Here is a 56,096-nt window from a genome sequence, read left to right on the forward strand (position 1 = left end):
TGAGTTCGTCGACGTGATCGTGCCACGGGGTGGCAAGAGCCTGATCGAACGCGTGAGCCGTGATGCCAAGGTGCCAGTTATCAAGCACCTGGACGGCGTCTGCCACGTGTTCATCGACATCGCCGCCGACCTCGACAAGGCGATCCGCATTGCCGACAACGCCAAGACTCACCGCTACGCCCCGTGCAACACCATGGAAACCCTGCTGGTGCACGTCGGCATTGCCGATCGCGTGCTGCCGCCGCTGGCTGCCATCTACCGCGACAAGGGCGTTGAACTGCGTGGTTGCGAGCGTACCCGGGCGATCCTCGGCAGCGACGTGATCGAGGCCACCGAGCAGGACTGGTACACCGAATACACGGCGCCGATCCTGTCGATCCGCATCGTCGACGACCTGGACCAGGCCATCGAACACATCAATCAATACGGCTCCAAGCACACCGACGCCATTGTCACCGAGCATTTCAGCGATGCCCGGCGTTTCCTCAACGAAGTGGATTCCGCTTCGGTGATGGTCAACGCCTCGACGCGCTTTGCCGACGGCTTCGAGTACGGCCTGGGGGCGGAGATCGGTATCTCCACCGACAAGCTCCACGCACGCGGCCCGGTTGGCCTGGAAGGGCTGACCAGCGAGAAGTACGTGGTGTTCGGTGACGGTCATGTGCGCACTTGATGGGTAAACGCATCGGGCTGCTCGGCGGCACCTTCGACCCCGTGCACATCGGCCATTTGCGCAGTGCACTGGAAGTCGCGGACGCCCTCGGGCTGGATGAACTGCGCCTGGCACCGAATGCCCGGCCGCCCCATCGCGATACGCCGCAGGTGTCTGCGCAGCAGCGCCTGGAGATGGTCCGCCTTGCTGTGGCCGGCATTGCACCGCTGGTGGTGGACGACCGCGAACTCAAGCGCGACAAACCGTCCTACACTGTCGACACCCTGGAACTGATGCGGGCCGAGTTGGCCGCGGATGACCAGTTATTTCTACTTTTGGGCTGGGACGCGTTTTGCGGCCTGCCCACTTGGCATCGCTGGGAAGAGTTGCTCCAGCATTGCCACATCCTGGTGCTGCAACGCCCGGATGCCGACGCAGAATCGCCGGATGCCTTGCGCAACCTGCTGGCGGCGCGGTCGGTAAGTGACCCTTTGGCCCTGACCGGGCCGAGCGGGAATATTGCATTCGTCTGGCAAACCCCGCTTGCGGTGTCTGCCACCCAGATCCGTCAACTGCTGGCCAGCGGGAAGTCGGTACGTTTCCTGGTGCCTGACGCGGTCCTGGCCTACATCGATGCGCACGGGCTTTACCGTGCGTCGAACTGAAAAGGCGCGCTTGAACGCACGAACAGTCGTGCAGCGAGCGCCCGAACATACGAGCAAAACGAGTTTTATATGACGAACAAAGACGTAAGCAAAGTTAAGCGCAAAGGCACGTTCAAGAGCGCTCCTCTGCCAGTAGAAGCCCACACCGGCCCTGAGCTGGCCGGCGAAGAGCTGGTGAAGGTTGCCGTGGCTGCCCTGGAAGACGTGAAGGCCCAGGACATCCAGGTCCTGGACGTGCGCGACAAGCAGAGCATCACCGACTTCATGATCATCGCCACCGGTACCTCCAACCGCCAGATCGGCGCGATGCTGGACAAGGTTCGCGAAGCGGTCAAAGCCCAGGGCGTCAAGCCATTGGGTGAAGAAGGCAAGGGCGACAGCGACTGGGTACTGCTGGACATGGACGACGTGATCGTTCACATGATGACCAGCAACGCCCGTCAGTTCTACGACCTGGAGCGTCTGTGGAAAGGCGCCGAGCAGAGCCGTGCCGCCGATGGCAAGCACCACAGCCCTGAAGTCGGCCACGCGCACTTCGACAAGCTCAACAAAGACCAGGAATAAGGAACGGCTGTGCGCCTGCGTCTGATCGCTGTCGGTTCACGCATGCCCAAGTGGGTGGAAGAAGGCTGGCATGAATATGCCAAGCGCCTGCCATCCGAATTGGCGCTGGAACTGGTGGAAATACCGCTCAATACCCGGGGCAAGAACGCCGACGTGGCCCGCTTTATCCGTCAGGAAGGCGAAGCCATGCTGGCCAAGGTCGGGCCCAACGAGCGGATCGTGACCCTCGAAGTGCACGGCAAGCCTTGGAGCACCGAGCAGTTGGCGGTGGAACTGGATCGCTGGCGCCTGGATTCGCGCACGGTCAACTTCATGGTCGGCGGCCCCGAGGGGCTGGCGCCGGAAGTGTGCGCGCGGGCGGACCAGCGCTGGTCGCTGTCGCCCCTGACACTGCCGCACCCGCTGGTAAGAATTCTGATCGGTGAACAGCTGTATCGCGCCTGGACAGTTCTGTCCGGGCACCCTTACCACAAATAATCTGCGCCCTGCCTGATGACCCAGCCGATCCGCATCAAGGACCACGAGAAAGACGCACGTCTTGTACGCGCGCGGGTGGTCTTTGGCGCGATTTTGGTGGTGGCATTGCTGGGGGTGCTGATTGCGCGCCTGTATTTCCTGCAGGTGATCCAGTACGACTATCACTCCACATTGTCGGAAAACAACCGGGTGCACGTGCAGCCGATTCCGCCGACCCGTGGGCTGATTTTCGACCGCAATGGCGTGGTGGTAGCGGATAACCGGCCCAGCTTCAGCCTGAGCATGACCCGCGAACGCTCCGGGGACTGGCAGCAGATCCTCGATGTGATCGTCGAGGTGCTGCAACTGACGCCGGAAGACCGGGTGATTTTCGAAAAGCGCATGAAACAGGGGCGCCGGCCGTTTGAGCCGGTGCCGATCCTGTTCGAGCTGACCGAAGAGCAGATCGCCCGGATCGCGGTGAACCAGTTCCGTCTGCCGGGTGTGGAAGTGGTGGCGCAGTTGGTGCGCCACTACCCGCAAGGGGCGCACTTTGCGCATTCGGTCGGCTACATGGGCCGGATCAACGAGAAAGAGCTGAAGACCCTCGACCCGGTCAACTACAGCGGCACCCACCATATCGGCAAGACCGGCATCGAGCGTTTCTACGAGCCGGAACTGCACGGCCAGGTGGGGTACGAGGAAGTCGAGACCAACGCCCGTGGCCGCGTGCTGCGGGTGCTCAAGCGTACCGACCCGGTGCCCGGCAAGGACATCGTGCTGAGCCTGGACATCAAGTTGCAGGAAGCGGCGGAGATGGCTCTGGGCGGGCGTCGGGGTGCCGTGGTGGCACTGGATCCGAGCACTGGCGAAGTGCTGGCGATGGTCAGCCAGCCAAGTTTTGACCCCAACCTGTTTGTCACCGGGATCAGCTTCAAGGCCTACGCCGAGCTGCGTGATTCCATCGACCGGCCGCTGTTCAACCGCGTGCTGCGTGGCCTGTATCCACCGGGTTCGACCATCAAGCCGGCGGTGGCGATTGCCGGCCTGGACTCGGGCGTGGTCACGGCATCGAGCCGGGTGTTCGACCCCGGCTACTACATGCTGCCCAACTACGATCACAAATACCGTAACTGGAACCGCACCGGCGACGGTTATGTGGACCTGGATACGGCGATCATGCGTTCCAACGACACCTACTTCTATGACCTGGCCCACAAGCTGGGGATTGATCGGCTGTCGGCCTACATGGGCAAGTTCGGCCTTGGTCAGAAAGTCTCCCTGGACATGTTCGAAGAATCCCCGGGACTGATGCCGTCCCGCGAGTGGAAGCGTGCGACGCGGCGCCAGGCTTGGTTCCCGGGCGAAACCCTGATCCTGGGGATCGGCCAGGGCTACATGCAGGCCACGCCGCTGCAACTGGCCCAGGCCACCGCGCTGGTGGCCAACAAGGGGGTGTGGAACCGCCCGCACCTGGCCAAGACCATCGAGGGCGAACGCCCGGTGGACGAAAACCCGATTCCCGACATTGTGCTGCGCGACCCGTCCGACTGGACCAAGGTCAACCACGGCATGCAGCAAGTGATGCACGGCGCCCGGGGTACTGCTCGTAAAGCGGCAGCCGGCGCGCAATACCGGATTGCCGGCAAGAGCGGTACGGCCCAGGTGGTCGCGATCAAGCAGGGCGAGAAATACGACCGCTCCAAGGTTCAGGAGCGCCACCGTGACCACGCCTTGTTCGTCGGCTTTGCTCCGGCTGACAACCCGAAGATCGTCGTGGCGGTGATGGTCGAGAACGGTGAATCCGGTTCCGGCGTAGCAGCGCCCGTGGTGCGTCAGATCATGGATGCCTGGCTGTTGACCGAAGACGGCAAGCTCAAGCCCGAATATGGCGGCACCCCATCCAGTGTGGAGGCTACGGCCCTTGAAGAGTAATTTTGACCGCATCCTCTCCAGCGAAGATGTGATGCGCCGCCGCGCCACTTTGCTGCAGCGCATGCACATTGATGGCCCGTTGCTGATCCTGCTGCTGACCCTGGCCGCCGGCAGCCTGTTCGTGTTGTATTCGGCCAGTGGCAAGAACTGGGACTTGCTGATCAAACAGGCGTCGTCGTTTGGCCTGGGCCTGTTGTCGATGGTGGTGATCGCCCAGCTGGAGCCGCGTTTCATGGCGCGCTGGGTGCCGCTGGGGTATGTCGCCGGCGTGTTGCTGCTGGTGGTGGTGGATGTCATGGGTCACAACGCCATGGGCGCGACGCGCTGGATCAACATCCCGGGGGTGATTCGCTTCCAGCCGTCGGAATTCATGAAGATTTTGATGCCTGCGACCATCGCCTGGTACCTGTCAAAACGCACACTGCCGCCCCAGCTCAAGCACGTGGGCATCAGCCTGATATTGATCGGCGTGCCGTTCATCCTGATCGTGCGCCAGCCCGACCTCGGCACCTCGCTGCTGATCCTGGCGGGCGGCGCGTTCGTGCTGTTCATGGGGGGGCTGCGCTGGCGCTGGATCCTCAGCGTGCTGGCCGCGGCCGTGCCGGTGGCCGTGGCCATGTGGTTCTTCTTCATGCACGACTACCAGAAGCAGCGAATCCTCACGTTCCTCGACCCGGAGAGCGATCCGCTGGGCACCGGCTGGAACATCATCCAGTCCAAGGCGGCCATCGGTTCCGGCGGCGTATTCGGCAAGGGCTGGCTGCTGGGCACCCAGTCGCACCTGGACTTTTTGCCGGAAAGCCACACCGACTTCATTATCGCGGTGATGGGCGAGGAGTTCGGCCTGGTGGGCATCTGCGCACTGTTGCTGATTTACTTGCTGCTGATCGGGCGCGGCCTGGTGATTACTGCCCAGGCGCAAACCCTGTTTGGCAAATTGCTCGCCGGCAGCCTCACCATGACGTTTTTTGTTTACGTTTTCGTCAACATCGGTATGGTCAGTGGCCTGTTGCCGGTGGTTGGGGTGCCGTTGCCGTTCATTAGCTACGGCGGAACTTCGCTGGTGACATTGCTGTCAGCGTTTGGGGTTTTGATGTCGATCCATACCCATCGTAAGTGGATCGCACAGGTTTGAATAAGGTGAAGATGTCAATGCAAGTAATGCGCGGCTGGGCTGCCCGGCACGTGTCCTGGATGGGCCTGTTGGGCCTGCTGGGAGCCGCTGTGCAGGAAGCGCAGGCCGGCGACTACGACGGTTCGCCCCAGGTCGCCGAGTTTGTCGGTGAGATGACCCGTGACTATGGTTTCGCCGGTGAACAGCTGATGGGCGTGTTCCGCGAGGCCCAGCGCAAGCAGGCGATCCTCGACGCCATCTCTCGGCCCGCCGAGCGCGTGAAGCAGTGGAAGGAATATCGCCCGATGTTCCTGACCGACGCCCGCGTGGCGCGGGGCGTGGACTTCTGGCGCCAGCACGAAGCGGTGCTGGCCCGCGCCGAGCAGGAATACGGCGTACCGGCCCAGGTGATCGTGGCAATCATCGGCATCGAAACCTTCTACGGCCGCAACACCGGCAGCTACCGGGTGATCGACGCCTTGTCGACCCTGGGCTTTGACTACCCGCCACGCGCCGAATTCTTCCGCAAAGAGCTGCGCGAGTTCCTGTTGTTGGCCCGTGAAGAGCAGGTCGACCCGTTGACCCTCAAGGGCTCCTACGCCGGGGCCATGGGCTTGCCGCAGTTCATGCCGAGCAGCTTTCGCGCCTACGCCGTGGATTTTGACGGCGACGGCCATATCAATATCTGGAGCAACCCCGATGACGCTATCGGCAGCGTCGCCAGCTACTTCAAGCGCCACGGCTGGGTAGCCGGCGAGCCGGTGGTGATTCGCGCCGATGTGACCGGTGAGCGCGCCGATGAAGGCCTGACCCAGGGTATCGAGCCGGTCAAGACGGTCGGGGAGTTGCGGGCGCTGGGCTGGTCGAGTCAGAATGCGCCACGCGATGATATGCCGGTGACGGCGTTCCGCCTCGAAGGCGAAAATGGCCCCGAATACTGGATGGGCCTGAAGAATTTCTACGCAATCACGCGTTATAACCGCAGCGTGATGTACGCCATGGCCGTGCATCAACTGTCAGACATGCTGGTCCAAGCACGGGGCGTCAAGTAATGCCGGTATCACCGATGTACAAACCCCTGAAGCTGTTGGCGTACGCCGCATTGTCGTTATTGGTGGTCAGTTGCTCCACCAGTCGTGCACCGGTGCAAAAAACGGCTGGCACGGCGATCCGCTCCCAGCCGGGGCTGGATATCAACCGCGCCCACAAAGACGGCGCGCCGTGGTGGGATGTGGATGTTTCGAAGATCCCGGATGCCACGCCGACCCTGCACACCGGCCCTTACAAGGCCAACCCCTATACCGTGCTGGGCAAAAACTACTTCCCGCTGCAAGACTCCAAGACCTACGTGCAATCAGGTACGGCGTCCTGGTACGGGACCAAGTTCCACGGCCAGAACACCGCCAACGGCGAAGTCTATGACTTGTACGGCATGAGCGCGGCGCACAAGACCCTGCCGCTGCCCAGCTATGTACGCGTGACCAACCTGGACAACAACCGCTCGGTAATCCTGCGGGTCAATGACCGTGGGCCGTTCTATTCGGACCGGATCATCGACTTGTCCTACGCCGCCGCCAAGAAACTCGGGTATGCCGAAATCGGCACCGCCCGGGTGAAGGTCGAAGGTATCGACCCGGCCCAGTACTGGGCCCAGCGCGGCAAGCCGGCGCCGTTGATGCTCAACGAACCGCAAACCCCGCAACCGCAAGTCACGGCCTCGGCCGGCAAGATCGAACAGTGGACCCCGCCGCCGGCGCAGCACGCCCCGGACACGGTGGTCATTCCGCATGCAGCACCGGGAGCCTCTACCGTGGGCGGCCAGTACCTGCAAGTCGGCGCTTTCGCCAACCCGGACGCGGCAGAGCTGCTAAGGTCCAAGCTCAGCGGGATGGTCAGCGCGCCAGTCTTTATCAGCTCTATTGTGCGTAACCAGCAGACCCTGCACCGTGTGCGCATGGGGCCGATCGGCTCGCCGAGTGAAGTTGCGCAAGTGCAGAACAGCGTGCGCCTGGCCAACCTGGGGCAACCCAGCGTGGTCACCGCCGAGTAAGCAGTACAAAGGATTGATGGCTCAGGCTCGCATGCGGGTTTGAGCCCTGGTTGTTGGCTCGTTGAACAATAAAAACCCAGGGGCAAGGGGTGGGCATGCAACCGAACACGCGACAGTCTGGCGACGGGCTGTCTGAATAGTTTTGCCCGCGAGGGCAAGTTTCCATAAGCAATTTCGAGAGACGGATGAACATCACCACCTTAGCCAAACGCACGTGCCTGCTTCTTTCGCTGATCATCACCCCGGCCGCCTGGGCGGTTGAAATGGTGCCAGCTTCCCCGCAACTGGCTGCCAAGGCCTGGGTCCTGATGGACGCCGCCAGCGGCAACGTGCTGGTGGAGAACAACGGTGACCAGCGCCTGCCCCCAGCCAGCCTGACCAAGCTGATGACCGCCTACATCGCGACCCTGGAAATCCGTCGCGGCCAGATCGGCGAAAACGATCCGGTGACCGTCAGCGAAAACGCCTGGCGCACCGGCGGTTCGCGGATGTTCATCAAGGTCGGCTCGCAAGTGACCGTCAGCGACCTGTTGCACGGCATCATCATCCAGTCGGGTAACGACGCCAGCGTAGCCCTGTCCGAGCACATCGCCGGCAGCGAAGATGCGTTCGCCGACATGATGAACAAAACCGTGGCCGACCTGGGCATGACCAACAGCCACTTCATGAACCCGACCGGCCTGCCGAACCCTGAGCACTACTCGTCGGCTCACGACATGGCGATCCTGGCTCGCGCGATCATTCGTGTCGACCCGGTGCACTACGCGATCTACTCCCAGAAAGAGTTCTTCTGGAACAACATCAAGCAGCCTAACCGCAACCTGTTGCTGTGGCGTGACAAGACCGTCGATGGCCTGAAAACCGGCCACACCGAAGAAGCCGGCTACTGCATGGTGTCGTCCGCTGTCCGTGACGGCCAGCGCCTGATTGCCGTGGTATTCGGTACCAACAGCGAGCAGGCCCGTGCGGCCGAGACGCAAAAGCTGCTGACCTATGGCTTCCGTTTCTTCGAAACCCAGACCTTCTACCAGAAAGGCACCGAGCTGGCTCAAGCCCCTGTGTGGAAAGGCGCGACCCATCAAGTCAAGGCTGGCCTGGCTGAAGACCTGACCCTGACCATGCCTAAAGGCCAGCTCAAGAAGCTGGTGGCCAGCATGACCATGAACCCGCAACTGGTCGCACCGATCGCCAAGGGCGATGTGATTGGTAAAGTCGAAGTGAAGCTGGACGACAAGGTGGTGCACAGCGCCGATCTGATCGCTCTGGACGCCGTCGACGAAGGTGGTATCTTCCGACGCGTGTGGGATAGCATCCGTCTATTCTTCTACAGCTTGTTCAACTGATAGTGTGCACCTGCATGACCCCGCGCTGATCCGGCGCGGGGTTATGCCCGTCGCCACGGCTTACGCTTACGAGGCCGTTACGCCATGACCGATACCGAAGTAAAGGCGCCAAAGATCGAATTCCCAAACGTGGACTATCCCGTCAAGGTGATCAGCGATACGGGCGTGGGCAACAAGGACAAGATCATCGAGATCGTCAAGAAGCACGCAACGATCAACCATGACCGTGTGGATGAGCGTCAAAGCACCAACGGCAAGTACACCACTATTCAGTTGCACATCGTGGCGACTGACCAGGACCAGCTCTACAACATCAACAGCGAACTGCGGGCTACCGGCTTCGTGCACATGGTGTTGTGATGTCACAGACCCTGGGCTTTCGCGAGCTCGGCCAAATGGCTTACGAACCGGTGTGGCACGCCATGCAGCGGTTCACCAACGAGCGCGGCACTGAAGCCCCGGATGAAATCTGGCTGGTGGAGCACCCGCCGGTTTTCACCCAGGGCCAGGCCGGCAAGGCCGAGCATTTGCTGCTGCCGGGAGAAATCCCGGTGGTGCAGGTCGACCGCGGCGGGCAGGTGACTTACCATGGCCCAGGTCAATTGGTGGCTTATCTGTTGCTGGACGTGCGCAGGCTGGGTTTTGGCGTACGTGAGCTGGTCAGTCGCATGGAGTCATGCCTGATCGAGCTGCTGGCCAGCTACGGTGTGACCGCCGCGGCCAAGCCGGATGCACCGGGGGTTTATGTTGATGGCGCGAAAATCGCCTCCCTGGGCTTGCGGATTCGCCACGGTTGTTCCTTTCATGGCCTGGCCTTGAATGTGGACATGGACCTGGCGCCGTTTCGACGGATCAATCCCTGCGGCTACGCCGGTTTGGCGATGACCCAGTTGAGCGATCACGCAACACCACTAGAATTTGCCGAGGTAAGTGCCCGGCTGCGCGCGCAGCTCGTCAAACACCTCGACTATGCTGAGCAGACGACCCTAACGGGCGGAATCGACTGATTATGACTACTGATGCAGTGCAAACCATGATCCCGACGCTGGATGTTACCGAGCGTCCGGCCCCGCGTGCCAAGGTAGAAGCCGGCGTCAAGCTGCGCGGCGCCGAGAAGGTTGCACGCATCCCGGTGAAGATCATTCCGACCACCGAACTGCCGAAAAAGCCTGACTGGATTCGCGTGCGTATCCCGGTTTCGCCGGAAGTCGACCGCATCAAGGCCCTGCTGCGCAAACACAAGCTGCACAGCGTGTGCGAAGAGGCGTCCTGCCCGAACCTGGGCGAGTGCTTCTCCGGTGGCACCGCGACCTTCATGATCATGGGTGACATCTGCACCCGTCGTTGCCCGTTCTGCGACGTTGGCCACGGCCGGCCGAAGCCACTGGACGTCAACGAGCCGGAAAGCCTGGCCATCGCCATCGCCGACCTGAAACTCAAGTATGTCGTGATTACTTCGGTAGACCGCGACGACCTGCGTGACGGCGGTGCCCAGCACTTTGCCGACTGCATCCGCGAGATCCGCAAGCTGTCGCCGAACGTGATGCTCGAGACCCTGGTGCCGGACTACCGTGGCCGTATGGACGTGGCGCTGGAAATCACTGCCGCCGAGCCGCCGGATGTGTTCAACCACAACTTGGAAACCGTACCGCGCCTGTACAAGGCTGCGCGTCCGGGTTCGGACTACCAGTGGTCGCTGACCCTGCTGCAGAAGTTCAAGCAGATGATGCCGCACATTCCGACCAAATCCGGCCTGATGCTGGGCCTGGGCGAAACCGACGAAGAAGTCATCGAAGTCATGAAGCGCATGCGCGAACACGACATCGACATGCTGACCCTCGGCCAGTACCTGCAGCCGTCCCGCAGCCACTTGCCGGTGCAGCGTTTCGTGCACCCGGATGTGTTCGCCTGGTTTGCCGAAGAAGGCTACAAGATGGGCTTCAAGAACGTCGCTTCCGGCCCGCTGGTACGTTCCTCGTACCACGCCGACGAGCAGGCGAAACTGGTCAAGGCCAGCCTGGTGTCCTGATACGCGGAACGCCGGACACTGCAGGACCCATGTGGGAGCCGGCTTGAGTGGGAGCGGGCTTGTTCGCGAATGCGTTGGATCAGTTGACCTGTCCGGTGACTGACTGACCGTCTTCGCGAGCAAGCCCGCTCCCACCCAGGCCCGCTTCCACATTTGCTACTGACTCTTCCTCTTCTGTTTGCAACCATTGCTGTTTAGAGTGCCTTGGGCAATCCACACGAGGAGAACCATGGATGACGACTCAATTGACCACTTGTGCGGTACCTGCGCTGCGCGCCGAAGGCGTGATCGGGCTGATTGCCCCTGCCGGGCCGGCCGAGCTGGATATCGACACGGCCACGCAATGGATGCGCGCCCGGGGCTACACACTGCGGATCTTTCCGGGCGTGAGCCAGCGTGATGGCTATCTGGCCGGCAGTGATGAGGTACGCCTTGATGACCTGCACGCGGCGTTCGCCGATTCGACCATCGACGCGATTTTCTGCCTGCGCGGCGGCTATGGCACGCCACGCCTGCTGGACCGCCTGGACTTTGACCTGCTCCGGGCCAACCCCAAGCCATTCGTAGGCTACAGCGATATCACCGCCCTGCACCTGGCGATCAACCGGTATGCCGGTTTCGTCACCTTCCATGGGCCGATGTTCAACGCTGACCTGTTAGGTGAAAAGCAACAGCCTACCGAGTCGTCGCTGTTCAGCATGCTGCGTGGGCAAGTGAAAGCCGGTAGCCAGCTGGCTCACCCTGTGGCCTACCCGCTGACCACCGTCGAGCCAGGCATCGCCTGTGGGCGGCTGCTGGGCGGCAATCTATCGATGATCGCAGCAGTGATGGGCACGGCTTACGAGATTGATGCCGAGGGCATCATTCTGTTTATCGAAGATGTGAACGAGCCGTTGTACCGCATTGACCGGTTGCTCACCCATTTGCGCCTGGCGGGCAAGCTGGCCCAGGTGGCGGGCGTGGTGGTGGGGGATGTGGCTGGGGTTGATAGCCTTGCGCTTGAGCGCTTGCTGAAGCAGACCTTCGAGCCGTTGTGCATTCCTGTGCTGTCCGGCTGGCGCAGCGGGCACTGCAACCCGAACCTGACCTTGCCGTTGGGCGCCAGGGTGCGGCTGGATGCGGGGGAGAAGCGGTTGGTGTTGGAACAGGATGTGGTGTTTAAGGCCTGACCCTTCTGTTGTTTCTGAAGGCCTCATCGCAGGCAAGCCAGCTCCCACATTTCGATCGCGTTCCTTCAGGAAGTGCACGGTCAAAATGTGGGAGCGGGCTTGCTCGCGAATGCGGTAGCAGCCATACGCCGATCTATCGGCTTTGCAGCGACTCCAGCAACTTCACCGTCGGATACCCATCCGCCGGCCAGCCCAGGGACTGCTGCGCGGCACGAATCGCCTTGCGGGTATTCGCACCGATGATCCCGTCCGGGTTGCCTGCGTCGTAACCATTGGCACTGAGTACCGTCTGCAAGTCAATTCGCTGCGAGCGAGTCAACGGCAGTTCATCTTTCGGCCAGCTCCCACGAATCAAGCCACCGCCCCCGAAGCGTTCCGACAACAAGCCAACTGCCAACGCGTAGGACGACGAGTTGTTGTACTTGAGGATCGCGCGGAAGTTATCCAGCACCAGGAACGCCGGGCCACGATAGCCGGCCGGCAGCAACAGGGCGGCGGAAAGCTGGTCGACGTTGGCCGGGACACTGGCGCCCGGCGGCACCTGGATTCCCAGTTTCAGCCACTCGCCAACGGTCTTGCGTACGCTGCCATCGGCCAGGGCGTAATCAAAATTCAACGGCAGTTGCTGCACCTCGAAGCCCCAGGGCTGGCCTTTCTGCCAGCCGGAGCTTTGCAGGTAGTGCGCGGTGGAGGCGAGGGCGTCGGCCGGGCTGTTCCAGATATCGCGGCGGCCGTCACCGTCGAAGTCTACGGCGTGGGTGTTATAGGTGGTCGGGATGAACTGGGTCTGGCCCATGGCCCCGGCCCAGGAGCCTTTCATCTGGTCGGCGGCGATATCGCCATGCTGGATGATTTGCAGCGCCGCCAGCAGCTGCGCCTGGGCGAAGGCCGGGCGACGGCCTTCATAGGCCAGGGTCGCCAGTGAGCGGATCACCGAGTTGTTGCCCTGGAACTGGCCGAAGTTACTCTCCATGCCCCACACCGAGACCAGCGCCTGGCGGTCGACGCCGTAACGGTCCTCAATGCGTTGCAGAATGTCGGCGTACTTCACCAGCAGCGACTGGCCATTGCGCACCCGCAGCGGCGACAGCGCGCCGTCGAGGTATTCCCATACCGGGCGGGAGAACTCCGGCTGGCTGCGGTCGGCGCGGATCACCGCCATGTCGGGTACGACATTGGCAAAGGCCGTGTCGAAAACCTGCGGCGTGATACCGGCCTTCAAGGCTTCCACGCGAAACCCCGCCTGCCATTCGGCAAAGGTCTGGGTCGGCTGGATATCAAGATTGTCTGCCACCAGTGGCGCAACGACGGCAGGCGCAGCTACCGGTGCAGTCTGGAGCGGGGGCAGGGGTTGGGCATCGGCAGCGGTGGGTTTTTCCGCGCAGGCGACTAACAGAATGAGGCTGGAGGCAGCGATCAGTTGGCGAAGGTGCCAACGACGGGAAAGACTAGAGGGCATGCACAGGTCCAGGGAATACGAATCAGGTACAGACCTTATCATGCCGGAGGGGCGCTTGCCTTCAGGCAGCCAGAAAGTAAGAAGCCTCCCAGCTATTAGACTGGAAGGCTTCGCGGCGGTAGCTGCCTTTGCCTTTGCCGGCTCGTTCCTGGCGACTGCGGAACAACGGCTGGGCGATGATGGATTTGGCCTTGTTGGGGCCATGCTTTGATGGCTTTTTGCTCATGATGGGTACTCTCTGGCGGGTTGATGAGGCGGTGCGAATCATCTGCCGAAGTTTGGATTCTGTCCAGCCCAGCGATACGTAGGACTATTCAGCAGGCAACGCCAAGCGCTGTCCTGACATCAAAAGTGACAAACGACTCAGGCTCATCCACGGCGATCCAGCCGCCTGCCCCTTGATCTGCGCGTCAATGCGCTGGGCCTCCAGCAGCAATTGCGCCCAGCGTTGCGCCGAGTGCCGTTGCAGGGCCTTGCTGATCAGTGGTTTGCGCTTGTCCCATACCGGTGGCCGCGCCTGGCTGAAGGCCTTGTCCAGTGGGATGCCCTGGCTGTACTGCAGGGCAATATTGGCCAGCAGCCGTAATTCTCGCGCCAGGGCCCAGAGAATCACCGGCGGCTCGACGCCTTCGCCGCGCAGCCCTTCGAGCATGCGCAGGGCGTGGGCGGGTTCGCCGTTGAGGATCGCATCCACCAGGCCAAATACGTCAAAGCGCGCGCTGTCCGCCACGGCGCCTTGTACGGTTTCGACGGTGATCTGGCCGCCCTCGGCCATCAGCTTGAGCTTTTCGATTTCCTGGGCGGCGGCCAACAGGTTGCCTTCCACCCGCGCCGCGATCAGCTCCACCGCATCCTGGCTGGCACTCAGCCCGGATTGCGACAGGCGCTGACGAATCCACTGCGGCAGTTGGCTGCTGTCCACCGGCCAGATCTGTATGAACTGAGTCTGGCCACCTTCCACCAGCGCCTTGCCCCACTTGGTTTTCTGCGCACTGCCATCGAGCTTGGGCAGGCTGATCAGCAGCAGCGTGTCTTCGGCAGGGCGTGCGCAGTATTCCATCAAAGCCGCCGCGCCTTTGTCGCCGGGCTTGCCCGAAGGCAGGCGCAGTTCCAGCAGGCGTTTTTCGGCGAACAGCGACATGCTCGCCCCGGCTTGCAGCAGCGTACCCCAGTCGAAACTGGCGTCGGCGCTGAATACCTGGCGTTCATCGAAGCCCTGTTGGCGGGCGGCGGTGCGAATTGCGTCCGCAGCCTCCTGGCACAGCAGCGGGTCATCACCGCTGACGATGTAGACGGGCGCAAGGCTGCCTTGCAGGTGCTTGGCGAGTTGGGCGGGGGCGAGTTTCATAGGCAGGGCGAACGGGGCGCCTGGGGCGCCCCGTCTGGCTTACTCGACAGGAACTTCGACAGGCGACTGTTTAGGTTGGCTGTCTTCATACTCTTGCGCCGCTTTCAGCGCATCGGCATCTGCCTTGGCCTTGGCATCCGCGGTTTGCTGCAGCTTATCCAGTTGCTCCGGCGTGATCAGTTGCAGGCGCAGGACCATGCGCTGCACCAGTTCGCGACGCATTTCCTTGCGCACCTGGATGGTTTCGGAGTCCGAACCCACCAGGTTGTTGCCGTCGTGGCTCACGACTTTCTGTATCTGGATCTTGTCGCCCATCAGCGGCAGGTGGTCATGGCCCTGGATTTCGAAGAAGAGCGTGGTGCTCAGCTCAATGTCCGAAGCACGCCCGGCACTGGCATAGCTGAGGTTGCGCTGCTCTTCTTTCTCATCCAGCAGGTTCAGTTTGTAAGCCGCGCCTGAATAGACTTTGACGCCACTGTTTTCCAGGACCTGGCGCAGCTGTTGCACGGTCTCGCCGTAGGAGTTGCGGGCGGTGACGTCCAGTTCCTTGATCGCCAGTTCGGTGGTGCCGGTGCCGCGCAGCTGGAAGCCGCAAGCGCTCAGCAGCACGGCAAGGCCCATAACCAGCAGATTGCGTTTGATCATTTTGATGCTCCCCTTGAAACCATGTGGGCCTTATCGAGGCCCTGGAGGTTTTGTTCGGCGCCAGGGTTATTCCCTCGGCGCCCGATCCGATTAGCTAGCGACGATATTGACCAGTTTGCCGGGCACCACGATCACTTTGCGGATCGTCAGGCCTTCGGTGAAGCGCAGCACGTTCTCATTGATACGGGCGGCGGCTTCGACGTCTTCACGGCTGGCGCTGGCCGGCATATCGATCTGGCCACGCAGCTTGCCGTTGACCTGAATCACCAGTTGCAGCGTGTCCTGTACCAGGGCGCTGTCATCCTGTACCGGCCAGCCGGCATCGATGACGGCACCGCTGTGGCCCAACTGGTTCCACAGTTCGTGGCTGATGTGCGGCGTGATCGGCGCCAGCAGCAGGGTGACCGTTTCCAGGCCTTCCTGTACCAGTGCGCGGTCCTGTTCGGTGGCCTGCGGCGCTTTCTCCAGCACGTTCATCAGCGTCATCACCTGGGCGATGGCGGTGTTGAATTTGTGGTGCTGGCCCACGTCCTGGCTGGCGTGCTTGATGGCCAGGTGGGTGCTGCGGCGAATGACTTTTTGCTCATCGCTCAGGGCCGCCACGTCCAGCTTGCCCGGCAAGCCTTGGCTGACATGGGCGTGCGCCAGGCGCCAGACGCGCTTGAGGAAGCGATGCGAACCTTCGACGCCGGAGTCCGACCATTCCGCGCTCATGTCAGGCGGCGAGGCGAACATCATGAACAGGCGGCAGGTGTCCGCGCCGAACTGGTCGATCATCGACTGTGGGTCGACGCCGTTGTTCTTCGACTTGGCCATCTTCTCGGTGCCGCCGATTTCCACCGGCAGGCCGTCGGATTTCAGCTTGGCGCTGATCACCTTGGCCTTGCTGTCACGCTCCAGCTCGACATCTGCCGGGTTGAACCAGGTGTAGGCGCCATTGGCTTCGCGGCGGTAATAAGTCTCGGCAATCACCATGCCCTGGGTCAGCAGGTTCTTGAACGGCTCGTCGGAACTCACCAGGCCTTCATCACGCATCAGCTTGTGGAAGAAGCGCGCGTACAGCAGGTGAAGGATGGCGTGTTCGATACCGCCGATGTACTGGTCTACCGGCAGCCAGTGGTCGGCCGCGGATTTTTCCACCAGGCCGCCTTCATAGTGCGGCGAGGCGTAGCGGGCGTAGTACCACGAAGACTCCACGAAGGTGTCCATGGTGTCGGTTTCGCGTTTGGCCGGGGCACCGCAGTTCGGGCAGGTGCACTCGTAGAATTCGGGCATGCGCGCCAATGGCGAGCCAGCACCGTCCGGCACCACGTCTTCGGGCAATACGACCGGCAGTTGGTCTTCCGGTACCGGCACGTCACCGCAGGTTTCGCAGTGGATGATCGGGATCGGGCAGCCCCAGTAGCGCTGGCGGCTGATGCCCCAGTCACGCAGGCGGAACTGGGTGCGCGAGGCACCGAGGTTTTTCTTGATCAGCGCTACTTCGATGGCGTCGAAGGCGCCTTCGAAATCCAGGCCGTCGAACTCGCCGGAATTGATCAGTGTGCCGTGTTCGTTGTACGCGTCCTGCCACGGAGCCGGGTTGGTGTCGCCCGAACTGGTGCGCACCACGGACTTGATCGGCAGGTTGTACTTGACGGCAAATTCGAAATCGCGCTCGTCGTGGGCCGGCACAGCCATTACTGCGCCATCACCGTAGTGCATCAGCACGTAGTTGGCGACCCACACCGGCAGCTTCTCGCCGGTCAATGGGTGCTCGACGAACAACGAGGTCGGCAGGCCTTTTTTCTCCTGGGTGGCGACGTCGGCTTCGGCGACGCTGCCGCCCTTGCATTCGGCGATGAACGCCTGCAGCTCAGGGTTGTTCTGTGCAGCCTGGGTGGCCAGCGGGTGTTCGGCGGCCACGGCGACGTAGGTCGCGCCCATCAGGGTGTCCGGACGGGTGGTGAAGACTTTCAATACACCTTCTGCGCCGATGGAGTCGACGTTGTAGGGGAACTGCACTTCCATGCCACGGGACTTGCCGATCCAGTTGCGTTGCATGGTCTTGACCTGCTCGGGCCAGCCCGGCAAATCGTCGAGGCTCGACAGGAGTTCATCCGCGTAGGCAGTGATCTTGAAGTAGTACATCGGGATTTCGCGCTTTTCGATCAGCGCGCCGGAACGCCAGCCGCGGCCGTCGATCACTTGTTCGTTGGCCAGTACGGTCTGGTCCACCGGGTCCCAGTTCACGGTGCCGCTCTTCTTGTAGATCACGCCTTTTTCGAACAGGCGAGTGAACAGCCATTGTTCCCAGCGGTAGTAATCAGGCTTGCAGGTGGTCACCTCGCGGGACCAGTCCACGGCCAGGCCCAGGCTGCGCAGCTGGGTCTTCATGTAGGCGATGTTTTCGTAGGTCCACTTGGCGGGCGCTACGTTGTTCTTCATCGCGGCGTTTTCCGCCGGCATGCCGAAGGCGTCCCAACCCATGGGTTGCAGGACGTTCTTGCCCAGCATGCGCTGGTAGCGGGAGATGACGTCGCCGATGGTGTAGTTGCGCACATGCCCCATGTGTAGCTTGCCGCTGGGGTAAGGGAACATCGATAGGCAATAGAAAGTCTCCTTGCCTGGCTGTTCACTGACTTCAAAGGACTTTTGCTCATCCCAGAACGACTGGGCGGCATTTTCTATTTCACGGGGCTGATATTGTTCGTGCATGGCTACTTTTGAACTGAATAGGGGTGGCCTAATCCTCTTCGGTGCAACGTTCAGGTTGATCGACACCAAAAAGCGGCGCGTCCGTGCCCAAACCCTGCGGGAAGTGGAGTTACAGGAAGCGCCGTAGCATACATGACCCCACTCTATCGAGGGAAACCCTGATTGCGCCGCCGAGGCCGTTGGTCGCGGCGCCAGGCAGGCAGGGCAAGCAGGACTACGCTGTTTAGTGGGGAGTGAGTCTTATCTTCAATGAGGTGAGGGATGGTTGATTCGCAGCGAACTTTAACGAAACCGCAGGTGTACGAAGGACTGATCGACCGTTTGGGTCGAGCACTGGATGCAGCAAAAACCGCAGGCCGATTGTGTGATGAACGGCCTCTGGAGTTGGAACTGCGTGGCTTGAGCCAGGCAGAGCTGGACGTGATCAGGGTGTATCTGGAGTTGAATGAGCATCGCGCGTCCCATGGCATGGCCTCCCCGCCAGCCCAGGAGTTTTCGCGATCGGCCAAGGTGGTATGGCTCAAGGATTTTTCGGCCGGTCGCAGCCCGGAAAAACTCCGGTCCGTGCGTTTCAAGTGAAGTACCGCGTTAGTGATCTGTAGCCTTCTCAGCGTCTGTTCCTGTAAAGATTGTCGCTTAACCCCGTTACACCTTAGGCTTCGGGCATCTTTGGAGATGCCCGATGCCTATTCGCTATTTCATTAAACAATTGTTGTTGCCGCCCGGCATCCTGTTGCTGTTGCTGGCCCTTGCCTGGTGGTTTCGTCGCAGCCGACCGCGGCTGGCGGCCGTGTGCTTTGCCCTGGGGTTTGGCGGGATGTGGCTGATGAGCCTGCCGGTGGCGGTTCAATGGGGCGCAAAGGCCCTGGAGACCGAGCCGCCTCTGGCCCGTGATGAATGGGCGACCCTGGCGCAGCGGGCTGATGCCATCGTGGTGTTGGGCTCGGGGCGTGAGCGCGGGGATCCGGCGTGGGGCTCCGATCAGCCGACGGGTATCGGCCTTGAGCGCCAGCGCTATGCAGCCCGCCTGGCCAAGGCTTCGGGCTTGCCGGTGCTGACCACCGGCGGCTTGCACTACGGCACACCGCCCAGCGAGGCGGAGTTGATGGCGGTATCGATGCAGGATGACTTTGGCGTGAGCGTGCGCTGGAAGGAAGAGCGCAGCCGTACCACGTGGGAAAACGCGCAGATGAGTGCCGAGATTCTGCTGCCGCAGGGGATCAAGCGTGTGGTGGTCGTGACTCAGGCCTGGCATATGCCGCGCTCGCGCTGGAGCTTCGAAAAGGCCGGGTTCACGGTTGTTCCGGCGCCAGTGGGGTTTCTTGGTTTGGACAATGCCCGGCCATTGGGGGGCTGGATGCCGGAGTTCAAGTCGGTATGGCAGAGCGGGCAGTTGCTGAATGAAGCTGTGGGGCAGGTGGGTTACCGGATGTTTTACAGGTAATACCGCAGGTCAAATGTGGGAGCGGGCTTGCTCGCGAATACAGTGTGTCAGTCACTGGTGCTTTAACTGACAGATCGCATTCGCGAGCAAGCCCGCTCCCACATTGTCGTCCGAGTATTTCTTTTAAACCGTTTTGGACATCCGGCCCGCCAACAGCGCCCAGCCAAACAGGCCAAGGCACAGGATGATCAACGGCCACGAACGCCATTCCAAATACGGGGTGAGGTTGTGCATCGGCACGACCTCGCCGTAGAGAATCCCGCGTTCAAACTGCGGGATCTGCACGGTGATCTGCCCGTACGGGTTGATCAGGCCAGTGACGCCGTTGTTGGTGGCGCGGATCATCCAGCGCCCGGCTTCCAGGGCGCGCATCTGGGCCATCTGCAAATGTTGCAGCGGGCCGATGGAGCGGCCGAACCAGGTGTCGTTGCTGATGGTCAGCAACAAATCGCTGCGGGCCGACAGGCCGGCGGCGAACTCCGGGTACACCACTTCATAGCAAATGAACGGCGCAATCTGATAGCCCTTGGCTTGCAGCAAAGCCTGGTCGGACGGCCCGCGGGCGAAGTCCGACATCGGCAGGTCAAAGAACGCGATCAAGCCGCGCAACATGTCCTGCAGCGGCACGTACTCGCCAAACGGCACCAGCTTCTGCTTCAGGTAGGTGCCGTCGCCTTCGCCCACCACCGTGATGCCGTTGAAGAAGCGCTTGTGGTGATGCACTTCCTGGCGGATCGGTACACCGGTGATCAGCGCAGTGTGCCGGTCAGCGGCGAACTTGCCCATCATGCCCAGGTAACCCTCCACGGATTCCTTGAGCACCGGCACGGCGGTTTCCGGCCATACCAGCAGGTCGACAGGCTTGGAGCTGAAGCTCATGTCGCGGTACAGCGCGAGCTGCGCATTGAGCTGCTCCGGGTCCCACTTCATGCTTTGTTCGACGTTGCCCTGGACGGCTGCCACGGTCAGCGGCGCGCCGGCGGGGGTGGTCCATGCATGATGCTTGAGTGCCAGGCCGATGGCCCATGGCGCCACCAACAACAGCAAGCCGGCACCGATGAACAGGTTGCGCTTAGCCGCCAGCAGACGCGGCAGGTTGCAGATCAGTGCGGCGGTCAGCGCCAGGGCAAAGGATATCAGCCACATCCCGCCCAGCGGCGCGAGGCCGGTGAGAGGACCGTCGAGCTGGCTGTAACCGGAATAGAGCCAGGGAAAACCGGTGAGGAACCAGCCGCGAAACGCTTCCTGGCCAACCCACAAGGCCGCGAAGGCCAGGGCATCGGCCAGTGGCGCTTCGTTGCGGCGCAGCCAGCGCGCCCACAGCCAGGCGGGCAGGGCAAAGAACCAGGCAATGGCCGCCGTAAACGCCAGCATCAGCATGCCCGCCAGCAACACCGAAGCGCCGCCGAAGTGGTGGATGCTGTAGTAGATCCAGCTGGTACCGGCGCCAAACAGGCCGAAACCGAAACACCAGCCGCGCCACAAGGCCTGGCGCGGTGTCAGTTCACGCAATCCCGCATAAAAGAACCCGGCCGCCACCAGCGCAAACGGCCAGAGGTCGAACGGCGCCAGAGCCAGGGTGGTGATGGCGCCGGCCACCACGGCCAGCAAGTTACCGGGCCAGCCGGGTGCAATCATACGGCGCATGTCAGTCCTTAGCGGGCAATAGGTGTCAAACGGATCAAGTGAATACGGCGGCTGTCGGCATTCAGGATGCGGAAGCGATAGGCACCGATCTCGGTGGTCTCGTTACGCTTGGGCAGGTGCCCGAACGCACTCATCACCAGGCCGCCAACCGTGTCGAATTCATCGTCGGAGAATTCGCTGTCGAAGAACTCGTTGAAGTTCTCGATCGGCGTCAGGGCCTTGACCAGGAAATCACCGCTGGGCAGCGGCTTGATGTAGCTGTCTTCTTCGACGTCGTGCTCGTCTTCGATGTCGCCGACGATCTGTTCCAGCACGTCTTCGATGGTCACCAAACCCGCTACACCGCCGTACTCGTCAATCACGATGGCCATGTGATTGTGGTTCGCACGAAATTCGCGCAACAGCACATTCAGGCGCTTGGATTCAGGGACGAAGGTGGCAGGACGCAGCAGGTCCTTGATGTTGAAGCTGTCGCCGTTCTCCTTGAGGATCAGCGGCAGCAGGTCCTTGGCCAGCAGGACGCCCATGACGTCGTCATGGCTTTCGCCGATCACCGGGTAGCGCGAGTGCGCCGAGTCGATCACGGCCGGGAGGAATTCCCGAGGGGTCTGGGTCGCCTTGATGCTGACCATCTGCGAGCGCGGAACCATGATGTCCCGTACTTGCAAGTCAGCGACCTGGATAGCGCCTTCGACGATGGCCAGCGCTTCGCTGTCCAGCAACTTGTTCTGATGCGCCTCGCGCAGCAGCTCCAGCAGCTCCTGGCGGTTTTTCGGCTCGTGGGCAAAGGCCTGGGTGAGTTTCCCCAGCCATGACTTTTGCCCGTTGCTCGATCGGTCTTCGCTCATAGCGATTACTCTAAATCCTTTATTGTTTCAGTTAGGTGTAGTTGCAATTTCGTCGTCTGCATACGGGTCACGATGACCCAGTTCTGCAAGCAACGTTCGTTCCAGTGCTTCCATTTCTTCGGCTTCGTCATCGTCTATATGGTCGTAACCCAAGAGATGCAAGCAGCCGTGGATGACTAGATGGGCCCAATGGGCCTCAAGTTCCTTGCCCTGTTCCTTTGCTTCACGCTCGACCACTTCGACGCAGATCACCAGGTCGCCCAGCAACGGGATATCCAGCAGCTCATCGGGTACGTCGGCGGGAAACGACAGCACGTTGGTCGCGTAGTCTTTTTGTCGCCAGGTGTGATTCAGTTCACGGCCTTCGGGCTCGTCCACCAGGCGAATGGTCAGCTCCGAGTCGGCGGTGCGCTGGCGCAGGGCCAGGGTGCACCACTGGCGGAACTGTTCTTCGCTGGGGGCGGGCGCTTCGGTGGCCAGCTGCAGGTCAAGCTCAAGCATCGCGGCGAGTGTCCTTGGCCGGTTGGTCGTCGCGGTGTTCGAAGCGCTCGTAGGCTTCGACAATGCGCTGCACCAACGGGTGACGTACCACGTCTTTGGGCATGAAGTGCGTGAAGCTGATCCCCGGCACGTCCTTGAGTACGTCGATCACCTGGGCCAGGCCCGACTTGGTGCCTTTGGGCAGGTCGACCTGGGTGACGTCGCCGGTGATCACGGCGGTGGAGCCGAAACCGATCCGGGTCAGGAACATCTTCATCTGCTCGACGGTGGTGTTCTGGCTTTCGTCGAGAATGATGAAGCTGTTGTTCAGCGTACGGCCACGCATGTAGGCCAGCGGGGCGATCTCGATCACCTGGCGCTCGATCAGCTTGGCCACGTATTCGAAGCCGAGCATCTCGTAGAGCGCGTCGTAGAGCGGGCGCAGGTACGGGTCGATCTTCTGGGCCAGGTCGCCGGGCAAAAAGCCCAGCTTCTCGCCGGCTTCCACCGCCGGGCGCACCAGCAGGATGCGTCGCACCTGCTCGCGCTCCAGGGCGTCGACCGCGCAGGCCACGGCCAGGTAGGTCTTGCCGGTACCGGCAGGGCCGATGCCGAAGTTGATGTCGTTGCCCAGGATCTCTTTGACGTAGCGCTGCTGGTTCAAGCCGCGAGGGCGAATCATGCCTTTCTTGGTGCGCAACGCGACGCTGGCTTCGGCTACCGGGTTGTTGGCCAGGTCCTCCACGGCGGATTCCTGCAGGTACAGGTGCACCGTTTCCGGCGACAGCTCGCTACCTTTGGTTTCCCGGTAGAGGCGGCGCAGAAGGTTTTCTGCCGAGGTGGTGTGCTGGGGTTCACCAATCAGCTCGAATTGATTGCCGCGGTTGCGGATCTCGATGCTCAGGCGTTGTTCGATCAGGCGCAGGTGCTCGTCGAACTGTCCGCACAGATTGGCGAAACGGCGAGCCTCAAAGGGCTCGAGGAGAAAACGATGTGGTTCTATGGGTGCGTTCAAGGTCGTTTTTAGCCGCCCTGGGGCAATTAAGATGAAATCAAGGATAACGCCAGCAGGCTGCGTGCGAAAGCACTTATATATCCCGAAGCTGGCACCGTTCTAATGTGGGAGCGGGCTTGCTCGCGAATGCGATGGGGCAGTCAGCCTGTTCGTTGCCTGATACACCGCCTTCGCGAGCAAGCCCGCTCCCACATTGGTTCCCGGTGGCCGAATTATTGTTACACCAGCGAACCGCGCAGCGAGTGCGGTTGTGCCGCGTCGATGTGCACGTCGGCGAACTGCCCGATCAGCGTCGGATTATCACAGCGGAAGTTGACGATCCGGTTGTTCTCGGTCCGGCCCTGCAATTCGCCAGGGTCTTTTTTCGAGTAGTCGGTCACCAGGATGCGCTGGGTCGAGCCCACCATCTGTCGGCTGATCTCGAAACCCTGCTGGTTGAGGCGATGTTGCAGGGCGTTCAAACGCTCCTTCTTCAACGCTTCCGGGGTTTCGTCGAGCAGGTCAGCCGCCGGAGTGCCCGGGCGCTGGCTGTAGACGAAGGAGTAGGAGAAGTCGAAGCCTACGTCTTCGATCAACTTCATGGTCTGCTGGAAGTCTTTCTCGGTTTCCCCTGGGAAGCCGACGATAAAGTCCGAGCTGATGCAGATCCCCGGCACCGCCGCACGCAATTTGCGCAATTTGGATTTGTATTCCAGGGCGGTGTGGTTGCGCTTCATCGCCGAGAGAATGCGGTCCGAGCCCGATTGCACCGGCAAGTGCAGGTGCTTGACCAGCTCCGGCACTTCGGCGTGGGCCTGGATCAGGCTGTCGGAGAACTCTAGCGGGTGCGAGGTGGTGTAGCGAATCCGCTCGATCCCGTCGACGGCGGCCACTACGCGGATCAACTCCGCGAGGTCCGCCAGGCGCCCGTCGTGGGTCTGGCCACGGTAGCCGTTGACGTTCTGTCCCAGCAGGGTCACTTCACGCACGCCGTTCTCGGCCAGGTGAATGATCTCTGCCAGCACGTCGTCGAACGGGCGGCTGACTTCTTCGCCGCGGGTGTAGGGCACCACGCAGAAGGTGCAGTACTTGCTGCAGCCTTCCATTACCGACACATAAGCGCTTGGGCCGTCGATGCGCGGCTCGGGCAAATGGTCGAATTTTTCGATTTCCGGGAACGAGACGTCGACTTGCGGCAGCTTGGTGATGCGCGCGGCGTCGATCATTTCCGGCAGGCGGTGCAGGGTCTGCGGGCCGAATACCACGTCGACGTACGGTGCACGGTCGCGAATGGCGGCGCCTTCCTGGCTGGCCACGCAACCGCCGACGGCGATCACCATGTCCGGGTTGGCCAGTTTCAGTTCACGCCAGCGGCCCAGCTGCGAGTAGACCCGGTCCTGGGCCCGCTCGCGGATCGAGCAGGTATTGAGCAGGATCACGTCGGCGTCTTCAGCGCGAGCGGTGACTTCCAGGGCCTGATGTTCACCCAGCAGATCGACCATGCGCGAGCTGTCGTACTCGTTCATCTGGCAACCGTGGGTTTCGATGTAAAGCTTCTTGGCCATGGGGATCGTCAACTGGTGGTAAAGAACCGCGCATTATAGGGGGCATGCCGATAGGTTCCTAGCACTGTGCATCGGACGCCATGCTATAGTTCGCGCCCTCTTTTAAATCCCCCGATGTGTTACCCGCCCACCATGACCAAACGTGAAGCTCCAATCTACAAGGTGATTTTCCTTAACCAGGGCCAGGTGTTCGAAATGTACGCCAAGCAGATCTATCAAAGTGATCTGTGGGGCTTCCTGGAAGTGGAAGAGTTCGTCTTTGGCGAGCGCACGCAGCTGGTCGTCGACCCGGGCGAGGAAAAACTCAAGGCTCAGTTCGAAGGCGTGGTGCGCAGTTTTGTGCCGATGCATTCGATCGTGCGCATCGACGAAGTCGAGCGCCTGGGCACGCCGAAAATCAGCGAGGCCCGGGGCATGAGCAATGTCATGCCGTTTCCGATGCCGATGCCTGAGAAGTAAGGCTTAACACCGCGCCGACCCCTTCGCGAGCAAGCCCGCTCTCACATTCGACCGAGTTCCACCTTTGGAATACAGTCGAATGTGGGAGCGGGCTTGCTCGCGAAGGCGGTAGTAAAGGCGCTACAAAACTCAGGGCAGCGGGGAAAACGGCGAGCTGCCATCTGCGCTCTGCAGTTCCTGCAGGTAGTTGCGGAAAATCTGTCCCAGCACTTGGGTAGCCACTTCCAGTTCGTCGCGCTGCATGTGTTCGGCCACTTCGTCGGCCGTGTCCAGTGCATCTTCGGCGCCGTTCACCGCCGCCATTTTCAGCACGATGTACGCCTGGACGTTATTGGCCGGTACGCCTTCGCCGTGGAAAAACATGGTGCCCAGCTGGAATTGCGCCTGCGCGTGGCCCTGCAACGAGGCTTTCTCGAAGTAGCTCAAGGCTTTGTTGAGGTCGCGTGCGGGGTTTTTACTGTCGTAGAAGTACTCGCCCAACTCGTATTGCGCCTGCGCATCCCCGCCTTCGGCCTGTTTCTGGCACGCGCTCAGGGCTTCGGCCTGGCTTTCCGGCTGGGTATTGAGGGTGCAACGACCCATCGCTGGGATTAACAACGAGTTGCCGCCTGCCTGGGCATACGCCAGCAGCGGCTGAAGGAGCAACAGGCAGCCCAGAACCAGGGTGCGGCCGGTGCGTTTCATGGGAATCGACTTACCTCTGACGGGGCGCGGGACCCACGGGGGGATCCAATAAGCGCGCATTATGAAATAAGCAGGCACCTGCTTACAAAGTCTTTACTCGTTTTTCTGCTGCGTGGGCAAGTTATCTGCCGGATTGCAGGTGAATTCTCGAAAAAAGACGGAAATGCCTGTAAGCAAAGTAGCAAATCTGACGCCGCCAGGGGCGACGTCGGATTTTTGCGCCGCTTATTTCAAGGCGGCGAAGGCGCGTTCGGCAGCATCGAGGGTCAGTTTCAGCTCGGCGTCGCCATGGGCGATCGAGGTGAAGCCGGCTTCAAAAGCGCTCGGGGCGAGGTACACGCCACCTTCCAGCATCAGGTGGAAGAAGCGCTTGAACAGGTCGGCATCGCTGCCCATCACATCGTCGAAGGTGACGATGTCGTCGCCGCCGCTGAAGTACAGGCCGAACATGCCGCCCGCCTGGGTGGTCACGAACGGAATGCCGGCGGCATCGGCGCGCTGTTGCAGGCCGTCCAGCAGGCGCGTGGTGTAGTCGGTCAGCTCGGCGTGGAAGCCCGGGCGGCTGATCAGGCGCAGGGTGGTCAGGCCGGCGGCCATGGCCAGCGGGTTACCCGACAGGGTGCCTGCCTGGTACACCGGGCCCAGCGGCGCGATGTGTTGCATGATTTCGCGCTTGCCGCCGAAGCAGCCCACCGGCATGCCGCCGCCGATGATCTTGCCGAAGGTGCTCAGGTCCGGCGTGACGCCGTAGTAAGCCTGGGCGCCGCCGAGGGCAACGCGGAAGCCGGTCATCACTTCATCAAAAATCAGCACTACGCCGTGCTTGTCGCACTGTTCCCGCAGGCCTTCCAGGAAGCCCGGCGCCGGCGGCACGCAGTTCATGTTGCCGGCCACCGGCTCGACGATGATGCACGCCACTTCCTGGCCGACTTCGCTGAGCATCTGCTCGACGGCAGCGATGTCGTTGAACGGCAGGGTCAGGGTGTGTTTGGCGAACGCGGCCGGCACCCCGGCGGAGCTCGGTACGCCCTGGGTCAGCGCACCGGAACCGGCCTTGACCAGCAGGCTGTCGGAGTGGCCGTGGTAGCAGCCTTCGAACTTGATGATGCTGTCGCGGCCGGTAAACCCACGGGCCAGGCGAATCGCGCTCATGGTGGCTTCGGTGCCGGAGCTGACCATCCGCACCATCTCCATGGAGGGCACGATGGAGCACACCAGGTCAGCCATCTCGGTTTCCATGGCGGTCGGTGCGCCATAGGAAAGGCCGTGTTGCAACTGCTGGCGCACCGCGTCCAGTACTTCCGGATGGCTGTGGCCGAGGATCATCGGGCCCCACGAACCCACGTAGTCGACGTAGCGCTTGTCATCTTCGTCGGTGACGTAGGCGCCTTCGGCATGCTTGAAGAACAGTGGGGTGCCGCCAACGCTCTTGAACGCTCGCACGGGAGAGTTCACACCGCCGGGGATGTGTTTCTGGGCATTGGCAAACAGGGTTTCGGAACGGGACATGATCGTGTTCTCTGAATTCAAGATTTTAGAAGATCGTTGAAAGCGCGGGCGCGGCGCGTGACTTCCTGGGTGCTGTCGGCACCAAACAGGCCGTGGACCACTGCCAGCAAGTCGGCACCGTGGGCCACCAGCGGCTCGGCGTTTTCCAGGGTGATGCCGCCGATCACGCAGATCGGCAGGTGCAACCGCGCGCGGGCCTGGGCCAGCAGTTCAACGGTGGCTGCCGGCGCGCCGGGCTTGGTGTTGGAATTGAAGAAGCGGCCGAAGGCTACATAACTGGCACCTTCGCGGGCAGCCTGCTCGGCCAGTTCGATCTGGCTGTGGCAGGTGGAGCCGATGATCGCCTTGGAACCGAGCAGCGCACGGGCCGGGGTCAGCGGGCCGTCGGTCTGGCCCAGATGCACGCCGACGCCGAGGCGTGCGGCCAGTTCGGCGTCATCGTTGATGATCAGTTGGGTCTTGTAGCGCGAGCACAGCTCCCGCAGTTTTTCGGCTTCCCGCAGGCGGCGCGCTTCGTCGCTGCTTTTATCGCGGTATTGCAGCAGGGTCACGCCACCGTCCAACGCCGCTTCGACGTAGGCCAGGAACTTGCCGGCCAACAGTTGGCTGTCGGTAATGGCATAAAGGCCACGTAGTTTCATCGGGCAGGCCTCTTGGTGTTACGAGCAGAAATCCAACGGCAGACGACGAGGCACGAATTGCCCCTGGCCGAGTTGTTCAGCGTCACGCAGGGTGCGCCAAGTGTAGTTGAGGGCCGATTGCACCGCGCTGACCAACCCTTCGCCTTGTGCCAACCGACCGGCCAGCGCGCTGGCCAGGGTGCAGCCCGAACCGTGGTAACTGCCGGGCAGGCGCTGGCAGGTAAAGGTCTGGTGCGTGCCGTCGCGGCTGTAGAGGCGGTTGTGCACTTCGTGCTCGTCGCCATGGCCGCCGGTGATCAGCAGGTGCTTGATGAACGGCAGCAGTTTCGCTGCGCATTCGTCCGCCGTGCCCTCGGGCAATTCGGCGAGGATGCGTGCTTCAGGCAGGTTGGGGGTGGCGATCAGCGACAGCGGCAACAGCCGCTCGCGCATGGCGTAGCCGACCTCGTCCTTGCCCAGGCTGCCGCCGCCGCCGGCACGCAGCACCGGGTCGCAGACCACCGGCAAATGCGGGTGCGCCTTGAGCAGTTCGACCACGGTGTCGACCATCTCCAGGGAACCGAGCATGCCCAGTTTCACCGCGGCCACTTCGGAGTCACCGAGCACGGCGTTGGCCTGGGCCAGCACCCACTCGCGATCCAGCACGCGGAAATCGCTGACGTTGACGGTGTTCTGCACAGTCAGCGCGGTGACGGCCGGGGCCGCATGACAGCCCTGGGCGAGCAGGGCTTCGATATCTGCCTGCAAGCCGGCGCCACCACTGGGATCATGGCCGGAGAGACAGAGGACAACGGGGCGAGAGCTGTAGATATTCATGGTGCGCGAGCTTACCACCAAACGCTTTTTGGGTGGCTGTCGGGCGATGGTTGAATTTTTAGCGGAGGGGACGGCGGAAGTGGCTGTTTGCTATCATCGTGAAATACAGGTCAAATGCCCTGTAATGCCCGCTCTAGAGCCTTTCAAAAAATTATTTCAATGGTGTCTTTTGGCCTGTAATGGCTATGCTAGAGTGGATTCAAACCAATAACTGTATCGCCGGTTTACGTCTGCTCAAAAGGAATGGAGGCTTTTGACATAACCGGACAGGTCACGCTGGGGCTCTATGCGCTATTTGCTGATGTTACTGTTGACCGGGCTGCCGATGCTGGCCGGCGCAGTCGAGTTCAACGAGACCACCACGCGGTTGCCCCTGGGCCAAGTGATGCAAGTCCTTGAGGACCCCAGTGGCGCCCTGACCATTGGCGATATCAGCTCGCCGGTCCTCGCCAGTCGTTTCAAGACCCACGACAAAGCCACATTGAATGCCGGCTATTCGCGCTCGGTGTTCTGGCTCAAGGTTGATTTGCATTACCGTGCACAGCGCCCGGATGCCCCGCGCCGCTGGCTGCTGGAACTGGCTTACCCGCCGCTGAACCAACTGGAGCTGTACGAGCCTGACAGTGTCGGCAACTATCGACTGGTGTCGCGCACCGGCAGCATCCTGCCGTTTTCCAGCCGTGAAATCCGCCAGAGCAACTACCTGTTCAAGCTCGACTTCGTCCCTGGCCAGCAGGAAACCCTGTACCTGCGCCTGCAAAGCCAGGGCTCGATCCAGGCACCGCTGACCCTCTGGTCCACCACTGCGTACCTCGAAGAACAGCCATTGCGCCTGTACGTGCTGGGTGTGATCTACGGCGTGTTGCTCGGCATGCTGATCTACAACCTGTTCATCTACCTGAGCGTGCGCGACACCAGCTACCTCTATTACATCCTCTATATCGCCTCGTTCGGCCTGTATCAGCTGTCGGTGAACGGTGTGGCCGTGCAGTATTTCTGGCCGAATAACCCGTGGTGGGCGAACGCGGCGGTGCCCTTCCTGATCGGTTCGGCGGCGCTGTTCGGCAGCCTCTTTGCCCGCAGTTTCCTGCACACCGCGCTTTACAGTCGCTGGATCAACCGGCTGTTGCTGGCCCTGGCGGTCAGCGGCGGGGTGGTGATGGTGCTGGCATTGTTCACCAGTTATGCGCTGGCGCTGCGCCTGGCCACCGCCCTGGCGCTGGTCTTTACCGTGACCATCTTCGTCGCGGCCATCAAGGCCTGGTATTGCGGCCAGCGCATGGCGCGATACTTCATCATCGCCTGGACCGCGTTCCTGCTGGGCGGTGTAGTCAATACGATGATGGTGCTGGGCTACCTGCCCAATGTGTTCCTCACGATGTACGCCAGCCAGATCGGCTCGGCACTGGAAGTGGCCTTGCTGTCCCTGGCGCTGGCCGACCGGATCAATTCGATGCGCGAGCAACAGGCGCAAATCCTGTTCGACGCCAGCCAGAAACTCGAAGTGCTCAACACGCAACTGGCCCACAGCAACCAGCTCAAGGATGAATTCCTCGCCACCTTGACCCACGAGCTGCGCACGCCGATGAACGGTGTGATCGGCTCCCTGGAATTGATGCAGACCGAGCCGCTGCCAGGCGACCTCGCGCAGTACCATCAAACCGCCTCCGGTGCGGCCCGCGAGATGATGCGCATGGTCAATGGCATCCTCACCCTCACCGAATTGCAGGCCGGGCGCCTCAGCCCGCAACCCCAAGTGTTCAGCCTGCGTGGGCTGCTCGACACCTTGCGCCAGCAGTTCGCGGCCAGCGCCCAGAACAAAGGGTTGGCGTTCTCCATTGATCTGGCAGAAGACCTGCCGGACCGCATCAACGGTGATCCTGGCAAGCTGGCGCAATGCCTGGATTGCCTGTTGGACAATGCCTTCAAGTTCACCCACGAGGGCTCGGTGCGTGTGCGGGTGGTCGGTGTGCCCCAGGCGGACGGAACGCTGCGCCTGACCTTCATTGTCACTGACACCGGCATCGGCTTCGCCTACCTCGATGAGGCGACCCTGTATCAGCGCTTCTTCCAGCTCGATGGCTCGACCACTCGCCAATACGGCGGCATGGGCATTGGCCTGGCGATCTGCCGGCAATTGATCGAGTTGCTCGGTGGGCGCCTCACCCACAATTCCGAGCCGCGGCGCGGCAGTCGCTTCCAGCTGGAACTTGCAGTCAGCCCCGTCCAGCCAGAACCGGCTGCCGTGCGGCGAGTACCGCAGGCGCAACGCACGCCGCAGGAGTGCACGGTGCTGCTGGTGGACGACAACAGCGTGGCGCAACTGGTGGTGCGCGGCATGTTGCTCAAGCTCGGTTATCGGGTGAAAACCGTCGACAATGGGCCGGCCGCCCTGGCGTTGCTGCAGAGCCAAACCTTCGACGCAGTGTTGCTGGATGTGCCCGAGGGCGGCTTTTCGCTGTGCTGCCAGATCCGTGCGTTGCCCGGCTGTGGTGAGCTGCCGGTGATCGCCTTGAGCACCTCGTTACAAGCCCCGGAACGCGAGCGCTGCCACGGCGTGGGTATCACCGACCGAGTGGCCAAACCGGTACGTTTCGAGGCCCTGCAACGGGTGCTGCAACTGCGGTTGTTGCATATGGTTGAGGGTGAAAGCGCCGCCAATTAGGCGTTTATGCCACTTTTTTAACCCGGGTGACGGTGCTTAACTGAAATTCAGGCCTCAATGAACGTGGCCTTTTTTCAGGAGGCCCGTCATGCACCTGCACCAGTTCGCCGAAACCCACGACGTCACCAACCAGCCACCGTCCCTGGACGGCACCAATCTGTACCGTATCGACTTGCCGCTGCAAGACTGGTCCCGGCGCTTCGGCGCCGGCTGGGCCGAGCAACGCATCGATACCTATGGTGCGCTGGCGGGCGGGCCGCTGATGGAAGCCGGGTTCCTGGCCAACCAGAACAAACCGGTGTTCAACAGCCATGACCGGTTTGGCCATCGCATCGACCTGGTGGAGTTTCATCCGGCCTACCACGAACTGATGCGCACCGCCGTCGAACACGGCCTGCCGTCGTTGCCGTGGGCCCATCCGCAATCCGGCGCCCATGTGGCCCGCGCGGCGATGACCTACCTGCACAGCCAGGCCGAAGCCGGTACCGGCTGCCCGCTGACCATGACGTTCGCCTGCGTCCCGGCCCTGCGCCTGCAGCCAGACCTGGCTGAAACCTGGCTGCCGAAAATCCTCGCCACCGAATACGACCCGCGCAACGTCGGCATCGCCCACAAGGCCGGCGCCACCATCGGCATGGCCATGACCGAGAAACAGGGTGGCACCGACGTGCGCGCCAACACCACCCGCGCTTACCCGGTGGGCGCTGGCGGCCCGGGCCAGGCGTATGAGCTGGTGGGGCACAAGTGGTTCTGTTCGGCGCCGATGTGCGATGGCTTCCTCACCCTGGCCCAGACCGACAAGGGCCTGACCTGCTTCCTGCTGCCCCGGCACCGCCCGGATGACACCCGCAACGAGTTCTACATCCAGCGCCTGAAAAACAAGCTCGGCAACTGCTCCAACGCTTCCAGCGAAGTGGAGTTTCGTGGCGCGCTGGCCTGGATGATCGGTGAAGAAGGGCGCGGCGTACCGACCATCATCGAGATGGTGGCGATGACCCGCTTCGATTGCATGGTCGGCTCCAGCGCCCTGATGCGCCAGGCGCTGACCCAGGCCAGCCATCATTGCGCTCACCGCCTGGTAGGTGGCCGGGTGCTCAGCGAGCAACCGTTGATGCAGAACGTGCTGGCCGACCTGGCCCTGGAAAGCGAGGCGTCCCTGGCCTTGAGCATGCGTATGGGGCGCGCGCTGGACCATCCGGATAACGAACAGGAAGCCAAATTCGCCCGGCTGGTGACGGCGGTGGGCAAGTACTGGATCTGCAAGCGCGCGCCCGCGATGATCAACGAAGCCGCCGAGTGCATGGGCGGTGCGGGGTATGTCGAGGACAGTATCCTGCCGCGCTTGTACCGTGAGGCGCCGGTCAACTCGACGTGGGAAGGTTCCGGCAATGTGCAGTGCCTGGATGTGCTGCGGGCCCTGTCCAAAGAACCGGGCGTATTGGAGGCGCTGTTTGTCGAGCTGGGGGATGGTCATGGCCACAAGCACCTGGCGCGGCATATCGAGCAGTTGAAGTCGGCGTTCATGGACACTCAGGACATCCAATACCGTGCCCGGCAATTGACCGAGGACATTGCGGTGGCGTTGCAGGCCAAGCTGCTGCTGGAGGCGGGCAATGCCAGTGTGAGTGATGGCTTTATCGCCAGCCGACTGGGCGAGTCGTCGGGCCGGGTCTATGGCACCTTGCCGCGGGGTGTGAATGTGGAAGCGATTGTCGCGCGCTCGACACCTCCTTTTTCCTGAACAAACACGGTCAAAATGTGGGAGCGGGCTTGCTCGCGAAGGCGGTGGATCAGCCAATACATGTGCTGACTGACCTACCGCTTTCGCGAGCAAGTCGAATCGTCGCACCGCCGCTCCCACATTATTGATCGCATTCCAATTCCGGTGTTCCAGTGCGCCAGGGATACAGGCAAGATGAAGGCCTGCAAGTCAGAACACAGGATGCTTACCGTGACCGAAGCTTTTGTTGTCGTTCAAACCGCCGAAGAAGCCGTGGATCGGCTGGCGGCTCTCCATGAGCGTGCCACTGGCGCGCTCAATCAAGCCCTCAAGCGCTACCTCAAAGACCGCGTCGAACCCGACGCCGAACAACGTGCGATGTTTCGCTACCCGGAACTGCGCCTGACCTACCTGGTGCAGGGCGAAGTCCCACAGACCACCCGGGCGTATGCCAAGGTTCAGTTGCCGGGGACCTACAGCGTCACCGTCACCCATCCGTCGGCCTTCCGCAAATACCTGCTGGAGCAACTGGTGCCGTTGATGCACGACTTCACCGTGACGGTGGAAGTGGGCGTCAGCCAGCAGAACATTCCCTACCCGTACGTGGTGGAGCAGGGTGACGAACTGGCCGGCTCCGGTGTAACTGCCGCCACGCTGGCGCGGGTGTTCCCGAGTACCGACCTGTCTGCCGCCACCGATGGCATCGCCGACGGGCTGTACGACTGGGAAAACACCGACCCGCTGCCATTGGCATTGTTCGATGCCGCCCGCGTCGACTTCTCCCTGCGCCGCCTGGTGCACTACACCGGCAGCGACTGGCGCCATGTGCAGCCGTGGATTTTGCTGACCAACTACCACCGCTACGTTGACCAGTTCATCGTGCATGGCCTGGAACAGTTGCGCAGCGACCCGCGCTTTATCCGCATGGTGCTGCCGGGCAATGTGATCATCGACAAGAGCATGGACCACGGCGAGGCGTCTGCCATTGCTGCCGGCGTGGTCTGGCACCGTTATCAGATGCCGGCCTACCACTTGCAGGCCAGCGACGGCCATGGTGTGACCCTGGTGAACATCGGCGTCGGCCCGTCCAATGCCAAGAACATCACCGACCACCTCGCCGTATTGCGTCCGCATTGCTGGCTGATGATTGGTCACTGCGGCGGGCTGCGTCAATCCCAGACCATCGGTGACTACGTGCTGGCTCACGCCTACATGCGTCGCGACGGGATTCTCGACCGGGTAGTGCCGCCGAACATTCCGATCCCGGCCCTGGCCGAAGTGCAGATGGCCTTGCAGCAAGCCGCGGCCAACGTCACCGGCGAGAAAGGCGAAGAGCTGAAAAAACGCCTGCGCACCGGCACCGTGCTGACCTACGACGACCGCAACTGGGAGCTGCGCTGGGCCCAGGAACGTCCGCTGATCAACCTGTCCCGCGCCGTGGCCGTGGATATGGAAAGCGGCACCATCGCCGCCCAGGGCTACCGCCTGCGGGTGCCGTACGGAACGTTGCTGTGTGTGTCGGATAAACCGCTGCACAGCGAGATCAAGCTGCCGGGATCGGCCAACGCGTTCTATGAGCGTGCGGTCAGCCAGCACTTGAAGATCGGCATCGAGGCGGTGGATCTGTTGCGCACCGAACTCAACTCGCTGCACTCGCGCAAACTGCGCAGCTTCGACGAGCCGCCGTTTCGCTAAACGGTTGGGATGGTTATTTAACGGTCAGGCCACTAGCATTGTCGGTCCTGACCGTTAGATGTTCCTTTGCCATGTCCCGTCCTGCCCGTCCTGTTTCCCGCCGCCCCGGTGTGAAAAGTCCGCAAACCTCGTCAGCCCCGCGTCGTGTCGCCAAGGCGCCACCGGCCGATCCCAAGTTGATCCTGTTCAATAAACCCTTCGATGTGCTGACCCAATTCAGCGATGAAGGCGGGCGGGCGACCCTCAAGGATTTCATCGACATCCCCGGCATTTACCCGGCCGGGCGCCTGGACCGTGACAGTGAAGGCCTGTTGCTGCTGACCAACGACGGCCAATTGCAGGCGCGCATCGCGGACCCCAAGCACAAATTAGCCAAAACCTATTGGGTGCAGGTGGAAGGCGAGCCGACCGAGGAACAGCTGCAACGCCTGCGCGACGGTGTGGAGCTCAACGACGGCATGACCCTGCCCGCCGAAGCCCGGCAACTGGACGAGCCACAACTGTGGCCACGTAACCCGCCGGTGCGGTTTCGCAAAAGCGTGCCGACCCATTGGCTGGAGTTGGTGATTCGTGAAGGGCGTAACCGCCAGGTGCGGCGCATGACGGCGGCAGTGGGGTTGCCGACGCTGCGTCTGGTGCGGGTGCGGATTGGTGACTGGTCAATCGACGGCCTGGACCAAGGCCAATGGAAAGAAGTGCCGGCGCGCTTATAAGGCGCCGGACTCGATCAGGCCGATCACCACGCTCTTGATGATGAACGCGGCAACGCCCAGGCCCAGCACGAAGAACAGGATCATCGAGCCAAAGCGCCCGGCCTTGGATTTCTTCGCCAAGTCCCAGACGATAAAGCCCATGAAAATGATCAGGATGCTGACCAGGCCGGTCATCATCCATTCTTCAAACACGGCGGGATCAATCGAGTTCATCGGGTCGTTTCCGGCTGGGGCAGGGCGCCGATTATACGCCAGGGCAATCGGCGCGACATTGACCTGCGTCGGTCTGCCGCAGACTTACCACCCTGCGGGAACACAGTCAAAATGTGGGAGCGGGCTTGCTCGCGAATGCGGTGGATCAGTCAGCACATTCGGTGCCTGGCACACCGCATTCGCGAGCAAGCCCGCTCCCACATTTGTTCCGCGCTGGTCTTAAGTGCGCAGGTGGGTCAGCGGCAGCTCGGTGCTGTTGAGCACCTGGTTCAGCACAAAGCTTGAACGCACGCTGGTGACGCCTTCGATGCGGGTCAGGTGGCCCAGCAGCAGCTTCTGGTAGTGATCCATGTCTGGCACCACCACTTTCAGCTGATAGTCGGCGTCCATCCCGGTCACCAGGCTGCACTCGAGTACTTGCGGCAAGGTGCGGATGGCCGCTTCGAAGTTCTCGAAACGTTCGGGGGTGTGTCGGTCCATGCCGATCAGCACGTAGGCCGTGAGACTCAGGCCGAGCATCTTGCGGTCGAGCAAGGCGACCTGGCGGGCGATGTAGCCGTCGTCTTCGAGTTGCTTGACCCGGCGTGAGCACGGCGAAGGCGACAGGCCGATGCGCTCGGCCAACTCCTGGTTGGAGATCCTCGCGTCGCGCTGCAATTCCGCCAAAATACTCAGGTCGTATCGGTCAAGTTTGCTCATGGGGCTGGCCTTTGTCGTAACTATTGCGGTGAATTATCTATCCAGGGTTAAAAATTGCGCAAGCACTGTTTATTGACGCAATCTTCGCAATCATCTGCCCGAGGCCGAGGCGTAGAGTTATCAACAGAATCACTGCCCGGACATACAGTCCACTGCAGCCCGCCAATAAGGCCGGCTGCGGCCGCCAACCCCACAGGGTTGCCCCGGCCCCCGGGCTGCACACTGTCCACAAGACTGCGTGAGGTGAGCCAACGTCAAAAGCGTTGAGCCAGGACGAAGTTCTCAAGGGGCGACCGACGGGTCGCCCCTTTTTATTGCCTGCGAAAATAGTTCTCGTGACTGATAACCTCTCGCAGAACCGGGCCCCGGTTTTCCAGTCTTACGTGTAGGCCCTAATCCGCAGTGAGGAATAGCATGAAGCGCATCTGGCGTTTGGCAGGTGTTGGTTTGCTGATGATGAGCGTTGGTGCGCAAGTGATGGCCGACGACCCGCCACGCCAGGAAGGCGGTGGTCAGCATGAAAGAGGCCCGGAAGGGCATCCAGGCAATAATCAGCCTCGGCCGCAGAACAACCAACCGCGACCACAAAATAGTCAACCGCGCCCTGTAGCCCCTCGGCCCGAGAACAATCAGCCGCGTCCGCAGAATCAGCATTTCGAAAACAATCAGCCACGGCCGCAGAACCAGAACATTGAGCGCCCGAACGGAGGTGGCCAGTGGCAAAGTCGCCCGCAAGGCAATCAACAGCAACCTCCGCACCCGGCGCCGCAGCCGGCCAATAACCTGCCGATCCAGGGTCGCCCGGATACCGTGCGCCAGACCCAGGAACCGCGTCAGGGCAATTACCAGGACATCCCGCGTCGCAACGACGGCAACCAGCATTGGCAGGCCGGCAATGGCGGCCAGGGTGGCCCGGGCCGGCCCGGCTTCAACGGGGGTAACGGCGGTGGCAATAACCACCCCAACGATCACCGCTGGCCAGGCCGCCCCGACGGGCACGGCAATGGCTGGGGCCCAGGCCCGCAATACCGTCCGGGTTACATCGTCGATCGCTTCCCCGACCGCAATTACCGCGTGCCGTATCGCGGGCAGGACTACTTCTTCTCGGGTGGCTACTGGTATCGCCCACAAGGCCCGCGCTATGTCGTCGTAACGCCGCCTTACGGGATTCGCGTGCAATACCTGCCCGACTACGCGCGGGAAGTGTGGGTGGGCAGTGCGCTGTTCTTCCTCGCCGCCGGTGCCTATTACACCTACGAAGAAAGCAGCCAGCAGTACGTTGTGGTGCAGCCGCCACCCGCCGCGCCAGCGCCGCAACCCGTGCCCCAGGGCAATGGTTATGACGTGGTGGCTTACCCGGCCAACGGCCAGTCACCGGCGCAGGTCCAGCAGGATGGTTACGACTGCTATCGCTGGGCGGTGCAGCAAAGTGGCTTTGACCCAAGGACCGTCACCTACGCCCCCGACCCGGCCGTGGTGCAAACCTACCGCCAGGCCCAGGGCAACTGCCTGAGCAGTCGCGGCTATCAGGTGCAGTACTAGGCCTTCGCGCCCTTGACCACTTCCTGCGGGTCGGCGTGCACCAGCACTTCGGCTCGCGGGTAGGCGTTGTGGATGGCATCGGCGGCCTGGTCGCTGATGCCATGGGCCACGGACAAACTCAATTCCCCCGGTAACTCCAGGTGCAACTGCACGAACCAGTGGCTGCCGGAAATCCGCGTGCGCAAGTCATGTGCACCGAGTACACCGGGCACACTGCACGCCAGTTCCAGCATGTGCTGGCTGACATCCGGCGGCAGTTCCTCGTCCATCAGCACCGAAAAACTTTCCCGGGCGATCTGGATGGCGCTCCACAAAATGTAGGCCGCGATGCCCAGGCCGAACCAGGCGTCCACCTGATGAAAACCAAACGCCGCCAGCACCAGCGCCACCAGGATGCTGCCGTTGAGCATCATGTCTGAGCGATAGTGCAGCGAGTCGGCGCGGATCGCGTTGGAGCCGGTTTCGCGGATCACCCGGTATTGCAGGATCAGCAGCGCCGCCGTCAACGCCAGGGACAGAACGATCACGCCAATACTCAGCCATGGCGCGCCCACAGGTTCCGGATGCTGCAAACGCTGGAACGCCTGGAAGGCGATCAACACCGCACTGCCGGCGATGAACAACGCCTGGGCCATGCCCGACAGGGATTCCGCCTTGCCATGGCCATAACGATGATCGTCATCCGCCGGGCGCAACGCGTAGTGCACGGCCAGCAAGTTGAGCAGCGAGGTAACGCCGTCGAGCAGCGAGTCGGTCAGCCCGGCGAGCATGCTCACCGAGCCGCTGAGCCACCAGGCGATGGCCTTGGTCACAATCAGCACACAGGCCACGCCGACGGAAGCGCGGGTGGCCAGGCGCAACAGCCGGGCGTGTTCGGGACTGGTGGTCATGGGGCGGGTCAGTCCTTAAGCGGCGGGTTGCAGGCCCAGGGTGGCGAGTTGTTGCACGCTGCCCTTGAACTGGATCATGCGCGGGTCGTCCAGCGGCAGATTGCGCCCGGTTTCTTTCTGGATGATGGTTTGCAGCTTGGCGTTATCGACCTTGCCGTCGGCGCCGATGGCTTGCTGGAGTTTTTCCGGAGCTACCTGGGCGGTTTTGCCCGGCTCGAAGTAGATCGCGCCGGTGGCGAAGTCGACACCAAAGGCGATCAGGCCCGGGATCACGTAGAACAGCAGGCCGACCGCATCGAGCACGGCAATTGCCGGGTCGATCTTGCCGTCGATCTGGCCCCGGCGGTCGGGGTAGAAAATCGAGCCGCAGGCCGTCAACTGGCTCAGCAGGGTGACGGCCAGAACACCGCCGATGACACGGGAAGCAACACGCATGGGACTCTCCTTGAACATAATGAAAGTGACTATAAGCCAGTCTACAAGGCGACGATGATCAAGTGTGGGAGCTGGCTTGCCTGCGATGGCGGTGGTTCAGTATCAGGGGTGTTGGCTGACACACCGCTATCGCAGGCAAGCCCGCTCCCACCTTTGACCGCATTCCAGTCAGTACGGGGCCGTGTCGTTGAGACCACCACCGACACCCGGCAGTTCGCCGTTATACTCGCCGCTCTGCTTTGGAGCCAGTATGAATTCGTTGCCAATCGATGATGTTTTACCTGCCCTGCGTGACGCCCTGGCGACGCGCCATGAAGCCGTGCTCGAAGCACCGCCCGGCGCCGGTAAAACCACGCGGGTGCCATTGGCGCTGTTGAATGAACCCTGGCTGGCCGGGCAAACCATCCTGATGCTCGAGCCCCGCCGCCTCGCCGCCCGTGCAGCGGCAGAAAGGCTGGCCAGCGAGTTGGGGGAAAAGGTCGGCGAAACCGTTGGCTACCGCATTCGCCTGGACAATAAGGTCGGCCCCAACACCCGTATTGAAGTGGTCACCGAAGGCATCCTCACTCGGCGCCTGCAGGATGACCCGGCACTCGACGGCGTGGGTTTGTTGATCTTCGACGAGTTCCACGAACGCAGCCTGGACGCCGATCTGGCGCTGGCCCTTAGTCTCAATGGTCGAGACCTGTTTCGCGACGAGCAGCCACTGAAGATCCTGCTGATGTCCGCCACCCTGGAAGGCGAACGCCTGGCCGGGTTGCTGGACAACGCGCCGATCCTGCGCAGCGAAGGGCGCATGTACCCGGTGCAGATGCGCTGGAGCCGGCCATTCCAGCCCGGTGAATTTATCGAACCGCGGTTGGTGCAGACCATCCTTGAAGCCCTGCATGATGAAACCGGCAGCGTGCTGGTGTTCCTGCCGGGGCAGGCCGAGATTCGTCGGGTTAATCAGCAATTGGCTGACGCGCTGGGCGATAACCCCGAGGTGCTGCTATGCCCGCTGCACGGCGAACTGGACCTGGCCGCCCAACGCGCCGCCATCGACCCGGCGCCCGCCGGCAAGCGCAAAGTGGTGCTGGCCACCAACATTGCCGAGACCAGCCTGACCATCAACGGCGTGCGCGTGGTGATCGACGCCGGGTTGGCGCGGGTCCCGCGTTTCGACCCGGGCAGCGGCATGACCCGTCTCGACACCCAGCGCATCTCTCGCGCCAGCGCCACCCAGCGTGCCGGCCGGGCAGGGCGACTGGAGCCGGGGGTGTGTTATCGGTTGTGGTCCGAGGATCAGCATGAAGGGCTGGCGGCGTATTCCAGTGCGGAAATTCTCTCGGCGGATCTTTCCGGTTTGGCCCTGCAATTGGGCCGCTGGGGCGTGGCGCCGACGCAGTTGGTATGGCTCGACGTTCCGCCCACCGCGGCTTATGCACAGGCCCAGGATTTGCTCGAGCGCCTCGGAGCGTTGAGCGATACCAAGCTGACCGCCCACGGCCAGAAAATGGCCGGGTTGCCGGCGCACCCGCGAATCGCTCATTTGCTGCTGCGTGGTCAGGATCTGGGCCTGGCGAGCATGGCCTGTGACGTGGCGGCACTGTTGGGTGAGCGCGATATCCTGCGTGGTGCCGGTGCGGATTTGCACAGCCGCCTGGCCCTGTTATCCGGTGAAGAAAAGGCCCGTGGCACCCAGGGCGGCGTGCAGCGTGCCCGGCAACTGGCGCGGCAGTACCGTGGCTATTTAAGAGGCAAGGCAGAGCAGCCGGTGGCTGATCCCGATCATCCGCGCTGGCTCGGCGCCTTACTGGCGCTGGCCTACCCGGACCGCGTCGCCCAGCAACGGCGGGCGGGCGGTGCCGAATACCGCCTCGCCAACGGCCGTGCCGCGTTGTTCGCCGAAGCCGACAGCCTGATGAAACAACCCTGGCTGGTGATTGCCGATCTGGGCAGCCGCCAGGGCCAGCGTGAAGAACGGATTTACCTCGCGGCGGATTTTGATCCGGCGTTGTTCGACTCGGTATTGGCCGAACAGGTGCGCAATGTCGACCAACTCGATTGGGACGAACGCGAGGGCGTGCTGCGGGCCGAACGCCAGCGCAAGGTCGGCGAACTGGTGCTCAGCCGCGAGCCGCTGACCGGCCTCGACGAATCCGCCCGCAGCCAGGCGCTGGTCAACCTGGTGCGGCGCAAAGGCCTGGAACTGCTGCCCTGGACCCCGGAGCTGCGCCAATGGCAGGCGCGGGTGATGCTGCTGCGTGGTCTGGATAGCGGCAAGGCCAGTGAATGGCCGGATGTCAGCGACAGCGCCTTGCTTGCCAGCCTGGAACACTGGTTGATGCCTTACCTGGGCAAGGTGTCGCGCCTGAGCCATTTCGCCAATCTGGATATTTCCAGCTTCCTGCATAACCTGCTGCCGTGGCCGTTGCCGGCGCGGTTGGACGAGCTGGCGCCGCACCATCTGAAGGTGCCGTCGGGCTCGTCGGTGCGGCTGGACTACAGCGAGCAGCCGCCGATTCTGGCGGTGCGCTTGCAGGAATTGTTCGGGCTGGCGGACACCCCACGGATTGCCGGCGGGCGGCAGGTGGTCAAGCTGCACCTGTTGTCGCCGGCCAGACGGCCCGTGCAGGTGACGCAGGACCTGGCGAACTTCTGGCGCAGTACTTACGCCGAGGTGAAGAAGGATTTGAAGGGGCGGTATCCGAAGCATTACTGGCCGGATGATCCGTTGATTGCTGAACCGACTGCCCGGATCAAGCCGAGAAAGTAAGTACATCGCAGATCTAATGTGGGAGCTGGCTTGCCTGCGATGGCATCACCTCGGTCTGTCGGATAGACCGAGGTGCCTGCATCGCGGGCAAGCCCGGCTCCCACACAAGCCAGCTCCCACACTGTTTTGCCGCGTGGCTTACTGCGCGGCGGGCAACAGGAACCGCGCAATCACCGGCAAATGATTGGAGATACGCACCGTATCGCTCTGGCGCACCTTGCTCTCAACCTTCTTGATGCGCGAGCTGTGGAACAGGTAATCCAGCGTACGGTCCGGCCCCTCTACGGTTGGGTCATTCGGGAAATACGTCAGCCACTGGTCCCGGTCAATCCCGCTGGATTGGCTGTTGCTCGGGATCATCGGGTACTTTTCCCACAGCAGGTGCAGCTCACTGTCCGGCGAGTATTGCCCGCGCTTGCCGGGGTCCAGGCGCAGGAACTGTCCCAGCGGCATCAGGTTGAAATCCCCACCCATCAGCCATGGCGTGCCGCGGCTCTCGAATTTATCCACCAGCTTGACGGTCGCCTGCACCTGTTCCAGCACGGCGTTGTGCCCGGGGGCCGCGCCGTCCAGGCGAGTATTGAGCACGGCCAGCTGGCCGCCATCGCTCAACGGCAGGTAGGTCAGCAATAACGCAGGTTTGGGCTGGAACTGACGGCTGATCAGGTTGGCGCGTGCTACCGGCAATTGCAGGCGCTCGGCGTGTTCGATCTGGTAGCGGCTCATGGTCACCAGCTTGCGACCGACGCTGCCGAAGATATGCAGGTCGGGCACGAAGTCGGCTTTCCAGTCGAAGGCCTGGGCGCTGCACGGGTAGAGGTCGGCCAGGCGCTCCTGGAGCAAGGCCAGTTGGTCCTGGTAGCTGGAAGGCTTGGCGCCTTCGTCGACTTCCTGCAACAGCAGGATGTCGGGCTGCTCGTCGCGGATCACCCGCGCCACTTCGTCGAGGCTTGAAGCCATGTCTTCAACGGTCGGGCGGTCGTCCGGGCCGCTGCCGTCCGGGGTGTCGTACCAGAACACGTAGTTCTTGCCCGCCAGGTACTGCACGTTCCAGGTCATGACCTTTAGCGCCTGCCCAGGCAGCAGGGTCGGCGCACGGGGCGCGACGCAGCGGATGGGCAGGGTTTCCTTGTCGGCAGGGCGCCAGGTCAGGCTGTAGATCAAGCCGGTCAGCAGGGCCGCGAGGATCAGCAGGCCCAGCAAGGTAATGCGCAGTAGTCGGGTCATCGGCTCGGCTTATGGCGTTGCAGGACAGGCCCGGAGCATATCACCGCGCGTCGGCGTCGCCACCAATCAACATGAACAGGCGGAACAACACCACGCTGGTGAACAGTTGCAGGAAGCTTTGTGCGCTGTCGATCAGCAGGCCCAGCAGCGGGTTCGGGTCCGGATAGACCGCCACGCTGGCGCCCTTGAGCAACCACAGCGGGGTCATCACGCACAGCAGGCACACCAGGATCCGCCAGAAATGCCCACGGGTCAGGCGCAGGCTTTCCTTCATGGCCGACAACGCCGACATGCCCCGCAGCACCAGCAGGTATTCGGCGAAAGCCAGCACCACCATCAGCCACAGGCCGGGCAGGAAATACAGCGACAGGCCCAGCAGGATCAGCAGCGTGCTGATTGCCGTCAGCAAGGCAAAGCGCGGCCACAGGGTCAGGGCCATGGCCAGCACATCCAGGGTGCGCGGCGATTCTCCCCGCGTGCGGGCGTCGAGGAACAGGATCAGTGCGCCGGTGTACAGCGGGTACACCAGCAGCCCGATCACCACGCTGTAACCGGGAAACGCATCTGGGCCGAGCGTGTGGTCGAGCACCTGTTGCAGCAGGGCTTCGAGGATCACCAGTGGCAGGCACAACTGCACGATGGCGCCCAGGTTGCGCTTGAAAAAGAAGAAGGAGTCGCGCAATACGTCTAACGGATTCATCAGGGTCTTCACAGGCCGAAAAGCAAGGGCGTTACTTTAACCGATCATGAGCAGATGCAAGCAAACGTAAACCTTGCGTAAAGACCATTGAAACAATCAGCAACAGCCCCATAACTGGGTTGTACCTTGCACATCGTGCGCAAGGCGAAGATTTCTACCGGCAATCTAACGAGGTCGCCATGAACAGCGAAGAACAAACCCTGATCGACGGACTGTTTTCACGGTTGCAGCAAGCCGAAACGGACTCAGCCCCCCGCGACGCCCAGGCTGAAGCGCGGATCAAGGAACACGTCACTCGCCAACCGGCCGCTGCGTACTACATGACCCAGTCGATTCTGGTGCAAGAGCACGCGATCAAGAGCCTCGATGCGCAGAACAAGCAGCAGGCCCAGCAGATCCAGGAGTTGCAGGACCAACTGCAACAGGCCAGGTCCCAGGCGGCGCAGCCTGCACCGAGCAGTGGCGGTTTCCTGTCGAGCATTTTCGGCGGCGGTTCCCGTGACCCGCAGCCGACCCAGAGCGCACCTGCGTCGTCGGGCGGTGGCTGGCGTGAACCGGCGCGTCCGTCGTTTGGCGGGCAACCTGCGCCGCAGCAGAACTACGGTGCTCCCCAGCAGAACTATCAGCAGCCCCAACAGGCACCCGCAGCGCCGATTGGCAGCGGTTTCCTCGGCGGCGCCCTGAAAACCGCAGCTGGCGTGGCCGGTGGTGTGATGCTGGCAGAAGGCATCAGCAGCCTGTTCAGCCACAACTCGCAACAACCGCAAGTGGTTGAAGAGATCATCCGCGAAGAGCCGGCCCCGGCCAGCGACAACGGCAACTGGGGCAACGACGACCAGAAATATGCCGGCAACGACAGCTGGGGCAGCGACAACGCCTCCGACAGCTTCGCCGACAACGACTATTCCGACGACTCCTCCTCCTTTGGCGACGACGATTCCTTCGTCTGACCCACACTCAACCGGGGCGCTTCGTCGCCCCGGGCTGATTTTTCTCGGAAACTCCCTTGTGGCTGGCATACTGGCAACCTTTCCGGGCCCTTGAGTCCGGGGTCCATGCGCGTGTCATGAGGATTTGCGGTGAAAAAGATAGCCGTGTTCGCCGATGTACAAAACCTCTACTACACCGTGCGCCAGGCGTACGGCTGTCACTTCAACTACGCCGCCCTGTGGGCTGACATCAGCCAGCGCGGGCAGATTGTCGAGGCGTATGCCTATGCCATCGACCGTGGCGACAGCAAGCAACAGCAGTTCCAGCAGATCCTGCGCAACCTGGGTTTTACCGTGAAGCTCAAGCCTTACATCCAGCGCAGCGACGGCTCGGCCAAGGGCGACTGGGACGTGGGCATCACCATCGACATCATGGACGCCGCCGCCCATGTCGACGAAGTGGTGCTGGCCTCCGGCGACGGTGATTTCGACATGCTGCTGGACCGCATCATCAGCAAGCACGGCGTCGAAGCCGTGGCCTACGGCGTGCCGGGGCTGACGGCCAACTCATTGATACGCGCCGCCAGCCGCTACGTGCCGATCGAAGGCGCGTTGCTGCTTAAATAGATTTTTGACGGAGTTGGAACAGGTTTGGAACGTATAGCGGTCATCGACTTTGAAACCACCGGCATCCAGCCGAGCAGCAGCTGCCGGGCCACGGAAATCGCCGTGGTCATCCTGGAGCAGGGCCAGATCGTGGACCGCTACCAGAGCCTGATGAACGCTGGTGTGCGTGTGCCGGGGTTTATCGAGCAACTGACCGGCATCAGCAACGCCATGCTGCGCACCGCACCGTCGGCGGAGCGGGTGATGAACGAGGTGAACGAGTTTGTCGGCACCACGCCGCTGCTGGCCCACAACGCCGCGTTTGACCAGAAGTTCTGGGATTTCGAGCTGGGGTTGATCCGGCGTACGCGTTTGCAGAAATTTGCCTGTTCGTTGCTGCTGGCGCGACGCTTGATGCCGGCGGCGCCGAACCACAAGCTGGGTACCCTGACCTCGTTTGCCCAACTGCCCCACACCGGCAAGGCCCACCGGGCGATGGCGGACGCGGAGATGGCGGCGAACCTTACCGCTCACCTGGCCGAGGAACTGCGTCGCACCCACGGGTTGCGGGAGTTGTCACACGAATTGCTGTGCAGCTTGCAGAAGGTTCCGGCGGCGAAGATCAATGATCATCTGAAGAAGCATCGCGGGTTCTAAGTCGCTTGAGCGGAACTCCATCTTCAACATGACAAAGATCCAAATGTGGGAGCGGGCTTGCTCGCGAATACGGAGTATCAGCAAACACATGCGCTGACTGACACACCGCATTCGCGAGCAAGCCCGCTCCCACATTAGTTTTGCGGTGTTATCGAGGCTGTAAGCAGTCCAGCGACCGATCCACCACCACCTTCGCCATCTCCACCAAATGCATCACCGCCCGCTGCTGCCCGTTCATCGGCTCGCCGGGTATCTGTGCGGTTGCCACGGCGCAATGCAGCAAATCGGCCGCCCGTGCCAGGGCGTCTTCGAAACTCATGTTGTCGTTCAGCACGAACGGTGCGCCGTCCGGGGCGGAGGCTTTGAGGTAGTAATCGATGGCGCGGCGGGTGAGCGGGCTGTCGCTGCAAAATTCTGGTGGATCGGGGGTGACTTTGACCATGGTGGAACTCCTTTGAGGTAAGAAGCTATCACCGTTCGCTTGCACGCGAATGAAGGTGGCAGCTGTACGCAGGTGTGCAAGACCGGGGCAAAGGAAAACCCGGCAGATCCGAGGACCTCCCGCGCACAGCCGCCATAACAGATAACGTCGGACGTTGAGGAGTAGGGCGTCTGTATATCCTTGCCAGTCGGACTTGCACGTCCGGTCGTCGATTGTTCGATGACCGAGCGAGACTAGCTACCTGATCCGGCCGAAACAAGGCGGTTGGATTTTCTAGGAAAGGTCCTGCAAATGAAAGGGATCCGTCTTGCTGGCCCTAAAAAGTGTGCCCGTGGCGATCGTTCCCACGCTCCGCGTGGGAATGCCGCCCTGGACGCTCTGCGTCCGCTCTTGAAGTCGTGACGCAGAGCGTCACCGGATGCGTTCCCACGCAGAGCGTGGGAACGAGCTGCCGAGCGGCGTGTTCAGTTGCTACTCTTCCCATTCCCCTCCAACTGCCCCAACGGCACCCGCCGCTCTATCGCGCTCGACAAGATGATCGAGGTCTTGCTGAACCCGAATTTCGCCACCCGATTGATCAGGTTCTCCAGCTCCGGCATCGAGCCCACCGCCGCCTGCATGATCACGCACGGATCGCCCGTCACCCGATGGCATTCAGTCAACTCGGGAATTTCCGACAGCGCGTCGTAAACCTTCTGGCTCCCATGATTGGTCAACCGCAACTCAATCACGCACTGGATCGGCAACCCCACCTTCGACAGGTCGACCTTGGCCTGATACCCGGTAATCACACCACTGGCTTCCAGTTTCGCCACTCGCTCAGCCACGGCGGGCGCGGACAGGTTCACGGTGCGCGCCAGTTGCGCGTAGGACGCGCGGCCGTCTTCCAGCAGGGCGCTGAGAAGCATACGGTCGTATTTGTCCATGATAAGGCTCCGGGAATGCATAGCTTTCGAAAGCACGGTTTATAGCCTTGATAACCATGTTTTGAAAAGTGTACTGGCGCTTTAAACAGGTTTTGTAACTTATGTTTACGGCCGGGGATTTCTAAAATAACGCTCCCTTGTCCTGCCACAGAGCTGCCCAATGCCTGGCCCACGTCGCTTTCCCTTACCGTTGATCGCCGCCTTTTTTGCGTTGTATGTGATCTGGGGGTCTACCTACCTGGTGATTCGCATTGGTGTGGAGTACTGGCCGCCGCTGTTGCTGGCGGGGATTCGCTTTATGACGGCGGGCGCGCTGATGTATGCCTTCCTGCGCTGGCGTGGGGCCCCGGCGCCGACGTGGGTGCAGTGGAAGGCCGCCGGCAAGATCGGCATTTTGCTGCTGACCTTCGGTAACGGTGCGGTCAGTGTGGCCGAACATACGGGCGTGGCTTCCGGCGTGGCCGCGTTGGCGGTGGCGACGGTGCCGTTGTTCACCTTGCTCTGTGGTTATTTCTGGGGCGCGCGTAATACCCGTCTGGAATGGGCCGGGGTGGTGCTGGGGATTATCGGTATCGCCATGCTCAATATGGGCTCCAACCTGCAATCGAGCCCCACCGGTGCGGCCTTGCTGATTTTTGCGGCGGCGGCCTGGGCCTTTGGTTCGGTGTGGAGCAAGCATTTGCCGCTGCCTCAAGGCGCGATGGCCAGTGCGGCGGAGATGCTGATCGCAGGTTTCGTGCTGCTGTTGCTCAGTGCCGTCAGCGGCGAACACCTGCAAGCCATGCCGCCGCTGGAAGGCTGGCTGGCCCTGGCGTACTTGACCGTGTTCGGCTCGATCATCGCCTTCAATGCCTATATGTACCTGCTCAAGCACGTACGCCCGGCGGCGGCCACCAGCTATGCCTACGTCAACCCGGCGGTGGCGGTGTTGCTCGGGATTGTGTTTGTCGGTGAGACCATCGGCATGGAAGAAGCCCTGGCAATGTTGGTGATTATCAGCGCGGTGCTGCTGATCAGCCTGCCACAGTGGCGAAAGCCAAAACCGGAAATAAGGTAAACTGCCGCGCATTGCGACCTTGCGCTGACTTTTTCCTACGGTATTTCCATGACTTTCGCCACACTTGGCCTGATCGAACCCTTGCTGCGCGCCCTTGAGACGCTTGGCTACCAGACCCCGACGCCGGTGCAGGCGCAAGCCATTCCGGCGGTGCTGGCAGGCCGTGACCTGATGGCTGCGGCCCAGACCGGCACCGGCAAGACCGCCGGTTTCGCCGTGCCGCTGCTGCAACTGCTGACCATGGAAGGGCCGAAAGTCAGCGCCAACTCGGTGCGCGCGCTGATCCTGTGCCCGACCCGCGAACTGGCCGAGCAGGTTCATGCGAGCGTCGCCGAGTACGCCCAAAACGTGCCGCTGACCACTTACGCCGTGTACGGCGGCGTGAGCATCAACCCGCAGATGATGAAGCTGCGCAAAGGCGTTGATGTGCTGGTCGCCACCCCTGGCCGCCTGATCGACCTGTTCCGCCAGAACGCGCTGAAACTCAACCAGCTGCAAACCCTGGTGCTGGATGAAGCCGACCGCATGCTCGACCTGGGCTTCTCCGAAGAACTGGCGAACATCTACCGCATGCTGCCGAAAAAACGCCAGACCTTGCTGTTCTCCGCAACCTTCTCCGACGAGATCCGCCAGTTGGCCGGGCAGATGCTCAACGACCCGCTGACCGTCGAAGTCAGCCCGCGCAACGTCGCCGCCAACACCGTCAAGCAATGGGTGGTGCCGGTGGACAAGAAGCGCAAGGCCGAGCTGTTTGTGCACCTGATGCGCAAGGGCCGCTGGAAGCAGGTGCTGGTGTTCGCCAAGACCCGTAACGGTGTGGACGCGCTGGTGGAAAAACTCCAGGGCCTGGGCATCAATGCCGACGGGATTCACGGCGACAAGCCACAAGCCACGCGCCAGCGTGCGCTGGATCGCTTCAAGAGCAGCGACGTGCAGATCCTGGTGGCCACCGACGTGGCGGCCCGTGGCCTGGATATCGAAGACTTGCCGCTGGTGGTCAATTTTGACCTGCCGATCGTGGCCGAGGACTACATCCACCGCATCGGCCGTACCGGTCGTGCGGGCAACACCGGCGAGGCGATTTCCCTGGTGTGCGCCGATGAAGTGAACATGCTGTCGGCCATCGAGATGCTGACCCGTCAGACGTTGACCCGGAAGATGGAGCAGGACTTCGAACCGGAGCACCGTGTGCCGGATACCGATGCCACTGGTCAGGTGGTGAAGAAGCCGAAAAAGCCGAAGAAACCCAAGGCTTCGGGCGGCGGTGGTGGCAAGCGCAACCTGGGCAAGTGGGTGGACAGCGGGGAGGCGACGCCGGTCGAGCCTTCGATCAAGCCAGTGCGTAAGGTGCCCGTGTTTAACACCGGGCCGCGGAAAAAGAAGTAGGGCTTGTTGGTTATCAAGTAAACGCATAGTGACTACCGTGAGCGGAGCAATTCCGCTCGCGTCAAGTTGTGCCTCGTCATCCTTGATGAGTTATTGCTTGTGATTTGGATATTTTTTGTAATTGTCGCCGTGTTTAAGTGCTGGAACTTAAAATGCTTCATTTCCACTGAGGTTGAGTCAGAAACTGATTTCTGAATGACGAACTTAGATGGAGATGTAGATATGGCTGTGTTTTTAGTACCTTTTGTTTTGCCGGTCCTGGCGGCGGCGGGCATTATCGGCGGCGTTGTTGTAGACGGCGAAATCAAGAAAGGCAAGGCCGCTGACGAGAAAGCTTTCAAGCAGGTAGAGTTGCGTGTGGCCGAATTAAGGTCCCGGGTTGAAGACCATGCGGCGCGCGGCGAGTATGGGCAGGCAATCCATTCGTTCAGAGAGTTGATGTCGTTGTATGAGGCTAATTATTCGATCAGTCCTGAGATAAGGGCGCCATTGGATAAGTATCTACAGGATATGCTTTATACCAGTCAGGAAGAGGGCCAGAAACTCAGCTACGCCTTCAAGCAGGAATGGAGCGATTTGAAACACGGCGATCCTTCCAGACTCTTCAGTGCGTATTCAGGTTATATAGAAAATCTGAAAATTTTACTGCCTGAAGAGGATGCTTTCCTGCAGAAGCAAGTAACAGCTTTTAAACGTGCCTATCCCGATCTAACAGCCAGTTGAGTCAGAGGTAACTTTGCTGCCGGGCGGTGATGGGGTGAGTGGGTCATGCCGGGGTGGCCGGCCTCAACCACTCAAGAATACCGCGCCCTGCCGCCTGCCCGCTGGCAAAACACCCCGTCAGCAAATACCCGCCCGTCGGCGCTTCCCAGTCCAGCATCTCGCCTGCGCAAAAAACGCCCGGCAATTGCTTGATCATCAAGCGTTCATCCAGCGCCTCAAACGGCACGCCGCCTGCGGTACTGATGGCTTCATCCATTGGCCGGGTTTTCACCAGCGTCAGCGGCAGCGCCTTGATATCCACCGCCAGCTGCGCCGGATCATTGAAGTGCTCCGCCGGTGACAGCTCGCGCAAAAGCGCCGCCTTCACCCCATCCAGTCCCAACTGACTGTGCAAATGCTTGCTCATCGAGCGTGAGCCGCGCGGCTTGCTCAGCGCTGCGATCACCTTGTCCAGTGGCTTACTCGGCAACAGGTCAATGTGCACCGTGGCCGATCCATCCCGGTTGATCGCCTCACGAATCGGTGCCGACAACGCATAGATCAGGCTGCCTTCGATACCCGTGGCGGTGACCACACATTCCCCCAGCCGTGGCTTGTCGTCTGCCAGGCCAATGGCGACGTTTTTCAGCGGTGCCCCGGCGAATTTGCTGACCATCAACTCGCTCCAGGCCGACACCTCGAAGCCACAGTTGCTCGGTTGCAACGCCGCGTAAGGCACGCCTTTGTCTTCCAGCAACTTCAGCCACGCCCCATCCGAGCCCAAGCGCGACCAACTGCCGCCGCCCAAGGCCAGCAACACTGCATCACCGCGTACGCTTTTGTCGCCCTCGGGGCTGTGGATAAGCAGGCTGCCGTCGGCATTCCAGCCCAGCCAGCGATGGCGGGTGTGGATAACTACGCCGTGGTCGCGCAGGCGCTTGAGCCAGGCCCGCAGCAGCGGGGCGGCTTTCATGTCAGTAGGAAACACCCGGCCGGAGCTGCCGATAAAGGTTTCAATCCCCAGCCCGTGTATCCATTCGCACAACGCATCGGCACCGAACTGGCGCAGCAACGGCGCCATGCACGGCGCCCGCTCGGCATAGCGCGCCAGAAACGCCGGGTACGGTTCGGAATGGGTGATGTTCATGCCGCCCACGCCCGCCAGCAGGAACTTGCGGCCTACCGAGGGCATACCGTCGTACAGGTCGACCCGGATCCCGGCCTGGCTCAACACTTCGGCGGCCATCAGCCCCGCCGGGCCGCCGCCGATGATGATGACGTGTTGAGATGGGGTTTGAGTCTGGGGCATGGGGATAACTGCGGTTCGGCAAAGTAGGCCGAGCATTCTACCCGAGGATGCTCATGCTGCCTGATCAAAAAACATACAGCCTTCTGCAGGCCAGGCGGCTTATGGCCTGCAGGGGCTTTCACTCAGGTTATCCACAGGCAGTTCCACAGCGATTGTGGGTAACGCGCATAACTCAATGACAGCCTGATGACGTCCAGACGCGCTGCGCGCTGTGGTGCAGGATCCCGTGGCGACGGGCCAGGGCAGGACGGTCTTTGCTGTAGCCGCCGCCGATCACCCCGACCACCGGAATATCGCGGCCCAGGCAGTGGCGCATCACGCTTTCATCGCGGGCGGCGACGCCTTGGTCTGTCAGCTTGAGGTAGCCGAGGGCGTCGTCCTTGTGCACATCCACGCCGGCGTCATACAGCACCAGGTCGGGCTGATACAGCGGCAGCAGGTAGTTGAGGGCATCGTCGACCACCTTGAGGTAGTCCGCGTCGCCCATGCCCATCGGCAGCGGGATGTCCCAGTCGCTTTGCGCCTTGCGCGCGGGGAAGTTCTTTTCGCAGTGCAGGGACACGGTGATTGCATCCGGGGTGTCGTGGAGGATGCGTGCGGTGCCGTCGCCCTGGTGCACGTCGCAGTCGAAGATCAGCACCCGGTTGACCCGCCCGCTGGCCAGCAGGTAATGGCTGATCACGGCCAGGTCATTGAAGATGCAGAAACCCGCCGGGTAATCGTAGTGGGCGTGGTGGGTGCCGCCGGCCAGGTGGCAGGCCAGGCCGTGTTCCAGGGCCTGCTCGGCGGCCAGCAACGAACCGCCCACCGCGCGCACGGTGCGCCGGGCCAGGGCTTCGCTCCAAGGCAGGCCAAGGCGCCGTTGGTCTTCGCGCGACAACTCGCCGCTCATGTAGCGTTCGATATACCCAGGTTCATGGGCCAGGGCCAGAATCTCGGCGGGGCAGAGTTCCGGGCGCAGCAGTTGGCTGTCCCGTGTCAGGCCGCTCTCCACCAGATGGTCACGCAACAGGCGGAATTTATCCATGGGGAAGCGGTGGTCTGCCGGGAACTCGGGGCTGTAGTCGTCGTGGTAGATCAATGGCAAGGGCATGGCGATTTCTGACGGGAACCAGCGACGGATCTTAACAGCGCGTTACACTCACGCACATGGCAAGGGAGGGGGACCAATGGAGCCGATACTGCAATTGGAAAGCGCACGCCTGGTGCTGCGCCAATGGAGCGATGCCGACTTGCCGGAGTTTGCGCGCATGTGCGCCGACCCGCAGGTGATGCGGTATTTCCCGGCCACCTTGAGCCGCCTGGAAAGTGCTGCGCTGATCGGGCGTATTCGCGGCCATTTTGCCGAGTACGGTTTTGGCCTGTGGGCGTTGCAGCGCAAGGACAGCGGCGAGTTCATCGGCCTCACCGGCTTGCTGAATGTGAGCTTCGAGGCCCCGTTCACTCCGGCGGTGGAGATCGGCTGGCGCCTGGCCAGGGAACACTGGGGCCTGGGTTACGCCAGCGAAGCCGCCTGGACTGCTCTGCGCTGTGGTTTCGACCGGCTGAAGCTGGACGAAATCGTTTCGTTTACCACTGAAGCCAATCTGCCATCACAAAAAGTCATGCAGGCCATCGGTATGCATTACGATCCCCTGGCAGATTTTGAACACCCCAAGGTCGCAGCCGATGACCCCTTGCGGCATCATGTGTTGTATCGCATCACCCGCGCCCAATGGTTGGACACGCTGCACGGATAAGCAGCCCGGAATGCCCAATAGATTGTTGTAGGAGATGCTCTATGAGCCAAGTGTTGGAAGATCTGGTGGACCTGCTGACCCTGGAACCGATCGAGGAAAACCTCTTTCGCGGCCGCAGCCAGGACCTGGGCTTTCGCCAGCTGTTCGGCGGCCAGGTGCTCGGCCAGTCGCTGTCGGCAGCCAGCCAGACCGTTGAAGAGGCGCGGCATGTGCATTCGTTGCACGGTTACTTCCTGCGCCCCGGCGATGCGGCGTTGCCGGTGGTGTATTCGGTTGACCGGGTGCGCGATGGCGGCAGTTTCAGCACGCGCCGGGTGACGGCGATCCAGAAGGGCAACCCGATCTTCACCTGCAGCGCTTCGTTCCAGTACGACGAAGAAGGCTTCGAGCACCAGACCACCATGCCCGTGGTGGTCGGCCCGGAGAACCTGCCGTCGGAGCTGGAGCTGACCCAGCAGCGCGCGCACCTGATTCCCGAGCACATGCGCGAAAAGCTGCTGTGCCCCAAGCCGATCGAAGTAAGGCCGGTGACCGAGAAAGACCCGTACAACCCGCAGCCGTCCGACCCGGTCAAATACGTGTGGTTTCGTGCGGACGGCGCCCTGGCCGACTCGCCGGCGCTGCACAAATACCTGCTGGCCTACGCTTCGGACTTCGGCCTGCTGACCACCTCGCTGCTGCCCCACGGCAAGACCGTGTGGCAGAAAGACATGCAAGTCGCCAGCCTCGACCACGCGCTGTGGTTCCACGCCGACCTGCGTGCCGATGACTGGTTGCTCTACGCCATGGACAGCCCATGGGCCGGCAATTCCCGTGGGTTCTCCCGGGGCAGCGTGTACAACCGCGCCGGGCAACTGGTGGCATCGGTTACCCAGGAAGGCTTGATTCGTCATCGCAAGGATTGGGCATGAGCCTCAGTGATGTGAAGCACTGGGTGTTCGACATGGATGGCACCCTGACGGTGGCCGTGCATGATTTTGCGGCGATCCGCGTGGCCCTGGATATTCCGGCGACTGACGACATTCTTACGCACCTGGCGGCGTTGCCCGCCGATGAAGCAGCGGCCAAGCATGCGTGGTTGCTTGCGCATGAGCGTGAGTTGGCGCTGGGTTCGGTGGCGGCGGAGGGGGCGGTGGAGTTGGTGCGGGAATTGGCCGGGCGGGGTTATCGCCTGGGCATCCTGACGCGCAATGCGCGGGAGCTGGCCCATGTGACATTGCAGGCGATTGGCCTGGCGGACTGCTTTGCAGCCGAGGATGTGCTGGGGCGTGATGATGCGCCGCCCAAGCCTGACCCGGGTGGTTTGTTGAAGCTGGCGCGAGCGTGGGAAGTGGCGCCGCAAGAGATGGTGATGGTCGGTGATTACCGGTTTGATCTGGATTGCGGGCGGGCGGCGGGGACGAAGACTGTGCTGGTCAATCTGCCGGAAAACCCGTGGCCGGAGCTGGCGGATTGGCATGCTGAAGATTGCGCGGTATTGCGCCGGATGATTTAGTCCGGTCGATGAAAATCCAATGTGGGAGCGGGCTTGCTCGCGAACGCGGTGTGTCAGTCAATACATAGGCTGACTGATCCACCGCATTCGCGAGCAAGCCCGCTCCCACATTTTTGATCCGGTTTCTTCAGTGGTTATTGGAACAGTACTTTCTGCCCTTCAGGCGACGTAAACATCTTGTCCCCGTTATGCCCAACCCCCGGCACTTCCACCAGCTTGTGGCCCAACTGCGGGTGCCGCTGCTTGAGGTAGTCAAAATAATTGTGCCCGCGAATCAAGCGATACGCGCCCTGGGTTTCAGCGCCGCAGCTCTTGTCCAGCGCCGGGTGATTCGGGTCGGTGTCCTGCTGGCCCAGCAAGTAAGTGACATTACGCGAA

At 61.9% G+C, this 56,096-nt stretch carries 56 protein-coding genes (2 of these 56 cut by a window edge); 31 read left to right on the forward strand and 25 right to left on the reverse strand.

The genetic code is table 11. The features are described from left to right. The 13 genes from HX821_RS14770 to HX821_RS14830 all read left to right on the forward strand — a co-directional run. A protein-coding gene (locus HX821_RS14770; RefSeq protein ID WP_003215430.1) for a glutamate-5-semialdehyde dehydrogenase crosses the window boundary here: on the forward strand, positions 1–673 show its 3' portion. It extends 593 nt beyond the left edge of the window; only the last 673 of its 1,266 coding nucleotides appear in the window; its start codon lies beyond the left edge, outside the window; it ends in the stop codon at positions 671–673. Next, a complete protein-coding gene (gene nadD / locus HX821_RS14775) occupies positions 673–1,317 on the forward strand; it encodes a nicotinate-nucleotide adenylyltransferase (RefSeq protein ID WP_003215431.1) in 645 nt (214 codons plus the stop codon). The genes HX821_RS14770 and nadD overlap by 1 nt, the downstream gene beginning before the upstream one ends. A 69-nt stretch (positions 1,318–1,386) precedes the next feature. Beyond that, positions 1,387–1,881, forward strand: a complete 495-nt coding sequence (rsfS, locus tag HX821_RS14780) for a ribosome silencing factor (protein ID WP_003215432.1) — start codon at positions 1,387–1,389, stop codon at positions 1,879–1,881. Between the two features lie 9 nt (positions 1,882–1,890). Then, a complete protein-coding gene (gene rlmH, locus HX821_RS14785; protein WP_003185785.1) occupies positions 1,891–2,358 on the forward strand; it encodes a 23S rRNA (pseudouridine(1915)-N(3))-methyltransferase RlmH in 468 nt (155 codons plus the stop codon). 15 nt (positions 2,359–2,373) lie between these two features. Beyond that, positions 2,374–4,272 (forward strand): penicillin-binding protein 2, encoded by a 1,899-nt coding sequence (gene mrdA, locus HX821_RS14790; RefSeq protein WP_003215433.1) that lies wholly within the window; start codon positions 2,374–2,376, stop codon positions 4,270–4,272. A 31-nt stretch (positions 4,273–4,303) separates the two neighbouring features. After that, a complete protein-coding gene (gene rodA / locus HX821_RS14795; protein ID WP_050442794.1) occupies positions 4,304–5,407 on the forward strand; it encodes a rod shape-determining protein RodA in 1,104 nt (367 codons plus the stop codon). A 17-nt stretch (positions 5,408–5,424) separates the two neighbouring features. Further along, positions 5,425–6,438 (forward strand): lytic murein transglycosylase B, encoded by a 1,014-nt coding sequence (gene mltB, locus HX821_RS14800; protein ID WP_003215435.1) that lies wholly within the window; start codon positions 5,425–5,427, stop codon positions 6,436–6,438. Continuing rightward, complete coding sequence (locus HX821_RS14805; protein ID WP_003215436.1) at positions 6,438–7,436, forward strand: septal ring lytic transglycosylase RlpA family protein; 999 nt, start codon at positions 6,438–6,440, stop codon at positions 7,434–7,436. The genes mltB and HX821_RS14805 overlap by 1 nt, the downstream gene beginning before the upstream one ends. Before the next feature lie 185 nt (positions 7,437–7,621). Next, on the forward strand, positions 7,622–8,779 hold the full coding sequence (locus HX821_RS14810) for a D-alanyl-D-alanine carboxypeptidase family protein (protein ID WP_003215437.1): 1,158 nt from the start codon (positions 7,622–7,624) through the stop codon (positions 8,777–8,779). 84 nt (positions 8,780–8,863) lie between these two features. Continuing rightward, on the forward strand, positions 8,864–9,139 hold the full coding sequence (locus HX821_RS14815) for a DUF493 domain-containing protein (protein ID WP_003215438.1): 276 nt from the start codon (positions 8,864–8,866) through the stop codon (positions 9,137–9,139). After that, complete coding sequence (gene lipB / locus HX821_RS14820) at positions 9,139–9,786, forward strand: lipoyl(octanoyl) transferase LipB (protein ID WP_003215439.1); 648 nt, start codon at positions 9,139–9,141, stop codon at positions 9,784–9,786. The genes HX821_RS14815 and lipB overlap by 1 nt, the downstream gene beginning before the upstream one ends. Before the next feature lie 2 nt (positions 9,787–9,788). Continuing rightward, positions 9,789–10,808, forward strand: coding sequence for a lipoyl synthase (gene lipA, locus HX821_RS14825; protein WP_003215441.1), 1,020 nt, complete (start codon positions 9,789–9,791; stop codon positions 10,806–10,808). Positions 10,809–11,041: 233 nt separating this feature from the next. Continuing rightward, positions 11,042–11,977: an LD-carboxypeptidase gene (locus HX821_RS14830; protein WP_008436546.1), complete on the forward strand. Its 936-nt coding sequence runs from the start codon at positions 11,042–11,044 to the stop codon at positions 11,975–11,977. A 133-nt stretch (positions 11,978–12,110) separates the two neighbouring features. Here HX821_RS14830 and HX821_RS14835 read toward each other — a convergent pair whose 3' ends face one another. The 5 genes from HX821_RS14835 to leuS form a co-directional block, all read right to left on the reverse strand. After that, complete coding sequence (locus HX821_RS14835; RefSeq protein ID WP_003215443.1) at positions 12,111–13,436, reverse strand: lytic murein transglycosylase; 1,326 nt, start codon at positions 13,434–13,436, stop codon at positions 12,111–12,113. A gap of 61 nt (positions 13,437–13,497) precedes the next feature. Continuing rightward, complete coding sequence (arfA, locus tag HX821_RS14840; protein WP_003176285.1) at positions 13,498–13,662, reverse strand: alternative ribosome rescue factor ArfA; 165 nt, start codon at positions 13,660–13,662, stop codon at positions 13,498–13,500. An 84-nt stretch (positions 13,663–13,746) separates the two neighbouring features. Then, positions 13,747–14,784, reverse strand: a complete 1,038-nt coding sequence (holA, locus tag HX821_RS14845) for a DNA polymerase III subunit delta (RefSeq protein ID WP_008436560.1) — start codon at positions 14,782–14,784, stop codon at positions 13,747–13,749. A gap of 39 nt (positions 14,785–14,823) precedes the next feature. Then, a complete protein-coding gene (gene lptE / locus HX821_RS14850) occupies positions 14,824–15,429 on the reverse strand; it encodes an LPS assembly lipoprotein LptE (protein ID WP_177035962.1) in 606 nt (201 codons plus the stop codon). A gap of 90 nt (positions 15,430–15,519) precedes the next feature. Then, positions 15,520–18,126 (reverse strand): leucine--tRNA ligase, encoded by a 2,607-nt coding sequence (leuS, locus tag HX821_RS14855; protein ID WP_087694446.1) that lies wholly within the window; start codon positions 18,124–18,126, stop codon positions 15,520–15,522. Between the two features lie 261 nt (positions 18,127–18,387). Between leuS and HX821_RS14860 the strand changes: the two genes are divergently transcribed. Next, on the forward strand, positions 18,388–18,705 hold the full coding sequence (locus HX821_RS14860) for a hypothetical protein (RefSeq protein ID WP_008436575.1): 318 nt from the start codon (positions 18,388–18,390) through the stop codon (positions 18,703–18,705). A gap of 103 nt (positions 18,706–18,808) precedes the next feature. After that, positions 18,809–19,570 (forward strand): YdcF family protein, encoded by a 762-nt coding sequence (locus tag HX821_RS14865; protein ID WP_008436576.1) that lies wholly within the window; start codon positions 18,809–18,811, stop codon positions 19,568–19,570. A 123-nt stretch (positions 19,571–19,693) separates the two neighbouring features. On the opposite strand, the gene lnt is transcribed toward HX821_RS14865, so the two are convergent. From lnt to miaB, 5 genes are all read right to left on the reverse strand, one after another. Then, a complete protein-coding gene (lnt, locus tag HX821_RS14870; protein ID WP_003215450.1) occupies positions 19,694–21,217 on the reverse strand; it encodes an apolipoprotein N-acyltransferase in 1,524 nt (507 codons plus the stop codon). An 8-nt stretch (positions 21,218–21,225) separates the two neighbouring features. After that, on the reverse strand, positions 21,226–22,065 hold the full coding sequence (locus HX821_RS14875) for an HlyC/CorC family transporter (protein ID WP_003215451.1): 840 nt from the start codon (positions 22,063–22,065) through the stop codon (positions 21,226–21,228). 27 nt (positions 22,066–22,092) lie between these two features. Then, positions 22,093–22,566, reverse strand: coding sequence for an rRNA maturation RNase YbeY (gene ybeY, locus HX821_RS14880; protein WP_003215452.1), 474 nt, complete (start codon positions 22,564–22,566; stop codon positions 22,093–22,095). Then, positions 22,559–23,560 (reverse strand): PhoH family protein, encoded by a 1,002-nt coding sequence (locus tag HX821_RS14885; RefSeq protein ID WP_003215453.1) that lies wholly within the window; start codon positions 23,558–23,560, stop codon positions 22,559–22,561. Before HX821_RS14885 ends, ybeY begins: the two co-directional genes overlap by 8 nt. A gap of 218 nt (positions 23,561–23,778) precedes the next feature. Further along, positions 23,779–25,104: a tRNA (N6-isopentenyl adenosine(37)-C2)-methylthiotransferase MiaB gene (miaB, locus tag HX821_RS14890; RefSeq protein WP_102369960.1), complete on the reverse strand. Its 1,326-nt coding sequence runs from the start codon at positions 25,102–25,104 to the stop codon at positions 23,779–23,781. Between the two features lie 132 nt (positions 25,105–25,236). Here miaB and HX821_RS14895 point away from each other — a divergent pair, with 132 nt between their 5' ends. After that, positions 25,237–25,563: a DUF1820 family protein gene (locus HX821_RS14895; RefSeq protein ID WP_003215457.1), complete on the forward strand. Its 327-nt coding sequence runs from the start codon at positions 25,237–25,239 to the stop codon at positions 25,561–25,563. Positions 25,564–25,692: 129 nt separating this feature from the next. On the opposite strand, the gene HX821_RS14900 is transcribed toward HX821_RS14895, so the two are convergent. The 4 genes from HX821_RS14900 to HX821_RS14915 form a co-directional block, all read right to left on the reverse strand. Then, positions 25,693–26,247, reverse strand: a complete 555-nt coding sequence (locus tag HX821_RS14900) for a tetratricopeptide repeat protein (RefSeq protein WP_134327361.1) — start codon at positions 26,245–26,247, stop codon at positions 25,693–25,695. 225 nt (positions 26,248–26,472) lie between these two features. After that, complete coding sequence (hemL, locus tag HX821_RS14905) at positions 26,473–27,756, reverse strand: glutamate-1-semialdehyde 2,1-aminomutase (RefSeq protein ID WP_177035963.1); 1,284 nt, start codon at positions 27,754–27,756, stop codon at positions 26,473–26,475. 17 nt (positions 27,757–27,773) lie between these two features. Then, positions 27,774–28,397, reverse strand: a complete 624-nt coding sequence (gene thiE, locus HX821_RS14910; protein WP_177020941.1) for a thiamine phosphate synthase — start codon at positions 28,395–28,397, stop codon at positions 27,774–27,776. 18 nt (positions 28,398–28,415) lie between these two features. Beyond that, positions 28,416–29,213: a hydroxymethylpyrimidine/phosphomethylpyrimidine kinase gene (locus HX821_RS14915; RefSeq protein ID WP_003215474.1), complete on the reverse strand. Its 798-nt coding sequence runs from the start codon at positions 29,211–29,213 to the stop codon at positions 28,416–28,418. A 286-nt stretch (positions 29,214–29,499) separates the two neighbouring features. Between HX821_RS14915 and HX821_RS14920 the strand changes: the two genes are divergently transcribed. The 4 genes from HX821_RS14920 (at position 29,500) to HX821_RS14935 (ending at position 36,006) form a co-directional block, all read left to right on the forward strand. Next, the gene (locus tag HX821_RS14920) at positions 29,500–31,878 is read left to right on the forward strand and encodes a hybrid sensor histidine kinase/response regulator (protein ID WP_008436587.1); all 2,379 of its coding nucleotides are present in this window, start codon (positions 29,500–29,502) and stop codon (positions 31,876–31,878) included. A gap of 88 nt (positions 31,879–31,966) precedes the next feature. Next, positions 31,967–33,619, forward strand: a complete 1,653-nt coding sequence (locus HX821_RS14925) for an acyl-CoA dehydrogenase family protein (RefSeq protein WP_177035964.1) — start codon at positions 31,967–31,969, stop codon at positions 33,617–33,619. Between the two features lie 174 nt (positions 33,620–33,793). After that, positions 33,794–35,293 carry an AMP nucleosidase gene (gene amn, locus HX821_RS14930; RefSeq protein WP_172834544.1) on the forward strand — a complete coding sequence of 500 codons (1,500 nt, stop codon included), beginning with the start codon at positions 33,794–33,796 and terminating at the stop codon, positions 35,291–35,293. 71 nt (positions 35,294–35,364) lie between these two features. Next, on the forward strand, positions 35,365–36,006 hold the full coding sequence (locus HX821_RS14935; protein WP_003215483.1) for a pseudouridine synthase: 642 nt from the start codon (positions 35,365–35,367) through the stop codon (positions 36,004–36,006). Here HX821_RS14935 and HX821_RS14940 read toward each other — a convergent pair. Further along, positions 36,001–36,210 carry a DUF2788 domain-containing protein gene (locus tag HX821_RS14940; protein ID WP_026077819.1) on the reverse strand — a complete coding sequence of 70 codons (210 nt, stop codon included), beginning with the start codon at positions 36,208–36,210 and terminating at the stop codon, positions 36,001–36,003. The two genes, HX821_RS14935 and HX821_RS14940, sit on opposite strands and share 6 nt — an antisense overlap. Positions 36,211–36,438: 228 nt before the next feature. Further along, positions 36,439–36,918 carry an Lrp/AsnC family transcriptional regulator gene (locus tag HX821_RS14945; RefSeq protein ID WP_003194418.1) on the reverse strand — a complete coding sequence of 160 codons (480 nt, stop codon included), beginning with the start codon at positions 36,916–36,918 and terminating at the stop codon, positions 36,439–36,441. 414 nt (positions 36,919–37,332) lie between these two features. Between HX821_RS14945 and HX821_RS14950 the strand changes: the two genes are divergently transcribed. Then, on the forward strand, positions 37,333–38,460 hold the full coding sequence (locus tag HX821_RS14950; RefSeq protein ID WP_177035965.1) for a DUF6515 family protein: 1,128 nt from the start codon (positions 37,333–37,335) through the stop codon (positions 38,458–38,460). On the opposite strand, the gene HX821_RS14955 is transcribed toward HX821_RS14950, so the two are convergent. Both HX821_RS14955 and HX821_RS14960 read right to left on the reverse strand, forming a co-directional pair. Then, positions 38,457–39,350 carry a cation diffusion facilitator family transporter gene (locus HX821_RS14955; RefSeq protein ID WP_087693591.1) on the reverse strand — a complete coding sequence of 298 codons (894 nt, stop codon included), beginning with the start codon at positions 39,348–39,350 and terminating at the stop codon, positions 38,457–38,459. The genes HX821_RS14950 and HX821_RS14955 overlap by 4 nt on opposite strands. A 15-nt stretch (positions 39,351–39,365) precedes the next feature. Then, positions 39,366–39,785, reverse strand: coding sequence for a hypothetical protein (locus tag HX821_RS14960; protein ID WP_003215492.1), 420 nt, complete (start codon positions 39,783–39,785; stop codon positions 39,366–39,368). 250 nt (positions 39,786–40,035) lie between these two features. Here HX821_RS14960 and hrpB point away from each other — a divergent pair, with 250 nt between their 5' ends. After that, the gene (gene hrpB / locus HX821_RS14965) at positions 40,036–42,543 is read left to right on the forward strand and encodes an ATP-dependent helicase HrpB (protein WP_177035966.1); all 2,508 of its coding nucleotides are present in this window, start codon (positions 40,036–40,038) and stop codon (positions 42,541–42,543) included. Between the two features lie 138 nt (positions 42,544–42,681). Here hrpB and HX821_RS14970 read toward each other — a convergent pair whose 3' ends face one another. After that, positions 42,682–43,770: an endonuclease/exonuclease/phosphatase family protein gene (locus HX821_RS14970; protein ID WP_177020954.1), complete on the reverse strand. Its 1,089-nt coding sequence runs from the start codon at positions 43,768–43,770 to the stop codon at positions 42,682–42,684. A gap of 40 nt (positions 43,771–43,810) precedes the next feature. Then, complete coding sequence (locus HX821_RS14975) at positions 43,811–44,470, reverse strand: YciC family protein (protein ID WP_003215498.1); 660 nt, start codon at positions 44,468–44,470, stop codon at positions 43,811–43,813. Between the two features lie 179 nt (positions 44,471–44,649). Here HX821_RS14975 and HX821_RS14980 point away from each other — a divergent pair, with 179 nt between their 5' ends. The 3 genes from HX821_RS14980 (at position 44,650) to HX821_RS14990 (ending at position 46,662) form a co-directional block, all read left to right on the forward strand. Then, positions 44,650–45,420 (forward strand): DUF2076 domain-containing protein, encoded by a 771-nt coding sequence (locus HX821_RS14980; protein ID WP_008436594.1) that lies wholly within the window; start codon positions 44,650–44,652, stop codon positions 45,418–45,420. Positions 45,421–45,549: 129 nt separating this feature from the next. Next, a complete protein-coding gene (locus HX821_RS14985) occupies positions 45,550–46,026 on the forward strand; it encodes an NYN domain-containing protein (RefSeq protein ID WP_003215502.1) in 477 nt (158 codons plus the stop codon). A 24-nt stretch (positions 46,027–46,050) separates the two neighbouring features. Further along, positions 46,051–46,662: a PolC-type DNA polymerase III gene (locus HX821_RS14990; protein WP_003215504.1), complete on the forward strand. Its 612-nt coding sequence runs from the start codon at positions 46,051–46,053 to the stop codon at positions 46,660–46,662. A gap of 148 nt (positions 46,663–46,810) precedes the next feature. Here the strand turns inward: HX821_RS14990 and HX821_RS14995 are convergent, their stop codons facing one another. Together HX821_RS14995 and HX821_RS15000 are read right to left on the reverse strand one after the other, a co-directional pair. Further along, positions 46,811–47,104, reverse strand: a complete 294-nt coding sequence (locus HX821_RS14995; RefSeq protein ID WP_017477876.1) for a DUF6124 family protein — start codon at positions 47,102–47,104, stop codon at positions 46,811–46,813. Positions 47,105–47,568: 464 nt separating this feature from the next. Next, a complete protein-coding gene (locus HX821_RS15000) occupies positions 47,569–48,030 on the reverse strand; it encodes an Lrp/AsnC family transcriptional regulator (protein ID WP_177035967.1) in 462 nt (153 codons plus the stop codon). A 160-nt stretch (positions 48,031–48,190) separates the two neighbouring features. On the opposite strand from HX821_RS15000, the gene yedA reads away from it, so the two are divergent. The 3 genes from yedA to HX821_RS15015 all read left to right on the forward strand — a co-directional run bounded on the left by yedA (position 48,191) and on the right by HX821_RS15015 (position 51,196). Then, positions 48,191–49,087: a drug/metabolite exporter YedA gene (yedA, locus tag HX821_RS15005; RefSeq protein WP_177021502.1), complete on the forward strand. Its 897-nt coding sequence runs from the start codon at positions 48,191–48,193 to the stop codon at positions 49,085–49,087. Positions 49,088–49,135: 48 nt separating this feature from the next. Then, positions 49,136–50,473 (forward strand): DEAD/DEAH box helicase, encoded by a 1,338-nt coding sequence (locus HX821_RS15010; protein WP_003215511.1) that lies wholly within the window; start codon positions 49,136–49,138, stop codon positions 50,471–50,473. A gap of 195 nt (positions 50,474–50,668) precedes the next feature. Next, entirely contained in the window at positions 50,669–51,196 is a 528-nt protein-coding gene (locus HX821_RS15015; RefSeq protein ID WP_256344190.1) for a hypothetical protein, read from the forward strand. 43 nt (positions 51,197–51,239) lie between these two features. Here the strand turns inward: HX821_RS15015 and HX821_RS15020 are convergent, their stop codons facing one another. Together HX821_RS15020 and HX821_RS15025 are read right to left on the reverse strand one after the other, a co-directional pair. Further along, positions 51,240–52,484 carry a TIGR03862 family flavoprotein gene (locus HX821_RS15020; protein WP_177021503.1) on the reverse strand — a complete coding sequence of 415 codons (1,245 nt, stop codon included), beginning with the start codon at positions 52,482–52,484 and terminating at the stop codon, positions 51,240–51,242. A 172-nt stretch (positions 52,485–52,656) separates the two neighbouring features. Continuing rightward, positions 52,657–53,577: a histone deacetylase gene (locus tag HX821_RS15025; RefSeq protein WP_008436610.1), complete on the reverse strand. Its 921-nt coding sequence runs from the start codon at positions 53,575–53,577 to the stop codon at positions 52,657–52,659. 76 nt (positions 53,578–53,653) lie between these two features. Between HX821_RS15025 and HX821_RS15030 the strand changes: the two genes are divergently transcribed. The 3 genes from HX821_RS15030 to HX821_RS15040 are packed head-to-tail and all read left to right on the forward strand — an operon-like array spanning position 53,654 to position 55,718. Next, a complete protein-coding gene (locus HX821_RS15030; protein ID WP_003215518.1) occupies positions 53,654–54,223 on the forward strand; it encodes a GNAT family N-acetyltransferase in 570 nt (189 codons plus the stop codon). Between the two features lie 41 nt (positions 54,224–54,264). Further along, a complete protein-coding gene (tesB, locus tag HX821_RS15035) occupies positions 54,265–55,134 on the forward strand; it encodes an acyl-CoA thioesterase II (RefSeq protein ID WP_003215520.1) in 870 nt (289 codons plus the stop codon). Then, the gene (locus HX821_RS15040; RefSeq protein WP_177021504.1) at positions 55,131–55,718 is read left to right on the forward strand and encodes an HAD family hydrolase; all 588 of its coding nucleotides are present in this window, start codon (positions 55,131–55,133) and stop codon (positions 55,716–55,718) included. Before tesB ends, HX821_RS15040 begins: the two co-directional genes overlap by 4 nt. 134 nt (positions 55,719–55,852) lie before the next feature. On the opposite strand, the gene HX821_RS15045 is transcribed toward HX821_RS15040, so the two are convergent. Beyond that, positions 55,853–56,096 carry the final stretch of an alpha/beta hydrolase gene (locus HX821_RS15045; protein ID WP_177021505.1) on the reverse strand. The gene runs 734 nt beyond the window's last position, so only the last 244 of its 978 coding nucleotides appear in the window; its start codon lies off the right edge, out of view; it ends in the stop codon at positions 55,853–55,855.

It is taken from the genome of Pseudomonas sp. B6001 (genome assembly GCF_013386015.1).
GTDB lineage: Bacteria > Pseudomonadota > Gammaproteobacteria > Pseudomonadales > Pseudomonadaceae > Aquipseudomonas.

Excerpts from the sequence above, each read along its gene's own strand:
- amn (WP_172834544.1), top strand. The coding sequence starts at position 33,794 with ATGAAGGCCTGCAAGTCAGAACACAGGATGCTTACCGTGACCGAAGCT.
- HX821_RS14925 (WP_177035964.1), top strand. The coding sequence starts at position 31,967 with ATGCACCTGCACCAGTTCGCCGAAACCCACGACGTCACCAACCAGCCA.
- mltB (WP_003215435.1), top strand. The coding sequence starts at position 5,425 with ATGCAAGTAATGCGCGGCTGGGCTGCCCGGCACGTGTCCTGGATGGGC.
- lnt (WP_003215450.1), bottom strand. The coding sequence starts at position 21,217 with ATGCGCCGTATGATTGCACCCGGCTGGCCCGGTAACTTGCTGGCCGTG.
- thiE (WP_177020941.1), bottom strand. The coding sequence starts at position 28,397 with ATGAAACTACGTGGCCTTTATGCCATTACCGACAGCCAACTGTTGGCC.
- lipB (WP_003215439.1), top strand. The coding sequence starts at position 9,139 with ATGTCACAGACCCTGGGCTTTCGCGAGCTCGGCCAAATGGCTTACGAA.
- HX821_RS15025 (WP_008436610.1), bottom strand. The coding sequence starts at position 53,577 with ATGCCCTTGCCATTGATCTACCACGACGACTACAGCCCCGAGTTCCCG.
- hemL (WP_177035963.1), bottom strand. The coding sequence starts at position 27,756 with ATGTCCCGTTCCGAAACCCTGTTTGCCAATGCCCAGAAACACATCCCC.
- HX821_RS14810 (WP_003215437.1), top strand. The coding sequence starts at position 7,622 with ATGAACATCACCACCTTAGCCAAACGCACGTGCCTGCTTCTTTCGCTG.
- tesB (WP_003215520.1), top strand. The coding sequence starts at position 54,265 with ATGAGCCAAGTGTTGGAAGATCTGGTGGACCTGCTGACCCTGGAACCG.
- rsfS (WP_003215432.1), top strand. The coding sequence starts at position 1,387 with ATGACGAACAAAGACGTAAGCAAAGTTAAGCGCAAAGGCACGTTCAAG.
- HX821_RS14805 (WP_003215436.1), top strand. The coding sequence starts at position 6,438 with ATGCCGGTATCACCGATGTACAAACCCCTGAAGCTGTTGGCGTACGCC.
- HX821_RS14975 (WP_003215498.1), bottom strand. The coding sequence starts at position 44,470 with ATGAATCCGTTAGACGTATTGCGCGACTCCTTCTTCTTTTTCAAGCGC.
- leuS (WP_087694446.1), bottom strand. The coding sequence starts at position 18,126 with ATGCACGAACAATATCAGCCCCGTGAAATAGAAAATGCCGCCCAGTCG.
- HX821_RS14970 (WP_177020954.1), bottom strand. The coding sequence starts at position 43,770 with ATGACCCGACTACTGCGCATTACCTTGCTGGGCCTGCTGATCCTCGCG.
- HX821_RS14875 (WP_003215451.1), bottom strand. The coding sequence starts at position 22,065 with ATGAGCGAAGACCGATCGAGCAACGGGCAAAAGTCATGGCTGGGGAAA.
- hrpB (WP_177035966.1), top strand. The coding sequence starts at position 40,036 with ATGAATTCGTTGCCAATCGATGATGTTTTACCTGCCCTGCGTGACGCC.
- HX821_RS14920 (WP_008436587.1), top strand. The coding sequence starts at position 29,500 with ATGCGCTATTTGCTGATGTTACTGTTGACCGGGCTGCCGATGCTGGCC.
- HX821_RS14900 (WP_134327361.1), bottom strand. The coding sequence starts at position 26,247 with ATGAAACGCACCGGCCGCACCCTGGTTCTGGGCTGCCTGTTGCTCCTT.
- HX821_RS14815 (WP_003215438.1), top strand. The coding sequence starts at position 8,864 with ATGACCGATACCGAAGTAAAGGCGCCAAAGATCGAATTCCCAAACGTG.
- HX821_RS15030 (WP_003215518.1), top strand. The coding sequence starts at position 53,654 with ATGGAGCCGATACTGCAATTGGAAAGCGCACGCCTGGTGCTGCGCCAA.
- HX821_RS14955 (WP_087693591.1), bottom strand. The coding sequence starts at position 39,350 with ATGACCACCAGTCCCGAACACGCCCGGCTGTTGCGCCTGGCCACCCGC.
- HX821_RS15015 (WP_256344190.1), top strand. The coding sequence starts at position 50,669 with ATGACGAACTTAGATGGAGATGTAGATATGGCTGTGTTTTTAGTACCT.
- HX821_RS15010 (WP_003215511.1), top strand. The coding sequence starts at position 49,136 with ATGACTTTCGCCACACTTGGCCTGATCGAACCCTTGCTGCGCGCCCTT.
- lipA (WP_003215441.1), top strand. The coding sequence starts at position 9,789 with ATGACTACTGATGCAGTGCAAACCATGATCCCGACGCTGGATGTTACC.
- nadD (WP_003215431.1), top strand. The coding sequence starts at position 673 with ATGGGTAAACGCATCGGGCTGCTCGGCGGCACCTTCGACCCCGTGCAC.
- HX821_RS14835 (WP_003215443.1), bottom strand. The coding sequence starts at position 13,436 with ATGCCCTCTAGTCTTTCCCGTCGTTGGCACCTTCGCCAACTGATCGCT.
- holA (WP_008436560.1), bottom strand. The coding sequence starts at position 14,784 with ATGAAACTCGCCCCCGCCCAACTCGCCAAGCACCTGCAAGGCAGCCTT.
- yedA (WP_177021502.1), top strand. The coding sequence starts at position 48,191 with ATGCCTGGCCCACGTCGCTTTCCCTTACCGTTGATCGCCGCCTTTTTT.
- rodA (WP_050442794.1), top strand. The coding sequence starts at position 4,304 with ATGCGCCGCCGCGCCACTTTGCTGCAGCGCATGCACATTGATGGCCCG.
- HX821_RS14895 (WP_003215457.1), top strand. The coding sequence starts at position 25,237 with ATGACCAAACGTGAAGCTCCAATCTACAAGGTGATTTTCCTTAACCAG.
- HX821_RS14950 (WP_177035965.1), top strand. The coding sequence starts at position 37,333 with ATGAAGCGCATCTGGCGTTTGGCAGGTGTTGGTTTGCTGATGATGAGC.
- HX821_RS15020 (WP_177021503.1), bottom strand. The coding sequence starts at position 52,484 with ATGCCCCAGACTCAAACCCCATCTCAACACGTCATCATCATCGGCGGC.
- HX821_RS15040 (WP_177021504.1), top strand. The coding sequence starts at position 55,131 with ATGAGCCTCAGTGATGTGAAGCACTGGGTGTTCGACATGGATGGCACC.
- miaB (WP_102369960.1), bottom strand. The coding sequence starts at position 25,104 with ATGGCCAAGAAGCTTTACATCGAAACCCACGGTTGCCAGATGAACGAG.
- HX821_RS14865 (WP_008436576.1), top strand. The coding sequence starts at position 18,809 with ATGCCTATTCGCTATTTCATTAAACAATTGTTGTTGCCGCCCGGCATC.
- HX821_RS14935 (WP_003215483.1), top strand. The coding sequence starts at position 35,365 with ATGTCCCGTCCTGCCCGTCCTGTTTCCCGCCGCCCCGGTGTGAAAAGT.
- ybeY (WP_003215452.1), bottom strand. The coding sequence starts at position 22,566 with ATGCTTGAGCTTGACCTGCAGCTGGCCACCGAAGCGCCCGCCCCCAGC.
- mrdA (WP_003215433.1), top strand. The coding sequence starts at position 2,374 with ATGACCCAGCCGATCCGCATCAAGGACCACGAGAAAGACGCACGTCTT.
- HX821_RS15000 (WP_177035967.1), bottom strand. The coding sequence starts at position 48,030 with ATGGACAAATACGACCGTATGCTTCTCAGCGCCCTGCTGGAAGACGGC.
- HX821_RS14860 (WP_008436575.1), top strand. The coding sequence starts at position 18,388 with ATGGTTGATTCGCAGCGAACTTTAACGAAACCGCAGGTGTACGAAGGA.
- HX821_RS14945 (WP_003194418.1), bottom strand. The coding sequence starts at position 36,918 with ATGAGCAAACTTGACCGATACGACCTGAGTATTTTGGCGGAATTGCAG.
- HX821_RS14980 (WP_008436594.1), top strand. The coding sequence starts at position 44,650 with ATGAACAGCGAAGAACAAACCCTGATCGACGGACTGTTTTCACGGTTG.
- arfA (WP_003176285.1), bottom strand. The coding sequence starts at position 13,662 with ATGAGCAAAAAGCCATCAAAGCATGGCCCCAACAAGGCCAAATCCATC.
- HX821_RS14830 (WP_008436546.1), top strand. The coding sequence starts at position 11,042 with ATGACGACTCAATTGACCACTTGTGCGGTACCTGCGCTGCGCGCCGAA.
- lptE (WP_177035962.1), bottom strand. The coding sequence starts at position 15,429 with ATGATCAAACGCAATCTGCTGGTTATGGGCCTTGCCGTGCTGCTGAGC.
- HX821_RS14915 (WP_003215474.1), bottom strand. The coding sequence starts at position 29,213 with ATGAATATCTACAGCTCTCGCCCCGTTGTCCTCTGTCTCTCCGGCCAT.
- HX821_RS14995 (WP_017477876.1), bottom strand. The coding sequence starts at position 47,104 with ATGGTCAAAGTCACCCCCGATCCACCAGAATTTTGCAGCGACAGCCCG.
- HX821_RS14960 (WP_003215492.1), bottom strand. The coding sequence starts at position 39,785 with ATGCGTGTTGCTTCCCGTGTCATCGGCGGTGTTCTGGCCGTCACCCTG.